The following is a 56,411-nucleotide window of genomic DNA, read 5'->3' as shown; positions in this document are numbered from 1 at the left end:
GCCACGATCCGTCCCTCCAGCGGAATATCCATTCCCTTCAGGCCACGAGGATAGCCACTGCCATTCCACTTCTCATGGTGATTGCCGGCGATGGTGGCACCAATCTGGAACAGCGCCAGATCGCTGCCGGAGAGCATATCTTGCCCAAGCTGGGCGTGGGTTTTCATGATCTCCCACTCTTCCGGGGTCAGCTTGCCCGGCTTGTGCAGGATGGCATCGGGAATACCGACCTTGCCAATGTCGTGCAGTGGTGAGGCTCTTTTGATCAGCTCGCTCTGCTCTTCACTCATCCCCAGCAGCAGGCAGAACTGCTCGGTATAGAGCGCGACCCATTTGACGTGCAGCCCCGACTCTTTCGAGCGGGTTTCGACCAGTTCGCCGATGCGGTAGATGATCTCCCGCTGATTGTCGGCAATCACCTCGTTCAGCCGGATATTTTCCAGCGCCACTATGATGTTTTCGGTAAACAGGGTCAGCAGACTGGTATCGATCTGACTGAGTTGACGAGTGGTCTCGATATGGAACAGCAGATGGTGGCGCTGGTTCTGGCAGTAGAGCACCATCTGATTGGTGCCGTACACATTGCTGCGCTTGCCCATGGCCTGGCGCAAGATCTCCGGCGCTTCCGTGAGTAGCATGGCGGGATGGCCGGGGAGCAGAGGCTCCAATACTTGATCTCTCACCTCATAGGCGTATTGCTTTACGTCGTAGATCTGGGTCTCCCCCAGGTGGAGCAAAGCGCTCAGCTGCTCCTGGGCCCCTTCGACAAACTGGCGCAGGGCCCGCTTCTCAAAGATCCCCTTGGAGGCTTCGATGACTTTTTCCAGCCCCTGGCGGTTGCTCTCCAGGGTGCGGATATCCCGATAGGAGCGCAGGCTGGCCCGCAGCAGGGTACGCAGCTTCTGGGAGGTGAGCTCGGTTTTATCCTTGTAGTCGTTGATGTCGTAGTTGGTGACCACGTCATCTTCCGGCGCCTGGCCGGGTTGGCCGGTACGCAGCACGATGCGCACCATCTTGTTTTGCAGCTCTTCACGGACATATTTGACGACATCGAGGCCCGTGTGGTCGACCTCCATCACCACGTCCAGCAGCAGCAGCGCGACATCAGGGGTGATGGCCAGCAGCTTCTTTGCCTCTGCAGCGGAATAGGCATGCAGAAAGTCAATGGGGCGATTGTCAAACTCGAATTTGTTCAAGGTGATTTTGGTGATGCGATGCACTTCGGGCTCATCGTCAACAATCATCACCTTCCAGCCCGCTTGTTGCGTGTCGGGAAGGGCGAGATCATCATCATCAATAATCAGGATTTGGTCATCCATCATACAATCCTGTTTGGCATCCTGTGCTTACATTAACTGCTTCACTAAGGATAGGAAACTTATTGAGAAATAAAATTTGATCTCGAAAAACAATGGTCGAATAAGCAAATGGAACCTCCACTTCCGGTGACCGTTGGCGAGGGCTTTCTTCGCACAATCATGAGGCTGGATTGCATGCACGTTACTCGTGCTTTCGATTGCCGCACCACATTGTGGGGCTCCTGTACACCCTCCCGTGGGGCCGACGAGAAGGAATCCTATTTGATAGTAATTCCTATTTGCGTGTAGCATGGGCGACACACTCAACGAGGAGCCCCATCGTGCCCCCATCTCTGCCTCCCAATCGTCCCCGTCTGCTGACCGTCAAGGCCGTTACCCGGATCACCCCCCATTTGCGCCGCATCACCTTTGCTGGCAGCGAGCTGGCTGACTATCCCTTTACCTGTGGCGGGGCCCATATCAAGGTGATGCTGGCCCAGCCACATCAGGTAGAGCCGGTGCTGCCCACCATGACCCCAAGCGGCCCGCGCTGGAGTGACCCGGCGGACAAGCCGGTGATCCGCACCTACACCATCCGCGCGTTTCGCCGTGATGAGCAGGAAATTGACATCGACTTCGTGCTGCACGGTGACGGCGGGCCCGCCAGTGCCTTTGCCACCCATGCCAAGCCGGGAGATAAGGTGATCCTCTCCGGGCCGGGTGGCCCCAACCCCATGCTGCAACCGGCCGAGCATTACTGCCTGGTGGGGGATCTCACTGCCTTGCCCGCCATCATGGCGATGTGCGAGGTGATGCCTGCCGAGGCCAGAGGGGAAATTGCGATTCTGGTGCCGGATCAGGCCGATGCTCAGCCGTTGACGCTGCCGGTCGGGGTGCGCTGTCACTGGTTTGTCGGCGAGCCCGAATCCAGCGGCCTGCTGGAGCATGTGATTGCTCTGCCGCTGGTGCGCGATGGCGGCTTCTTCTGGCTGGGTGGTGAAGAGGCGCTGGTGTTGCCGCTGCGCCGCTATTTTAGGTCAGTGCTCGAGGTGGCTCGCCAGTCGCTCTACGCCGTGCCGTACTGGCGGCGGGGCAAGAGTGAAGAAGCCTATCACCAGGCTCGTCACGATGTGATGGATAATTAAGCGGATGCGAAAGAATACCTGATTCACTCTTGCAAATAAAAATGATTTGCATTTAGTATTGCGCCGTCCCGATGTCAGTCGGCACGGCGTTTTTGTTATTGATGGCTGCGCGTGGCATAGCACAACGCAGGCCCTGCCGTAATGCACTGATGTTCGGGGCGATGGGGCATGGACGACAGTTCATGCCAATGAACTCCATCACTTTGCACCGGGTCTGGCGAGGTCAGACAGGGATGTCGGTGGTGTTGGCCTTGGTTGTTTTATGTGGAGTGTTGATGATGCGTACATCATCCCGACGATTTGCAGTGCATCCTCTGGTGTTGTCCCTTTTTGCCCTGCCAGCTCTGGCTCAGGGGACTGCGCCTGCCGCCGCTCATGAAACCATGATCGTGACGGCGACCAAAACCCGGCACAGCGAGCTGACCGCCCCGGCCAGTGTCTCTGTGGTGACCCAGGCTGAGCTCGACAAGCTCAATGTCAATGATCTGACCGGTGCCCTGAAACAGCTGCCGGGGGTTAATATCAGCCCCTCCACCAGCTACGGCCGCAGCGAGATCAAGTTGCGCGGTCTGGAGGGGGATTACACCCTGTTGCTGGTCAATGGCCGGCGTATCAGCTCCCGCGACGCCCTTACCTCCGGTTATGGCAATGATTTCGATCTCTCCGCCATCCCCATGGCGGCCATCGAGCGTATCGAAGTGATCCGCGGCCCCATCTCCTCCCTCTACGGTGCCGATGCGCTGGGTGGGGTGGTCAACGTCATCTTGCGCCAACCCGGGGAGAAGACCGAAGCAGCGGCCACCTATACCTTCAGCGACCCCACCGACGGTCACGGCGGGGATATCAACAAGGCGAGCGCCTATGTGGGCGGGGCGCTGATCGACAACAAATTGCTGGCCAACCTGGTGGTGGAAGGGAACCACCGTGACGCCTGGCAGAGCGAGCAGAGTATCAATCCCAAGGCCGATGCCATCGAGCAGCGTGAAAAGCTGGGGATCCTCTCCAACGTCAAATGGCTGATCGATGATCGTCAGGATCTGGATGTGGGGATGAACTACGCCAAAGACGATCGGGAGGCCCACTGGAACAACTACGGCCAGACGCCGCGCAATATCCAGCAGATGGAACGGTTGGGACTCAATGCCACCCACGTCGGCCGTTGGGATCAGTTCGACAGTCGGGTCGGCTATGCCTTCGAGCAGGTTGACCTGTTTGATGACTCCGAACTGATGACCGCGCTGAGCAAGACCAGCGGCGATGTAAGCCAGACCAACCACACCTTCGATGGCCAGCTGAGCGGCAATCTGGGCAGCCACCTGCTGACCAGTGGTGCCGAGTACCGCATCACCGAACTCAAGCACAACGTCAACCTCAAGGGGGGCGATGTCAGCGTCAACCAGAGCGCGCTCTATCTGCAGGATGAGTTTGGCTTTGGCGATCTGGCGTTGACCCTGAGTGGCCGGGTCGATCACCACGAGACCTATGGCACTGAGTTCAGCCCTCGTGGTTATGCCCTCTACAGCCTGACTGACAACTGGGTGGTCAAGGGCGGCATTGGCAAGGCGTTCAAGGCGCCGACCATTGCCCAGTCCAACCCGGACTATGCGGTAGCCGCCTGTCGTGGTCGCTGCGCCGTAGTGGGCAACACGGATCTGAAACCGGAAACCGCCGTCAGCTACGAGCTGGGCACCGCCTACGATGGTTCGTTCTGGGGTGCCGGGGTTACTGCCTTCCACAACGATATCAAGGACAAGATCCAGAGCGAGGCATGGACCTCCACCTGGCGTCCGGCTGTGATGACCTATCAGAACGTCAGCAAGGCCCGCATCAAGGGGGTGGAGCTGAGCGGCTGGTTTGATCTCACCGATACCCTGACCCTCTCCAGCAACGTCACCCTGATCGACGGGGAGGACAAGACCAGCGGCAAGGATCTCTATCGGACGCCGGAGCATACCGCCAACGCCAAGCTGGAGTGGCAGGTCATCGAGAGCCTGAGTACCCAGCTCGGCTGGAACTACACCGGCAGCCAGATCCTCCCGGTTCCGCGCATGAGCGGCACCACCTATGAGACCACCGCCGGATTCCACACCCTGGATGTCGGGGCAGTCTGGAACGCCACCCGGGCACTGGATCTGAAGTTCGGACTCAACAACCTGACCAATACCAAGCGTGACTGGGTTGCTACCGAGGCCGATCAGATCCTCGACGGGCGCACTGTCTATGCAGGTGTGGCCTACAAGCTGTAATGGCTGAGCGGGAGCCCGCACTGGCGGGCTTCCATTGTTGCCACCGCATCACCTCGGGTGATGGCTTTTATTTCACCCACATGGAATTGCAATCATAAGGAGTTAAAGGGTGTTTAGAGACCAGACCTCGCTGTTCTGGCTGGGATTGTTCCTCCTGTTCATACTGCTTTCTCTTTCGCTCGCCACCGGTGCGGGCGTCTATGGTGCCCGCGAGGTACTCGGCTACCTGATGGGCGATGCCCGCTGGGCTGGCGACGAGAAGCTCGCCATGGTGCTCAATACCTTGCGGATCCCGCGCACCCTCTGTGCCATGGTGGTCGGCGCCTCTTTATCTCTGGCTGCCTCCTTGTTGCAGAGTGCGACCCGCAACCCGCTGGCGGAGCCCGGTCTGCTCGGGGTCAACGCCGGGGCTGTCTTTGCGCTGGTGGTGGGGCTCACCTGGTTCGGGGTGGAGTCCGCCTACGGCTATCTGCTCTGGGCTGGACTCGGCGCGTTGCTCGGCAACGTGATTGTGCTGGGGCTCGGCATGATGATTGGCCGCTCCAACCCCCTCAAGCTCATTCTGGTCGGGGTGGCGCTCTCCGCCACCTTCGGCGGTCTCTCCAGTTTTCTGCTGCTCTCCAACAAGATGGTGCTGGAGCAGTACCGCTTCTGGAACCTCGGCTCCCTGTCGGCGGCCAATCTTGATGCCATCATTGCCGTGCTGCCCTTCGTGCTGGCGGCGTTTGTCATCACCCTGCTGCTCTGTCGCCAGCTGACCCTGATGCAGATGGGGGACAGCCAGGCCCAGGCGCTCGGGATCCGCCCCAACCGGGTGCGGATCGGCGTGCTGCTGGCTGCTACCCTGTTTACCGCCAGTGCCATCGCCATCGCCGGCCCCATCAGTTTTGTCGGCTTTCTGGCCGCCTACTGTGGCCGACTGGTGGAGCCGGTGAAACTGTCGGTGCAGGTCTGTTTCTCCGCCCTGTTCGGCATGCTGTTTCTGCTGTTGGCCGACATTCTGGCGCGCTGGCTGATCCAGCCGTTCGAGTTGCCCAATGGCGTCATTCTGGCCCTGATCGGCGCACCAGTGCTGATCGCCATCGTTCATCGCGGGGGCTTTCGTACCCTGCTGACCGTCAAGTGAGGGGCTGATGCGTACACCTACCGATATGATCTGTCTGCGGGCAGGCAACCGCTCCTTGCTGCTCCATCTGCCAAGCTGGCGCTGGCTGGCACTGCTGGCCGTGGCGCTGGTGGCGCTTGCTCTGCTGGCCCTGAGCGTTGGCGGCGGCAAGCTCGGCTTTGCCGGGGTGGTTAACACCCTGCTGGGGGAGGGGACCCGGCTTGAGCAGCTCACCCTGTTCAAGATCCGGCTGCCGCGCATCCTTGGGGTGGTGGTAGCGGGGGCCGCCATGGGGCTCTCCGGCTGTCTGGTGCAGACTCTGGTGCGCAACCGGCTGGCCACACCCGACATGGTGGGGGTCAACAACGGCGCCTCTCTGGCCATCATCATCTTTTCCCTCTATCTGACCGTGGGCAGCTGGCCCTGGTGGGCGGCACCTATCGGCGCCATCTTCGCGGCGCTGGTGCTCTATGCCCTCTGCCGCAAACCGGGTGAGCAGGGCTATCTGTTCGTGGTGATCGGCATCGGCCTCTCCGAGCTGTTCGAGGCGCTCGGCCAGTTCGTGATGTCCACCCAGGCCTTGTTGCACTTGAGCTCCCTCTATCTGTGGAATATGGGCAGTTTTATCGCCGTGGGTTACAGCACCATCACCCCCATCGCCATCCTGTTGCTGCTGCTCTGCCCCTGGATTGTCTATCTCTCCCGCTCGCTGGCGGTGCTGCGCTTTGGCCCCGAGATGGCCAGAGGGCTTGGCGTCAACGGCGATCGGGTGCAACTGGGCATTCTGGCGCAGGCCATTCTGGTGGCGGCACTCGGCACCGCCATCGGCGGCCCCGTGGTCTTTATTGCCATGGCGGCCCCCATTCTTGCCTCCTGGCTGGTGAAAGACCGGGTAGTGCCGCTCTGGCTGGCGGCGCTTAGCGGCGCCCTGCTGCTGCTTGCCAGCGATACCCTGGTCCGGGTGCTGGCCAGCCCCCACGAGGTGGCGACCGGCATCATGACCCGCATTCTCGGCGGCCTGTTGCTGCTGTTTCTTCTCGTTAACGATCGCCAGAGGGCTGACTGATGACGCTCACCGTAAATCGCCTCCACTTCGCCTATCAGCAGACCCCCATCCTGCGGGACATCTCCTTCAGCGTGCCGAGGGGCAAGCTGGTGGGGATCGTCGGCCCCAATGGCTGCGGCAAATCGACCCTGCTCAAGCTGCTCTCCGGCCAGATGAAAGCCCAACGCGGCGAGATCCTGCTCAAGGGCAAGTCGCTCGCCAGCTACCCCATGAAGGGGTTGGCGCGGGAGCTTGCCTATTTACCCCAGCGGCCGACCCTGCCTGCCGGCATTCTGGTGGAGCAGCTGGTGCAGTATGGTCGCCACCCTCATCAGGGCTGGTTCAATCAGTGGGGCGAGGAGGATGCCCGCATGGTGCGCAGCGCCTGCGAGCGGATGCAGCTTGGAAGCATCTGGCAGCAGAGCGCTGCGTCGCTCTCCGGTGGGCAGGCACAGCGGGCCTGGCTTGCGATGATCCTGGCGCAGGACAGCGACATGGTGCTGCTCGACGAGCCCACCAGTGCCCTCGATATTGGCCATCAGACCGAGGTGATGGAGGCGATCCACCGCATCACTGCCGAGGGTAAAACCGTGCTGCTGGTGATCCACGATCTGGCGATGGCGGCCCGCTACTGTGACGAGCTGATCGCCATCGGCGAGGGGGCCATTGCCGCCATGGGCCCGGCCCGTGAGGTGGTGACCAAGTCCCTGATCGACCGGCTCTACCAGACCAGTGTCGACATTCTGCATGCCCCCGGTGACGGGGCGCCCATTATCGTGCCCCGTCGTCACGAACATGGCCGCGCCCTGCGTTCGGCGAGTTGAGTTATATGGGCCTGCTCTGGTGGGCCCACCGAGTGTATCCACGCGGCCGATTATCCGGGCCGTGCAACGAGAAGGAGTGAGATGATGAAGCGTTTTGCCGCCCTGGCAGCAGCCATCCTGATGCTGGCCGCGCCGCTGGTTCAGGCGCAGGAGATGCGTGAAGTGACCGATGCGTTTGGCCAGCAGGTGCAGGTGCCAGCCCAGCCAAAGCGGGTGGTGGTACTGAGCGAGCTGGAACTCGACAGCACCCTGACTCTGGGGCTGACCCCCATCGGCGCCGTCAATGGCCGTGGTCAACCCACCTTGCCCCGCTATTTGCTGAACAAGGCGGGCATGGGTATCCAGGTGATCGGCGATCTCGACAGCCCCAATCTGGAGTCGCTGATTGCGCTGGAGCCCGACCTTATCCTGACCGGCCAGACCCGTCCCGAGCTGCTGACCTTGCTGGGGGAGATCGCGCCGACCGTGGTGACCAGCAAGTGGGGTGAGCCATGGCAGGATAGCTTCCGCCGCACCGCCCACACCCTTAACCGCGACCAGCAAGGGGATACTTTCTTGCTGCAGTATGCCGAGCGGTTGACTCAGGCTCGCAGCAAGCTGGCCAAGCATCAGGGGGAGAGCATCAGCATAGTGCGCTGGAACCCCAAGGGGCCGAGCTTTATGTATCAGGGCACCTTTGCCAGCAGCGTAGTGGAGTCGATGGGGCTGGTACGCCCAAGCAAGCAGCAGGGTACTGGCGCACCCCACTCACCGGCGCTGAGTCTGGAGTCTCTCAACCTGCTGGATGCTGACTGGCTGGTGGTGGGTACCCTGAGCGCCAGCGGCGATGCGGTGGATGCCATGCGTCAGGCGGAGCAGACCCCGGCGTTCCAGCAGCTGCCGGTGATCAAGGCCAAGCGTTTTGGCGCCGTGGACGGGTCACTCTGGACCTCCAGCGGCGGCCCGCAGGCGGCCCTCAAGGTGATCGAGGATGTGGAGCAGTTGCTGGCAACCCGCAGCTGAGTGCCACTGCACACTAGCGGTTAACCAATAGAAGAGGGAGGCTGAGGCCTCCCTCTTTGCTTATCCGTTCGGCCCGGAGCGAGCGGGGCATTTACTGAGGTTGGATTTGGGTGATGGTGAGCTTGCCACCCGGGTTCTCGGCGTGAAAGCGCACCGCATCCCCTACCTTCAGATCCTTGAGCAGGGCCGGATCAGCCACCCGAAACACCATGGTCATAGGGGGCATCTTGAGGTTATCGATCGCCTCGTGTTTGATGCCGACCTTGCCGTTGGCCGCGTCGATACGGGTGATGACCCCCTTGGTCATCATCATGTCGCCCATCTCGCTCATGCCCTCCATTTGCCCCATTTGGCTCATGTCGTGGCCCTGATGGTTCATCATCTCGGCAGCCTGCAGGCTGGTGTGGGTAGCGAGGCCCATCAGCAGGGTCAGTGTCAGCGTCTTGTAGTTCATCCTGGTTTCCTTGTCTGGTTTATGGGGTTGCTGTTTGTCTGGTTGAAAATGTTCTGTTCATCAGTGTGATGACTCCTGCTGATCCGCGGTGGTCAGCTGTTGCAGGGAACGACTGCGCCACAGGTAGTAGGCGGCGGGCAGCACCAAGAGGGTCAGTACCAGCGCGCTCACCATGCCGCCGATCATCGGCGCGGCGATGCGCTGCATCACCTCGGAGCCGGTGCCGTGGCTCCACATGATGGGCAACAGGCCGGCAATGATGGTCACCACCGTCATCATCTTGGGGCGCAGGCGCAGGGCGGCGCCGTGGACCACAGCACGGTGCAGACCGGCTTGATCCGGTTTGCCGCTGGCGACGAGGTCATCCCAGGCGTGGTTGAGGTAGACCAGCATCAAGACGCCGGTCTCCACCGCGACGCCAGCCAGGGCGATAAAGCCCACACCGACTGCCACCGAGAGATTGAAGTCGAGCAGCCAGAGGGTCCAGATCCCCCCCACCACAGCCAGCGGCAAGGTGGTGAGAATGAGCAGTACCTCCTGAACGCGGCGAAACGCCAGATAGAGCAGCAGCACGATAATGGCGACGGTGAGTGGCACCACGTAGGCGAGGCGCGCCTTGGCCCGCTCCATGTACTCGTATTGGCCAGACCAGGTGAGGGCGTAGCCCGCCGGCAGCACCAGCTGCTTGCCCACCTCGGCTTTGGCCTCATCGACGAAGGAGCCGATATCGCGGCCGCGAATGTCGACGTAGACCCAGCCGTTGAGGCGAGCATTCTCGCTGCGCAGCATCGGTGCCTCGTCGCTTATGTAGACCTGGGCCACGTCTGCCAGGGCGATGCGCGCGCCGCTCGGGGTGACTACCGGCAGCAGCTCGAGGCTCGCCACCGAGTCGCGATAGCTCTGGGGGTAGCGCAGGTTGATGGGGTAGCGCTCGCGCCCCTCTATGGTCTGGCCCACCTCCATGCCACCCACCGCAGTGGCGAGCACCGCCTGCACGTCGGCGATGTTGAGGCCGTAGCGGGCTGCTTTGAGCCGGTCGATATCCACCTTCACATAGCGGCCACCCGCCACCCGCTCGGCGTAGACCGATGAGGCGCCCTCCACCTTGCCAACGATCTGCTCAAGCTGTTGGCCGAGCTGCTGGATCACCTTGAGATCCGGCCCCGCTATCTTGATGCCGACCGGGGTCTTGATGCCGGTGGCCAGCATGTCGATGCGGGTCTTGATGGGGGGCACCCAGGCGTTGGTGAGGCCGGGGAAGCGGATGAGGGAGTCGAGCTCCTCTTTGAGCTTCTCTGGGGTCATGCCGGGGCGCCACTGATCGCGGGGTTTGAGCTGGATGCTGGTCTCCATCATCACCAAGTCCGCAGGGTCTGTGGCGGTCTCGGCGCGCCCCGCCTTGCCGAACACGTTCTGCACCTCGGGCACGGTACGAATGAGCTTGTCAGTCTGCTGCAAAATCTCCCGCGCCTTGCCCACCGAGATATTGGCCGCGGTAGTGGGCATATACATGATGTCCCCCTCATCGAGCGGCGGAATAAACTCGGAGCCGAGGTACTTGAGCGGCCAGAAGCCCGCCACCGTCACCACGGCGGCGACAGCCAGAGTGGTTTTCGGACGGGCCAGCACGGCTTTGAGCAGCGGCACATAGCCTTGACTCAGCCAGCGGTTCAGCGGATTGGCCTGCTCCGCCAGCACTTTGCCACGGATAAAGTAACCCATGATCACCGGCACCAGCGTGATGGCGAGCCCAGCCGCGGCGGCCATGGCGTAGGTCTTGGTGTAGGCAAGCGGGTGGAACATCCGCCCCTCCTGCGCCTCCAGCGCGAACACCGGCAGGAAGCTGATGGTGATGATCAGCAGGGAGAAGAAGATGGCGGGCCCCACCTCGATACTCGCCTCCGTGATGATGCGCCAGCGGTTCTTGTCGGTGAGCGCCTCCCGCTCCATGTGTTTATGGACGTTCTCGATCATCACGATGGCACCATCCACCATGGCGCCGATGGCGATGGCGATGCCCCCCAGCGACATGATGTTGGCGTTGATCCCCTGCAGGTGCATCACGATAAAGGCCACCAGAATGGCGATGGGCAGGGTGATGACCACCACCAGCGACGAGCGCAGGTGGAACAGGAAGGCGAGGCAGACCAGCACCACCACCGCGAACTCCTCCAGCAGCTTGCCGGAGAGGTTGTCGATGGCGCGCTGGATAAGGTCGGAGCGATCGTAGACGGTGACGATCTCCACCCCCTCCGGCAGGCTGCTTTTCAGCTGGGCGAGCCGCGCCTTGACCCCGTCGATGGTGTGCTGGGCATTCTCGCCATAGCGCATGACGATAATGCCGCCCACCACTTCCCCTTCGCCATTGAGCTCGGCCAGACCGCGCCGGCTCTGGGGGCCGGTGACTACATCCGCCACGTCACCCAGCAGCAGCGGGGCGCCGCGCACATTGGTACCGAGCGGGATCTGCTTCAGATCCTCCACGCTTTTCAGATAGCCGTTGGAACGCACCATGTACTCCGCTTCTGCCATCTCGATGACGGAAGCGCCGGTCTCCTGGTTGCCCTGCTTGATAGCGGTCTCGATTAGGGAGAGCGGGATGCCGTAGGCGCGCAGCTTGTCCGGGTCGACCCGCACCTGATACTGGCGCACCATGCCGCCGACGGTGGCGACCTCGGAGACCCCCTCCACCGTCTGCAGCTCGTACTTGAGGAACCAGTTTTGCAGCGAGGTGAGCTGGCTGAGGTCATGCTTGCCGGTTCTGTCCACCAACGCGTACTGATAGACCCAGCCCACCCCGGTGGCATCGGGGCCGAGCTGGGGACGGGCGGAGGCGGGCAGGTTGGGGGCGACCTGGCTCAAATACTCCAGCACCCGGGCGCGGGCCCAGTAGAGATCCGTGTTGTCGTCAAACAGCACATAGACGAAGGAGTCGCCGAAGAAGGAGTAGCCGCGCACCGTGGTCGCCCCCGGCACCGCCAGCATGGCGGTGGTAAGCGGGTAGGTTACCTGATCCTCCACCACCTGAGGTGCCTGCCCCGGATAGGCCGTCTTGATGATCACCTGCACGTCGGAGAGATCCGGCAGGGCATCCACCGGGGTCTGTTTGACCGACCAGAGCCCCCAGGCGGTGAGCATGAGGGTCAACAGCAGTACCAGAAAGCGGTTGCCCACGGACCAGCGAATGATGGAAGGGATCATGATCTAGCTCCTCCCTCTTGGCGTGGCGTGAACGGCAGGACATGGTTGCTAGTAAAACGGTAAGAGCTCGACGGGATCATGACTTGGCTCCCATATCGTGCTGGCTATGGTCCATGCCTTCCATCTTTTCCATCTCATCCGTTGCAGGCTTGGTGGTGTCACCGGTTGCTGGCGCTTGCTCCTGATGGATGGTGGTGATGCGATACTTATCCCCCTCCTGCATTACTTGCAGATGGAGGGTCTGCCCCTCGGCCAGTTGGCTGATGTCGACCCCTTCGGCGACGGCGAACTCCATCTCCATGGCGGGCCACTGCCACTCGGGGATGGGCTGGTGGGAGACCATCAAGGTGCGGTTGGCCAGATCGATGCTTTCAACCTCGCCCTGCGTCCACACCTGGGCGGGGCGCACCGCCGTCATGCGCTGGAAGTCCGAATCGATGGCCGATTCCGAGTCGAGCAGGAACTGGGCCGAGCTGACGATGCTGTCCCCCGCTTCCACCCCCGCCTTGATGGCAACCTTGTCGCCAAACTGGGGGCCCAGGGTGACGGCCACCGACTTGAAGTTGCCATCCCCCAGCGCCAGCACCAGCCGATCCTGACTGCCGGTGCGGATCACCGCTTCGCTCGGTACCACCAACTGCGGTTCTCCCTTGCCGGCCTGAATCGTCACCTTGGCAAACATATTGGGTTTCAGAAACTCGTCCGGGTTGTCAAAGCGCAGCCGCACCTTGAGGGTACGGGTGGCAGCATCCAGGGTCGGGTAGAGGTAATCCACCTTACCTTGCCAACTGCGGCCGGGAGCATAGTCGAGGGTCATGGTGACCGGATCGCCCACTTTGAGCTGGGCGGCCTGACGCTCGAACACCTCGGCACTCACCCACACCTGCTGCAGGGTGCTGATGTTAAAGAGGGCCGCTGCGGGCTCCACATACTGCCCTTCACGCACCTTGAGCTCGGAGACATAGCCGCTGCTGGGGGCATAGATGCCAATGGTTTCGCGCACCTGACGGCTGCGTTTGAGGGCCGCAATCTGATCTGCCGGTACCTGCAGGGACTTGAGCTTGCCCTCGGCGGCGCGCAGCAGCAGCGGGTTAGCCGTGTTGAGGGCGAGCAGATACTCGTGCTGGGCGTTGACCAGATCCGGGGCGTAGATCTCGTAGAGCAAGGCGCCTTTGGTCACCTGCTGCCCCTCGCTCTTGATGGCGAGGGTACGGATCCAGCCCGCCATGCGGGCGTTGACCGCCTCCAGTTTGTCTTCGTCATAGCCGACATAGCCCACCGTTTCGATCTGCTGGTGGATGGGCAGCTTCTCCACCTTGGCCAGCCGTACTCCCAGGTTCTGCTGGATCTCGGGGCTGATGGTGACTGTGCCCGGCGAGCCATTTTTTTGCTCTTCATAGATGGGGATAAAGTCCATCCCCATGTTGTCCTTGGCGGGGGCATCGCGCTTGTCGCGCGGATCCATGGGGTTGACCCAGTAGAGCGGCGTCTTCTCTTTGGCGGTTGCACCGTCGCTAGTCTGTTTGGCGGCCCAGTAGCCGCCACCGGCGCCAAGGGCGAGCAACAGGGCCGACATCAGGATGGTCTTGTTCATGATTGGCCTCCGGCGCTGAGTTGCATGTAGAACGTGCAGGGGGACAATGCGTCCGCGAAGGCGGCAACCTTGGACGGTGAAAAGTGGGCTGGTGACATGATACGTCTTCTCTTGTGCAGGCCGCCGGGCGGGTGAGGTGCAAGGCATCACCAAAGGGGCTGGCGGCAAACGGGGCGTTGCTGACGAGTCAGCAGACGCACGGCTCCCTGTTGCTGGCGGGGCCAGTGGTCACAGGGTCAAACAAGGCGTGCAGACACGAGCAAGGTCAACCTTGCCGCAGGCACGCAGTAGAAGATCGTTCTAGTGACGCAGCACCGACAGCATCAGATGTCGGCGCGGCCAGGAGGGAGGGTGAGTACCGCGGGATCGCAAGAAGGGGTCGCGTAGCCAGTTGTCCAGTACGCTGCTCGCCGTGCCAAGGGGCAGCAACAGCAGCGGCAAGATAAAGAGGGAGAGCAGCATGCCAAACAGCGGCAGGGCGTTGGCTGCGCCAGAGACGCCGGTCTGCATCTGGCAGTCACCGCTTGGGGTGGCGTCATCTCCCATCCCCTGATGGCAGAAGAGGGACGCGGTAGGGGATTGGTGATCCATGACCGTCATCGGCTCATCGCCAGCCATCACCATATTGTGGGGCTGGGAGGCCATTTGTCGGGGTGAGGTGTCGAGCGCTGGTTGCGCCCCATGCCAGCTGATGCAGAGGGTCAGATTGCAGATGAGCAGCAGTGCCAGCAATAGCCGGGCCAGAGCAACTGAGGGCAATCTTGCAGCAAGCTGGGTGAGTGACAATCCGGGCATCCTTCGGGGGCGAGTTGCCAAACTCTAAACCTTGCTCACAGGAGAAGGTCAAGGCTTCTGCTGGCGCTGCTGCTGCAGGTAGAGGTCACTGTATTTTTCCAGCAACTGGTCTATCCACTGGCTCATGCCCGGCGCCTGCAGCATGGGTTCCAGTTGCTCCAGGGTGCCAAGATGGGGGGATCGGAGCGAGACGGAAATATAGAGCTCGCCCCGCTGCAGTGGCCACAACAGATCCGCCAGCCCGCTATCCGGGTAATTTTCTCTCAGAAACAATCGGCCGGAAGAGCGGCCATACGGCACGAAGTCCACCCTGTCATTGGCCAGCAGGCCAAATACCTGTTTGAGGGAGTTGACCCTGTGGATGCGGGTATGGTCTTGCAAAAAACCATCCAGCTCGCTGCCGAGGCTGACCCCTATCATCATGGCGCCCCGCAATCCGGTCAGATCCTCCCGTTGTTGCAGCAAGCGGTTGCTGGGCTGGCGCACAAACACCGCCATGTCGTTGATCGCCATCGGGGTCTGGGTAAAACGGGAGTAGCGCGATCTCTCCTCGTTGCGCAGGGCACAGATGTTGATGTCCACCTCGCCCGCTGCCACCTTTTGCTGACAGCGAGCCCATGGCCCCACATAGGAGAGATCGACCTTGAGGCCGAGCCGTTGATAGAGTGCTCACCACCTCGGCACAGACGCCCACAATCTTGCCGTCCGCGTGCCAGTTCCACGGAGGATAGTCATGGTGGCCGCAGGCCGTCAGGGTCGAGCTTGCCAGGGTGGCAGAGAGCCACCATTCGATCAGCATGAAATCACTCCCGGATGATGTCCTCTGATTCTAGATGAGGATGGAGGTGCCATTTTGCGCTGCATCCCGCAAACGGGAAAACCGGGAAGGGAAAAACAGGCTGTCGAAGAGACGGTTACACTCGCCGCTCAGGGTGAGCCTTATCCGCCATTCCCTGCGGGCAGAAGAGGGGCCCGGACCTGCGCTGTGTAACAGGGCTGGGGTGTTGAGGCTAAACAGTTAAGTAATACTTAACTATTGCGTATGCCCAACCCTAATGAAGCTTGCCGCTCATCCCGTTAGGATGCGCGCCAGTCAGTCGCCACTATTGAGTGATGGTGCGTTTCCCGCGTCCGGATGCCGGTTGCAACAGGGAAGCGGGCCTCACAACATGCTTGCCAGCCCCCTCAATAGCGTGACGCCACGAACGTGCAATATAAAGCCGTTGGCTTCCCGGATGCTGATTGCCAGACACAGAAATGTCATTTGTTGAGATGCACACCCTCTCGGGTGCCCCCTTGTTCACTATTCAGGAGTATCGAAATGCAGCAACGACTGCTGTCGCTGATGCTTGCCGCTTTGCTGAGCCCTTCAGCAATGGCTGGCGGCCTTGCCCTCTACGAAACCAGCACTGCCAACAGTGCGCTGGCCAACGCAGGGGCAGCCGCCCGTGCCCAGGGGGCAGAGACCATCGCCAGCAACCCGGCCGGTATGACCAAGCTGGAAGGTACCCAGCTGCAGGTCAATGGCGGTGTGGTATACGGCGATCTCGAGCTGGATCTGGACAATGGCGGCAACAACGGCGGCAATGCGTTGCAGACAGCGCCGCTCGGCAGCGTCTATCTGACCCATGCCATCAATGACCAGTGGGTCGCCGGTTTCGGCATGTTTGGCAGCCATGGTCTGGGTATCGATTATGGTGATGGCTGGAAGGGCAGCGGCTATGTACAAGCCGCCAAGCTGACCGGCATCGCCTTTGCCCCTAGCCTGGCCTACCGCATCGACGCCAACTGGTCGGTGGGTGCCAGCCTGATCGCCATGCACGGCAGTCTGGATACCTCGCTGGATATGACGGCAAATCATTTCGCGGGTCGTGAGTTCTCGGATAGCGATTGGGCCTATGGCGGCTCCTTCGGGGTGCTCTACGAGCTGGATCAACACTCCCGTATCGGCCTGAGCTACTTCTCCGAGCTGAAGTGGAAGCTGGAAGATCAGCTGTTTACCCAGGTCAATCTTGCCGGTCTGGGCGTCGATATGATGATCCCGCAGACCGTTACCCTGAGTGGTTATCACCAGCTCAACGACCAGTGGGCCTTGCTGGCCAGCGCCAACTGGCAGCAGTGGTCCCGCTTTGGTGACATTGACGTGAATTCTGTGCCATATAGCACCACCGTTGATATGCACTACAAGGACACCTGGCACCTCAGCCTGGGTACCCAGTTCGACGTTACCCCCGCTCTGCGTCTGAGCAGTGGCATCGCTTATGACAGCAGCGCCGTGGACGATGCCCACCGTACCGTCAACTTGCCGATGGGTGAGGGATGGCGTTGGGGTCTGGGTGCCAGCTACCAGCTGAGCCCGGCTACCAAGCTGGAAGCCAGCTACACCCTGGCCTGGTTGGGGGATATGTCGGTTCATCACGATGGCGGGCTTATTCGCCCGGAAATCTCCGGCACCTACAACAACAGCTATCTCAACTTCTTCAATATCGGTGTGCAGCACCAGTTCTGAGGCGTGAGTCAAGCAAGCCCCCACAGGTTGGGGGCTTCTCCATCCTGCCCGTAGCCGGTCTGGTCATTGCCAACTGGCGCGGGGCATGAGCCGGGTGACCCTCGAGGAACACCCGTTTGATCACCCGTTACACGAGGAGCAACAGCGAATGTCATCACAACCTGCCTCTGCGTTAGCACGGTGGCTTTGGCGCCTGGCGTTTATTCTGGTCACGGTCGCTCTGGTTATCTTCTTCTCGAAAGGGGTCTGCATCTATCCGGTTGATGCGGCTCAGTTCAGTCATCCCCTGCCAGCCATCATGGTACTGCTCGATTCCGAGATCTTTATGGGGGTGATCACCGTCATTACCCTCTATGTCGTGCTCTATCTGATCCATCTGTTGTGGCAACTGCACGAGATCGCCGTGCATCGTGCCAAGTTGTCCGAGTCGGTACATATCACCCTGGTGTTCGCCCTCTCCCTGTGCGGGCTGTTTATCGACAAGACCTGGTGGGTGCTGGCCATCATCATCGCCTTTGCCCGCTGGGATGTGCTGGCCGAGCGGATGAGCCAGATCATCGGCCATGGTATTCGCCGTGGTCGTCATCAAGGGGAGCCATCGTGAAAGAGATCCTGCTGCCCTATATCCTGATCGTCTGGTTGCTGGTCAAGCTGAAGGTGCTGCCCTGGAACCTCAAGACCGGTTTCTGGAGCACCGCGATCGGGGCCTTGCTGGCCCTCGGATTGCTGACCACCTCCCGCCATCTGGCGCCGGTGGACTTCACCGATTCGGCCACGGTCAAGGCGCCTCATGCGGTGCTGGGCCCCTTGCTGGGCACCAACCAGTTCCACCAGATCGACGAGATCCATGTCGTCCACAACCAGCAGGTGAAGAAGGGTCAGCCCATCTACACCCTCGCGAACTGGGAGAGCGATGGCAAGGCACAAGCCCTGAGTCACCAGATCGACGCCCAGCAGGCCCAGATCAGCGCCGAGCTGAGCCAGCAGCGCGCCATTTTGTCGCGGCTGACCCTCAATCGCAAAGAGCTGGCGCGCTTGACCCAGCTGGGCAGTTTCTCCAGCATCCAGAGCCGCGATCAGTTGCAGGCCCAGATCGATGGTGATCTGGCGCAACAGAGTGCCAGCGAGGCCAAGGTGAAGATGATCGAGGCCCAGGTGCAGAATCTGGGGAGCGAGCTGGCGTTGCAGCAACGGCGGAACGAAGAGAAGGTGATCCGTGCCCCGTTCGACGGTCAGGTGTCGGTGGTCAATCTGGCAAACGGCTCGCGCACCGGCAACATGCACCTCTACGATACCTCGCGCAAGTTTCTGGAGTTTCGAATTCCGGATCAGAGTTACCGCGCCATTGAGCCGGGCCAGTTTGCCGAGTTCTATGTGGATGCCTATCCGGGGCGGGTATTCCGTGCTCGGGTTCACTCGGTGCGTACCGGCACGGGTGAGGCCCAGCTGAACGCGATGCAGGGTGATCAGCATGTGCGCCAGCATGTGGGCAACAACATGTCCAGCCATGGCCGTACCGTGGTGCTCGACATGCTGGAGCCGGAAGGGGTCGTGTTGCCCATCGGGGCGACCGGTTCGGCCTGGATCTCGGCGCACAAACCCCATCCGCTGCTCGGCTTTATCGACATCATCGGTGCTGCCACCGTGCGTCTCAAGGCGATGAAGGCCTATCTGTTTGCCATGTAACGCACGGACATAAAAAAGCCCCTCCGTGAGGGAGGGGCTTGGTTAGCGAGACTGCAGCGGTCAGGCCCGTTTCTCCGAGCGGCGCATGATGAGCCGGAAGAACAGCGGGATAAAGAAGATGGCGATGAAAGTGGCCGCCAGCATGCCGCCGATCACCGGCCAGCCGAGGGCGTGACGGCTTGCCGCACCGGCGCCGCTGGAGGTGACCAGCGGCACACAGCCGAGGATGAAGGCCAGCGAGGTCATCACGATGGGACGGAAACGCAGGCGCGCCGCCTCCAGTGCCGACTCGATGAGACTCATCCCCTCTTCGTGTTTCATCACCGCGAACTCCACGATCAGGATGGCGTTCTTGGCCGCCAGCCCGACCAGCGTCACCAGCCCGATCTGGAAGTAGACGTTGTTGGTCAGGCCCACCAGCCAGGTGGCCAGCAGGGCACCGAACAGGGCGAACGGCACGGCGGTGATCACCGCAAACGGCAGGGTCCAGCGTTCATACTGGGCGGCCAGAATGAGGAAAATCATCACGATACCGAAGCCGAACGCGGTGCCTGCGCTGCCTGCGGCCGCTTTCTCCTGATAGGCGGAACCGGTCCACTCCAGCTTGGCGTCGTTGCCCAAGGTGTCGTTGGCGACAGCTTCCAGCGCGGCGATGGCCTGACCCGAGCTGTAGCCGGGAGCGGGCTGCGCCATGATCTTGGCCGCCTGGAAGATGTTGAAGCGCTCCACCAGTTCCGGGCCGGTGGCGTCACGCACCGTCACCAGACTGCTGAGCGGGATCATCTCTCCCTTGTCGGAGCGGACATAGACATTGCGGATGTCGCTCTTCTTGGCGCGGTAGTCCGCCTCGGACTGCAACTGCACCCGGTAGGTGCGGCCGAACTGGTTGAAGTCGTTGACATAGACTTGGCCGAAGGTGGCCTGCATGGTGTCAAACACCGCATTGATCGGCAGCCCCAGCGCCTTGGCTTTTTCGCGATCCAGATCCAGATAGACCTGTGGCACGTTGGCGCGGTAGGTGGTGGTGACGCTGGCAAACTCCGGGCGCTCCTTGGCGGCGGCGAGGAAACGCTCCACTTCGCCAGAAAACGCCTGGGCGTTGCCGGTGCCACGGTTTTGCAGATAGGCCTCGAGGCCGCCGGTGGTGGACATCCCCTGAATGGGCGGCGGGTTGAAGGAGGCGACAAAGCCATCCGCCAGTCCCATCAGGCTCATCCCCTGGAAGGTCTTGGCCAGCGAGAAGGAGTCTTGCCCGGCCTCCTGGCGCTCGCTCCAGTCTGTCAGGGTAATAAAACTGAGACCGCTGTTACTAATGACGGCGTTGGAGAGAATGTCAAAGCCCGAGAAGGTGATGACATCCTTCACATGGGGGTTGGCCATGGCTATCTGGTCAAACTTGTCAGCCACTTCCTGGGTGCGGCTCATGGCGGCGGCATCCGGCAGCATGACGGCGGAGATGAGGTAGCCCTGATCCTCGTTCGGTACCAGCTCGCCCGGCACTTTCAGGAACAGACCGTAGATGGAGAGCAGCAGCACGGCGATGATGGCGAAGGCCACACCCACCCGGCGGTTGAGGAAGGCCACACCGCGCACGTAGCGGTTGGTCAGCTTGTCAAAACTGCTGTTGAACCAGACGAAGAAACGGGCCGGTTTGTGGTGCCCTTCTTTCAGCAGCAAGGCACACAGGGCGGGGGAGAGGGTCAGCGCCACCAGACCGGAGATGGCGACCGAGACCGCGACCGTGATGGCGAACTGCTTGTACATCACCCCCGTCATGCCGCCCATAAAGGCGACCGGCAGGAACACGGCGCAGAGCACCAGCACGATGGCGACCACCGGACCGGAGACCTCCTGCATGGCGAGGATGGCGGCCTCTTTGGGCGAGCACTTCTTCTCGCTCATGATCCGCTCGACGTTTTCCAGCACCACGATGGCGTCATCCACCACGATACCGATGGCGAGCACCATGCCGAACAGGGTCAGCAGGTTGATGGAGAAACCGAGCACCAGCATGCCGGCGAAGGTACCGATCAGCGATACCGGCACCGCGATACAGGGGATCAGGGTGGCACGGAAGTTCTGCAGGAACAGGTAGACCACCACGAACACCAGCACGATCGCCTCGAACAGGGTGTGGACCACCTCTTCGATGGAGATCTTCACGAACTCGGTGGTGTCGTAGGGGATCTGGTACTCAATATCCTGCGGGAAGCGCTCCTTGAGTCGCTCCATGGTGGCGTGCACCGCATCGGCGACCGCTACGGCGTTGGCGCCCGGTTGCAGATAGGTCGCGATACCGATGGCCGGTTTGCCGTTGGCGCGGGCGACCAGATCATAATCCTTGCCGCCCAGCTCGACCCTGGCGACATCGCGCACCCGGATCTTGGAGCCATCGGGCATGGAGCGGACGATGATGTCCTGGAACTCCTTCACATCCTCAAGACGACCCTTGGTCTGCACCGTGTAGGTGAAGTCGATAGGGGTCGTGGTGGGCTGGGCGCCGATCTTGCCTGCCGCGAACTGGGTGTTCTGCTCGCGAATGGCGCCGATAACATCGCTCGGAGTGAGCTCGAGCTGGGCCAGCCGATCCGGCCGCAACCAGATGCGCATGGCATAGTCGGTACCGCCAAACAGGGTGGTATCACCGATGCCGGGAATCCGCTTGAGCTCGTCGATGATGTTGAGCAGGGCGTAGTTCGACAGGTAGGTGGTATCAAACGAACCGTTCGGCGATTGCAGGGTCACCACCTGCAGGATGGCGGTCGATTTCTTCTTGACCGTGACCCCCTGCTTCTTGACCTCTTCCGGTAGCTGGGCCATAGCGGCCGACACCCGGTTGTTGACGTTGATGGTGGCCTGATCCGGATCGGTGCCGATCTCGAAGTAGACGTTGAGGTTCATCTGGCCGTTGGAGGCCGACCCCGACTGCATGTAGATCATCCGCTCGACGCCGTTGATCTGCTGCTCCAGTGGCGCCGCCACGGTCTGGGAGATCACCTCGGGGGTGGCACCCGGATAAAACGCCGTGACAGAGACTACCGGCGGGGTGATCTGGGGATACTGCTCGATGGGGAGCGAACGCATCGCCGCCAATCCGCTCAGCACGATAATGATCGAAATCACGCTGGCGAAGATGGGGCGTTCTATGAAGAACTTGGAAAACATACGGGCTCCTTACTTGGCCGCAGACTGGCTGACCACCTTGGTGGTGATGGCCTTCATCTCGTCGGCCGAGACCGGTTTGACCACGGCGCCGGGGCGAGCCTTCATCAGGCCTTCGACGATGTAACGGTCACCGGCATTGAGGCCACTGTCGATCAGCACACCATCGGTGACCACAGGTCCCAGCTTGACCGGACGCGGGATCACCTTGTTGTCGGCATCCACCACCATTACCATGCGGTCGGCCTGAGACTGGACGATGGCGCGCGGCGGCACCACGATGGCGTTTTTGCGCAGGCCCAGATCGATGGTCATGCGGACAAACTGACCGGGCAGCAGCACGCCGTCCTTGTTGTCGAAGATGGCGCGGGCACGGATAGTTCCGGTCTGCGGATCGACCCGGTTGTCGGAGAAGTTGAGCTTGCCCGCTTCCGGATAGACGGAGCCATCGGCGAGGCGAATATGGGTGCGCCAGTTGGTGGCGTCCTTGGCTTCAATGATCCCTTTCTTTACCGAGTTCTCGAAATTGAGGCGATCCTGCTCCGAGTAGGAGAAGTTGACGTAGAGGGGATCAAACTGGGTGATGGTGGTGAGCAGACCATTTTCGCCGCTGGTGGAGATGAGACTCCCCTCGGATTGGGAACTCTTGCTCGCCATGCCGTTGATGGGCGCGGTCACCCGGGTGTAGCTGAGGTTGAGCTCCGCCTCTTTTACCATGGCCTGTGCCGCCTGATGGCTGGCGATGGCGGCTTCGTAGTTGGCGATGGTGTCGTCATAGTCCTTGCGGCTCACCACCTGACGCTTGAACAGGGGAATGATGCGATCCCGATCGGCACGGGCCTTGTTCAGACGCGCCTGCTCCTGAGCCAGGGTGCCCTTGGCCTGCTCCAGTGCCACCTTGTAGGGCTCCGGGTCGATCAGAAACAGCTCCTGACCGGCGGTGACCGGCTGACCTTCCACATAGGTGCGCTTGAGCAGGATGCCATTGACCCGGGAGCGCACATCGATCTCGCGAAAACCGGCGGTCTCTCCCACCATCTCGCTGGTGAGTGGTACATCGGTCGGGGTGGCTTCGGCGACCACCACGGGGACGGCGGGCATGGTCTGGGCCGTCTGGGTCGTCTCGCCACCGCAGGCGGTCAATCCACCAATCAGCGCCAGGGTCAGCACGCTACGTTTGTACATCTCTTTTCCGGCAAGGGGCACCTTCATCATCACACTCCTGTTCAATCGATCCCAGTTGCTGCGTTCAGCAAAATTCTCCATACACATCATTAACTTCATGATTAAAAAAACAACTTTTTTATGAGAGGAATGAGAGATGATAGGTCTGTAATCTGAACCCAGCCTTCTCAAGGTGGCAATCAAGGTTGCCGATTGACGAAAAAAGCCTGACTTTTTCCGATGTGGCGAAGCTCAGCGGGGATGTTCGGCCCGGGCGAGGGTGGCCAGCAGCAGGGCACTGCTCTTCTCGTCTTGGTGATAGCCATTGAGAGCTGAGAGTCGTTCGGCTGCGGGGCCGTGGGCCACCAGACGCCCGGCTTTGAGCTCGATCAGGGTGGTGAAGTTGCGTCTGACAAATTCGGCATCGTGACTGATGGCCACTATGGTGGTGCCCTTCGCCCGTTCGCTGGCAAGCCAGCGTTCCAGAATGGCCAGCCAATGGGGATCGAAATCCCGGCTCGGCTCATCGAGCAGCAGCAAGGCGGGCTGCATGGCATGGAGGCACGCCACCGCCACCATCCGACGTTGGCCAGCATCGAGATCCAGCGGGTGGGATGCTGCCCACGCTGTCAGCTCGCACTGCGCCAGTGCCGCCGCCACCCGTTCCCGGATCTCTTCCCCCGGCCGTTTTTGCAGGCGCAGGCCAAAGGCGATTTCATCGTCGACCCGGCTGTGAAACAGCTGGCGCTCCGACTCCTGAAACAGAAAACCGATCTGACTGGCGCGCGCCAGAGCCCGCTGCTCGCAGAGATCCTGTTGTTGCCAGCTCACCGTGCCGGAGGTGGGGGCCAGCAGGCCCGCCGCCAGTCGCAGCAGGGTCGACTTGCCTGCGCCGTTATCTCCAATGATGGCTACCTGTTCCCCGCTGGCAATCTGCAATGTGATGTCGTGCAGGCAGGGATTGTCCGGTGCCCACGAAAAACAAAGGCGGTCAAAGCTCAGCATAAAACTCCCGCAAAATGGCCAAAGGGTAGGGATGATGGTGCGGGTCGCGCGCCAGCAACGCCTCGCGCAGGGAGTCCGGCAGGATCACCCGCCCGGGCAGATGGGGCAGCACCTCGCCCAGTTCGCCGCTGGCCAGCTGGCGGCCATGGTCGAGCAGTACTAACTGCTCGCAATAGTGAGCGGCCGGAAAGAGCCGCTGCTCCAGCAAGATGACGCTGCAGCCGCTCAGCTCGCTGTAGTGGCGGATCTGCCGCAGCAGAGTGTGGCTCGCCTCCGGGGTCAGGCGGCTGAAGGCCTGATCCAGGATCAACAGTTTGGGCTGCATCGCCAGCGCACAGGCCAGCACCACCCGCTGGGCCTGCCCCCCCGACAGGGAGAGCGGATGTTGCGTCGCCAATTCCTCGCAGTGACAGCACGCCATAGCCTCAGCCACCCGCCGACTGATCTCGGCCACCGGCAGCGCCAGATTGGCCGGGCCGAAGGCCACCTCATCGGCCACCGAAAAGCAGCAGCCGGAAAATTGTAGATAGGGGGATTGCTGCACCCACTGGCGTTGGGCCGCCTGTTCATTGAGCTGCCCCCCGTCGTGGGGAGTACCGAGGATGATGCCTGTCCCGGCCAGGGTATCGAGGTGCAGCTGTGACCAGCCTCCCGCCAGCAGTTGAGCCAGCAGGGATTTTCCCGCCCCGTTGCCGCCGAGGATGGTGAGCCACTCGCCAGCACCCAATTCAATGTCGAGGGGTCCCAGCTGGAAGTGGTCAGGATGGGCCGCATGGCCGATGGTTAATCCACGGAGCGATATCATGGCCACCACCTCCAGACGATCTCCAGCAGCACCAGCACCAGCAACAGATAGCGCAGCAGCGGCTCATGGTGCCGCTGCGGGATCTCGACCACGCGGGTGCGGGTTGGCTGGCTGCGAAAACCGCGCAGATCTAGCGCCATGCTGCGGGTGGCCAGCTCGCTCAACGCCTGTCCGACCAGCGGCGAGAGCAGCGGAATGGTCGCGCGCAGCCGGGCCAACGGATGGCCATCAAAGGGGACGCCACGGGCCAGCTGGGCCTCCCTTATCGCCCGCAGCTGGTGGCCAAGTTGCTCCTTGAGCAGCAGCGGCCCGCAGCAGAGGTAGGCGATGGCGATGGGCAGCCGGCTGGCAAACAGCGCATGGACAAAGCGCTCGGTCGAGACCGCCCACAGCCAGAGTTGGGCGCTGGCGAGACAGGCGAGCAGGCGACACCAGAGGGGCAGAATGGGGAAGGTTTCGCTGACAGGCGCCTCTGGCATGTCGAGCAGGATCCGCAACCAGGGGCCGTGAACCAGATAGAGCCCCAGCCCCAGCGGCAGCATCACCGCCAGCACCAGCTTTACCCGGGAGCGGGCTCCCGGTAGCACCATTAACGCGAGCAGCGGCAGCAGGCTCCAGCCCCAGAGCCAGGGGGGCGGCAGCACGCTGGCTGTGACCGAAAACCACAGCCAGAGTGTGAGGGAGGTAAACGGGTGCATCAGCGCACGGCGGCCATCTGCGGGAAGTGGCGCAGGGTGCGCTGCGGCAGGCGGCGTACCAGCCCCCAGGCGATCAGCACGGTCAGCAGCTTGTCCAGCAGGTTGGTGCCGAGCACGGTGACGGCGACCGACTCCTGCAGATCGCTGCCCATGGCGTGCAGGTAGGCAACCATAAAGTCAGCACCGCTGCCGGTGGCGCCACCAAACAGGTAGGAGCGGATGGGAATGGCCACCAGGGTGAGCGCCAGGGTGATCACCACGCTGCTCACCACTACCTTGGGCAGATTGTTGAACCAGCCCGCGCGTGCCAGCAGTCCGGCACTGAGGCCAATCATCATGGCGACCGGGGCAAAGGCGGCGGCGATGGGGCCGGTGAGCAGGCCCCACAGCAGGTTGGTGAGCAGACCGGTGGCGATCGCCATCCAGGGGCCCGCCAGAATGGCGCAGAGCACAGTCCCGATGGAGTCGAGGAAGATGGGCAGCTTGAGCATGGAGACCGCTTGCCCCGCCACCATGTTGATGGCGATGCAGATGACCATAAAGGCCAGGTTGTAGCTGGAGAGTTTACTGACGGACATAGTGATCCTCACAAGGTTCTGGGGGTAATGAGCAGCTCTTCATAGCCGGAGTGGGGGCAGGGGGCTCGGGTGAAACGGTACGCCTCCAGCTCGCCAATCACAAGTTCGAGGGTGGTGCGGACCCGGCAACCGGGCAGCACATGGCCACCTCGCATCAATCCCTGCTCGTCAGAGAGGGAGAGGTGCAGGTGTTCGCACTCCGGGTCCAGGGTGCCGCCGAGGGCGATCACCTCGAAGGCCCCCTCCAGCAGGGTGCCATCGGGCCGGGCGGCATAGCGCAGATTGGCGTGGGTCAAACTGCCGACCGCCCCGGCGATCCAGGCAGCCTGCAGGCCGTGTTGGGCCATGTGCGCGCGCAATCCGGCGATCAGGTCCTCCCCCGGTAACAGGCGCAGAGCCAGAAAACGGGCGGGGGAGAGGGGAAGATTAGGGGGGGTCACGTCATGCTCTCCTTGCTGCAAAAAGAAGGTGCCCTGAGGCACCTTGTCTGGATAGGCTGTTTACGCCCTTTTATCGCAGGTAACCGCGAGTCGCTTCACAGATTGGTGAACGCGCAGCAGCATTCCGCTCAACCGTGCGTCGCATCAGGCGAAGCAGGCCCAGATGGGGGCGTGGTCGGAGGGTTTCTCGATGCCGCGCAGCTCATAGTCGATACCGGTCTCGGTCACGCTGTCCTTGAGGGCATCGGAGGCCATGATAAGGTCGATGCGCAGGCCGCGGTTCTCGTCAAAGCCTCTGGAGCGGTAGTCAAACCAGGAGAAGCGCTCGCACTCGGTGGGGTTGGCGGCGCGGAAGGTGTCGGTGAGGCCGAACCCTTTCAGGCGCTCCATCCATTCGCGCTCGATGGGCAGGAAGGAGCACTTGCCATCTCGCAGCCAGCGCTTGCGGTTCGCTTCGCCGATGCCGATGTCGAGATCGGTGGGGGAGATATTCATATCCCCGATCAGTACCAGCTGGTCGTCCGGGGTGTGGTTGGTCTCGAGGTAGTGTTGCAGATCCTCGTAGAACTTCTGCTTGGCCGGGAACTTGGTCTCGTGATCCTGACTTTCACCCTGCGGGAAGTAGCCGTTCATCACCTTGATGAGGGAGCCGTCTTCGCGCTCGAAGGTGGCCATGATCATCCGGCGCTGCGCCTCTTCGTCATCGGTGGGGAAGCCTTTCTCCACCTTGATCGGCTTCTGCTTGCTCATGATGGCGACCCCGTAGTGAGCCTTCTGGCCGTGAAACTCTACGTGATAACCCATGGCCTCCACATCGGCCAGCGGGAAGGCTTCATCGTGCACCTTGATCTCCTGCAGGCCGATCACATCGGGCTGGTGCTTGTCGATGATGGCTTGCAGCTGGTGCAGACGGGCGCGCAGGCCGTTGATATTGAAAGAGATGATCTTCATGTCCGGGATGCTCATGTCATTTTTATAAGTCGCTATTGGACTAGGAATCGGCGGTGGATGCAAGTTCGGGGCGCGGGCCTGCGCCAGTGGTCGGCCCGCTTGGCAGGGAGAGACGTCAGCGGGTCATCTTCTTGACAAACACCACCACAAACAGCGCCAGCGTGAAGCTGCCGGTAAAGGCCTCGAAGGCGGCAAAGAGCCTTGAGAGGCCGACCGGGGTAAAGTCGCCATAGCCCAGGGTGGTGAAGGTGACCACGCTGTAGTAGAGGCACTCGAGCAGGAAGATGGCGTTCTGTTCGAAGGGGGCATCCGGTCGATAAATAAGGTGGTTGCCCGAGAAGTTGAGGCCGCAGAAGAAGTAGAAAATGCTGCAGATGAAGATGAGCAGCAGGGAGAAGAGCACCACCCGCATCGGGGCCTCGCCATAGCCGCAGAACAGATCGACCACCCAGGAGGTGAAGCGCTGGCTCGACCAGAGCGGCAGTTGCAGCCGGCGCATGGTGAGCTCCTGCTGGATATAGTTGCCGGACATGGTGAAGATCCCCTGCGCCTCGGAGGCTTTGCGCAGATCCCGGTAGGTCTCTTCCGCCTCCTTGAACCAGACACGCGCCTGTTTGGGATCCCGTTCGCGGCGCCCCTTGCGATCCTGCATCACCCGTTTGCCGGTCTGCATGTTGTCGAGCCGGGTGTTGTGCCAGCGGATGCCGAGCAGGTTGACGTCATCGAGGGTGGCGCACTGGAGGTTGGCATCACTGAGATCGGCCTTCATCAGGCTGCCGCCCTTCATGCGCAGGCCGTAGAGGTGGCCACCGCGCAGGTTGGCGCGATAGAGGTTGCACTGCTCCAGCAAAAATCCCTGTTCGGACTCCTTGTTGACCAGATTGAGGCCAGCCAGATTGGCCCGTGACAACTGCAGGCCGTGGCAGAGACCGCCAGCGCGAACGTACTGTTCGAGCACCTCGGCGGTGTGGGCTTCCTGATGGGGTCTGTGGGGCTCATGCCAGTGGCAGAGCTCGTGCTCGCCAGCCTCTTCACTGCAGTGGCGGCCATCGGCCACCAGATAACGACACATCGCCATCTTCGTTTCCCTCGCATTGCCGAACTGGTTTCAGCATAGGCGGGGAAAAGGGGGCGTGGCGGCGTCTTAGCTGAACTGGTTGAACTCCTGACGCAACTTGCGAAAACGCTCCTGCTGGGCCGGGTTGAGGGGAATGCCGTCGAGCACGTCCAGGGTGTCTTTGCACTCGGCGCCAAATTCCGGGCTCTTGCGGTTTTTCTGCATCAGTTGCAGCAACACTTGGATCTTGTTGAGGGCCGCACCGGTATTGGCGGGGGCACGGCGCAGGGCTTCGCGAAAATGGCCGAGGGCCTGCTCCAGCTCGCCGCTCTGATAGGCTTTGATCCCCAGATCGTTGAGCTGCTGGTAGCGCTGACGCCGCTCCAGCACCGTCTTGTCATCCCGGGTTGCCTGAATGCAGGTGGTGAGCAGCCGGTCTTCGTCTTCCGCCAGCAGGCCCTGCAGGCTCTCGGCATATTCGAACTCGCCGAGCTGGTAGAGGGCGAGGATGGTCTCGCCAAGCAGGGCGGGGGGCATGGTGGCCGGTTCATCGAGCCAGTTCTGGTTGGCGCGATAGAGCATCTTCTTGCCCTTGAGCAGCTCCCCCAGCGCAATTTGCACCCGGGCCTGACAGATCTGCTCGAACACCGGGTAGTTGAACTCCGACATCATCAACGAATCGCGGATGCGCGACAGGGCCGAATTGACCTGCTTTTGCAGGTTGGCGATGTGGTAGCTGTCGTTGCTGTTGAGGGCGTAGAGGGTCAGGGTCTGGATATAGGCCCCCAGATAGTGGGGGGTGCGATGGATCGAGTTGCGCGACAGGTCGATGAGGGCAAGCAGCACATCCTTGGCCTGGGCGTAGTCGTGGCGCTGCAGGCACACCTCCGCCAGTCGGCGGGATAGTTGCACCGACTGGGGGGAGATATCCACCGCCCGTCTGAGCTCCTGCTGCGCCTGCTCGTCATGGCCGAGGGCCAGCAGGGACTCTGCCAGCCAGAGGTGAGCCTCCACCATCAGCGGGGTATTCTTGAGGGTTGCCTGCAGATGGCTGACCGCCTCTTCGTGGAGTCCCAGAGTGTTGCACGCCTTGCCCAGCGTCAGGCGGGCCCAGCTGTTCTCCTGCCCGGCCAGCAGCTGGCGCATCAGGGCGCGTGCCTCTTGTGCCTGACCCAGCTTGAGGTGGGTATCGGCCTGCAGGCAGCGGCAGTAGTTGGCAAAACGGGGCACCGCATCGGCCCGCTCGGCACAGGCGGTAATGAGGGCCGCCAGATTGTCATCGGCCAGCGCGCTAAAGACGCTGGCCAGCGCGTTGCGCCGGGCGAGAGCGCGTTTGAGGCGAAACGAGAACTGCTCCTGGGAGAAGGGCTTCATCAGGTATTCGTCGGGTTCGGCTTCCAGCGCGCTCAGCACCATGGCGCGGGAGCTGTCGCTACTCACCATGATCACCACGCTCTGGGGCGGGATCAGATCTTTGTCGCGCAGGCTTTCGAGCAGCTGGCGACCATTTTCGCCGACCCCCAGATCGTAATCGATGAGATAGATGTCGAAACTGCCCTTCTGGCAGCGGCGCCGCGCATCCTCGGCGGTATTGGAGTAGGTGATGTTGCTGATCCCCAGATTGATCAGCATCGCCTTCATCATCACCTGAAACGAGCGCTGCTCATTGACCATCAGAATGCGTTGGGGCTTGGCTGGGCTCTTTTTTTCTGGCTCTTGTTCAGGTGTCTGCATCTGTCTGGGTCGAGGCGCTGCGGGCTGATGAGGGAAAGTGTGCCACCAAAGCGCCCGAAGAGGCAATTGGCCAAGTTGTCGATTGCGAACAGTCTCCGTTTGTCAGCCTCTTGCCCGCGATGAGTGAAAGAAGAAGGCCCTGTTGCCAGGGCCTTGAACTCAGCGTTTTTTCTCTGCCAGATAGGGCGCAAATTGCGGCGTGTACTCGGCCTTGAACCCCTGTCCGGTTTTGACGATGAGATAGACCGCCAGCTTATGCTGCTTGGCAAATTCCATCGCCTGCTCGGGGCCCATCACCATCAGCGCGGTATCGAGGGCATCGGCCTCCAGCGCGGTCGGGGTGATCACGCTGGCAGAGACCAGCTTGTGAGTGACCGGCTGGCCGGTGGCGGGGTCGATGATATGGGAGTAGCGCTGGCCATCCAGCTCGTAGTAGTTGCGATAGCTGCCTGCGGTGCTGAGCGCCATGCCGTTGGGGATGACGATATCGGAAAACGCCCCCGGCTGATCGGAGGGCTCGACGATGGCCACTCTCCACGGCGATCCCTTGCTGTTGTTGCCCTTGCTGCGCACCGCACCGGCCACTTCGATCAGGTAGTTGTGTACCCCCTTGCCCTCGAGCAGGGCGGCAATCTCGTCGGAGGCGGCCCCTTCACCGAGGGTGGAGAGGTCGAGATAGAGATCCGGGATCGTTTTTTCGAGCAGGAAGTGATCCCCCTGCGGGGTCAGGATCAGCTTGTCGATCCCCACCTTGTGGCGGGCGGTGGCGATAGCTGCCTCATCGGGTCGCTTGACCGGCCGTTTGTCGGGGCCAAAGCCCCACAGATTGACCAGAGGCCCCACGGTCACATCCAGCTTGCCGTCGGTCAGCCGACCGGCATCAAGGCCCTGCTGGACGATGATGGCCATGGCGGGCGGGATGGCAAACGGGGTATTGGCTGGCCCCTGATTGAAACGGGAGATGAGCGAGCCCGGATCGTAGGTGGAGATCTCCTTGTTCATCCGGGCCAGCAGGCTCTCCACGTCGCTTTTGAGGGCGGGTTCCCCACCGGGGTAGTTATCGCTCAGGGTCACCACATAGTAGGTGCCCATGGTCTTGCCCTGAATGCGGGTCTGGGCAGGCGGGGTGGGCTGGCAGCCGGCCAGCGCCAGCAGCAGGGTCAGCAGCAGGCCGCGCAGGGCCGCCACGGGGGTCATTGCAATCATCCGGCGCTCTCATCTGGAGAAGGTTCATATCGGGGCGCTAGCTTAGCCAAGGGGCACCCGCCGGGCGAGCCCTGGTAGGCGTAATCGGAGGGAAAAGGGCAGAAAAAATTAAACAGTTTTGAACCTGTGGCTGTAGCGGGTCGTATCGTCCATCCGTGAGGAAAGATATTGGCGAGTGCTGCACCATCTGGTGACCTGGCCCGCAGCTTTGGTCAAAAGCCATAGCCGATTGAAGACAATTGAGTAAAATGAAGGTTGATTTAGACGGCATCTTTGCGAAGCGTTAACCGCATCCGCCAAGTCGTTGCCATCCATTGCCAATCAAAGGAGAAGATGATGAAAAAGGCGATTACCCTGCTGTTGCTGAGTACCCTGGCTGCCCCCGTGCTGGCGGATGAGTGTGCACTGGTCATCGAAGGCAATGATGCCATGCAGTACAACCTCAAAGAGATGAGCGTGCCGGCCACCTGCAAAGAGGTGACGGTCACCCTGAACCACACCGGCAAGCTGCCTGCTACCGCCATGGGCCACAACTGGGTGCTGGCCAGCACCGCCGACTATCAGACCGTGGCGACTGCCGGGATGAGCGCCGGGGCCGAGAATGACTACCTGCCCAAGGATGATCCCCGTGTACTGGCTCACACCAAGCTGATCGGCGGCGGCGAGAGCAGCAGCGTCACCTTCAAGACCGACGGCCTGGCGGGCAAGGACCTCACCTTCTTCTGCTCCTTCCCCGGCCACTTCGCCATGATGAAGGGCGCCTTCAAGGTCAACTAAGGTTCTGACCGGCATCGAGCCGGTTGCCTGAATAGCAAAAGCCGGGATTACCCGGCTTTTTCATCTCTGTCGCTTGCGTGTGGTGTGGCATGGCTGCGCACCGCCGACTTTCGCGCTATTTGGCCTGCAGGGTAAAGAAGGCGATGGTGGTCTTCTTCTGGCATTCGAAGTGAATGCTCTCTTCCCCGGTCACCACCAGCGTCTCATTGATGGCCACCTCTTTGCCCTGCACGGTCAGCTGGCCGCTCAGCAGGTGGCAGAGGTAGGTCTTTTCTGGCTCGAGGGTAAGGGTCAGCGGGAAGGGGAGGTTCAGCACCCGCACGTTGGCACTGATGCGATCCGGATGGTAGATAAGCCCGAGATCGGTCACCTCTTTTTTCAGCAATTCGCAGTGGGTCTCCTCATCACCGCTAAAGTGCGCCGCCTCGAAGGTGGCGTAGGGGTGGCCGTTGAGCATAAAGCCTGCCCCGCTCACCGGCAGCAAAATGCGCTGATAGCCGGGAAAGGGGGAGAAGGGGCCCGCGTTCTTGATGGGGGCCGAGCTCAGTCGATAGTCAAAGTCGAGTTTGGCAAGGCTCGTCCCCTTGGGGGAGATGAGGATCTGGCTGGTGGTGCCCTGCTGGTTTTTCCAGGGCATCTTCTGGTGGTCAGACTCTTTAATCAGGGTGATCACGGGCACTTCCTCACGATGAAAAAACGCAGGGAGCCGGGGACATCAGCCCCGGCTCCCTGATAGAGATTGGCGATGGTAAAGGCGATCAGCCCTGACCATCCAGTGCGGCCAGCCGTGCTTCCATGGCGGCGAGACGGCTCTTGAGCTCGCTCACCTCCTGCTCCAGCTCGCTCAGGCGATCCGCCGCAGGGGAGGCATAGGCTGCGGCGGGGGCGGCATCCATCATCGCCTGAATATCCACTTCGCCGCTGAACAGGTGAGCGTAGCGGGATTCGCGCTTGCCCGGCTCGCGCGGCAGCTTGACCACGTAGGGGCCACGCTCGATAAGGGCGCCGAGCACCGCATCCACTTCGGTGACATCATCGAAGCTGCAGAGGCGGTTGGTGCGTGAGCGCAGCTCCCCCGGGGTTTGCGGGCCGCGCAGCAGCAGCTCGCAGACGATGCCGAGCTCCTGGGCGCTGAATTTCAGCTCGCCAAATTCGGTGTTGCAGAATCTGTGCTGGTAACGGGGCACCCGGGCGTTGAAACCGGCGGTGTTGACCACCAGCCGCTTGCGGAGCAGCTCGTCCACCACGGCGCGGATATCGAGCTCGGAGAGCTCCAGCACCGGCTCGCGGTTGCTCTTCTGGTTGCAGGCGTTGACCAGCGCATTAAGGGAGAGGGGATATTGATCCGGGGTGCAGATCTCTTTTTCAATCAGACAGCCGATGACGCGGGCCTCCAGCGGGCCAAGTACTAACTCCATTTCCTACTCCCTTCCGAATCGAAACATCAAGAGCCCCTATCTTAGTCATGGCCCGCGCCGCGTCTAGCGTTGCGCGCCATTTTTGCGAGGTCATCAGGGGGTTGGCGAAAGGCTCGCCAACGCCGGAGGCATCCAGTTTTACTGCTGCTCCTGATAGAAGCGCGCCTTGTCGGCATACATGGCATCGTCTGCCACCCGGCTCAGCTCTGCCAGCGGGGTCTGGTCGCTGCTGCTCCAGCCGATGGCAAAACGCAGCGGGAAAGTGTGCTCGCCATGCTGCACGATGGCGTGGTGCTGGCTTGCTTCCAGTCGGGCTGCCAGCCGCTGGCTGGCAAGGTGATCGGCCTCCGCCAGCAGCACGAACTCGTCGCCACCGATGCGGAAGATCTTCTCATCCTGACGGCAGAGGGTGCGCAACTGGCGTGCCATCTGGATCAGCAGGGCGTCGCCCGCCTCGTGTCCATAATGGTCGTTGGTGCGTTTGAGGCCGTTGAGATCGAGCATGAAGAGGGCGAGGTGACGCTCGGGATGGCGCGCCAGCACCGCCTGATAGTGATGGAAGGCCTCTTCGAACGCCTGCCGGTTGGGCAACCCGGTGAGGTTGTCGGTGCGGGCGACCCGCGCCAGCTCATCGGTAAAGAGTCGCCCCTCGATGCCCACCGCCAGCTGCTTGGCAAACAGCCGCAAGATGGCCCTGTCTTCGGACTCCAACCCTTCGGCGCTCACCATCAGATAGCCAAACAGCACGCCGCTCTGGCTGCCGGGCAGGGTCATGATCTTCCAGAGCGTGTTATCCCACTGGCATTCGGAGTGTCTGATCTCTTCATCTATCAGCTGGATCAGCTTCTCCTGCAGGGCATCCCGCAAGGGGGCATCCACCCCCTGGGTCAGGGAGTAGTGAGGCTCTCCGTCGCGGCGGATCACCAGCCCCCAGCGGTGGCCGGGATAGAGCTGGGATAGCTGCAGCAGGGCGGAGCTGGCCAGCTCGGCAATATCGATATCGAGCTGCTGGTGCAGGCCGAACTGCAGCCAGGATTGCAGGATATGGCGGCTGCGCTCCTCCCGGCTCAGGGCCGAGCGCAGGGCGGTCGTTTGCGAGGCCACCTCTTGCTCCAGCTCGTCGTTGAAGCCGAGCAGCCGCTGGTTGAACGCCTCTTTCTCGCTATTGGCGCGCTGCAGCTGTTCGTTTTGCTGGTAGAGCGCCCGCACCTGATCCGAGATGGTGTAGGCCATCTCCTGCAGCAGCTGGCGCACCTCGTCGTACTCCACAAAGCGCAGCGGTGCCTGCTGTTGCTGGTAGTTGCCCTTGCCATAGCTGCGCACCAGCGCGGCCAGCGAGCGCAGCGGTCGGGTGAGCCAGCGGGTGAGCCAGACGCAGCCTATGGCTACCAGCAGCAACATGCCGACAATGCTGCCGGTCAGCAGCTGCTGGGATTTGTTGAGCTCGCTGACCCTATCATCGCTGTAGCTGTAGAGGGTGATGGTGGGGGTGATCTCCTGCTCCAACTGGGGCCAGCCAATGACCAGGGGGTGCGCCATCTTGCTTGGCACTCTCTCCTTGTCAGGCACTGTGTCGTTCGTGGCGTTGGCGCTCTGGTGAGCCCCTTCGTAGAGACGGTTCTCGCCCTGGGAGATCACCAGATATTCGCTCCCCTTGAGATAGGGCTCCAGCAGTTGGGCCATCTGTCGCCAGGGGAGGATGGCCATCACGAAGCCGGAAGGGGTCTGCATCACCCCTGCGCGCTGGTGATTGCGATAGATGGGGGCCACCAGTGCCAGCCCGCCGCTGCGGTTCTGCTCCATATCGCCGACCAGCACGGGATCATCGACGGGCAGCAGCAGATGCTTGCCCTGTTTCGCCTCGCGGGTCTTGCTCCAGGCCATCAGCTGCGGCATCAGATTGCTCGATTCGAGGTGGGAAGCCTGGCCATTGATGTACTCCACCACCAGCCCCTTGTCATCGATGAGGTAGGCCGAGGTGAGCAGGCTGTTGGACTTGATGAAGGCGGCCAGTGCCAGTCGGGCATGGCTGGAGAAGAGGAAGTTGTCGAGGGCCTGATGGAGCACCCGATCCTGACTGAGCTGATTGATCTGGGTGCCGATCATCTCGCTGCGAAAGCGGGCTTCGCGGGTCATGCTGGTGAGGGCCCGCTCCAGCTGTGACTGTTCGCTCTGGGCGATGATCTGGTGCTGGCGGGTCAGCAGCACCACGCTGGCCAGCAGCGCCGGCAGCAGGGCCACGGTGAACAGGATGATGATAAGGGTCGGGCCGAGCCGAACGGTGCGATGGTTCATGGTGCTTTGACCTGCCGGTACTGCTGATCGGCCAGCTGTTGCATGTAGCGGGCGGTGTCGGCGGCACTGATCCCTTCTTTAAAACGTTCGAATCCTTTATCCATCGCTTGCCAGGCAATGGACATGGCGCTGTCGGAGGGCATGGGGGTGGTGAGGGTGAACTGTTCCAGCAGCACTTTTTCCCGAGGCGTGGGGTTGTGGCTGATGGTGGCAAAGGCCTGCTGATTGACCGGCAACAGTGCCCCCTGTCGATAGATGAACTGCTGAATATCCTGACGCTGGAGAAAGGCCATCAGCGCTTTGATGACGGGTTGCCGATCCTCATCGTCCATCGCCCAGCGGGAGGCGCCCATCACGTAGGCGCCGCTCATGGAGTGCATGGGGCGCATCTGCCAGTGGGGCAGCAGGGCGACCCCCAGCTGATCCCCCATGTTTTTCACCAGATCATTGAAAGCCCAGTCTCCGTTGATGAGGTAGGCACTCTTGCCCTCGTTGAAGCGGGCGAGGGCGGCGTCATAGTCGCAGTCGGGATCGATCCACTGTTCGCTGGCGACGGTGCGGTAGGCCTCCAGTGCCTGCACCATGGCCGGGGTGTCGAGGGTGATGCGCCCTTCGGTCACCGGCGAGCCGCCAAAGGTGTGCAAAAAGGCGGCGAAGTAGTACATGTCGTGATAGGGCCAGCTGACGGGGTAGACCCCTTTGGCCTTGAGGGCCGGAGTGATGGCAGCCAGTTGCTGCCATTGGGTCACCGGCGCCGAGACCAGCTTCTTGTTGTAAAACAGCATCAGGTGGTTGCCCTGCATCATGGGCATGCCCCAGCGTTGGCTGTCGAGGGTGACATAACGCAGGGCGCTGGCCATCAGTGCGGGGGAAAACCACTCGGCGGGGAGGGGGGCGAGGGTCATCTGGCGATAGAGACCGATAAAGTCGGACGGGATCAGCATCAGATCGGGCAGCCCCCTGGCTTGCGCCGCCAGCAGGAGATCCGCCTTGATCTTGCCCGGCTCGATCTGGGTGACCCGCACGCTGTGGTTGCCTTCCTGATTGAAGCGGGCGATCACCTCGTCGATCACGTAACCGGCCTGCTGGGAGTGCCACAGCTCCAGCTCCGGCTCCTGAGCCCGCAGGGGGTGGCTCAATGCGAACAGGCAAAGCAGCAAGAGATGATAAAAAGATCGTTTTATGCTCATGTTACCATCACCGTTATACCTTGAATTCCAAAGGGAAATGTAACAAACAACCGGCAATGTCGGTAGGCACGGGCGCCAACTAATTGACTGAAACGACAAAAAGCCCGGCTCTTGGGCCGGGCTGGAGGATAAATTGCTTATCCGGGTATTCTTCGAGGCATCTAGTGTGGATGTTGTTTGAGGATGTCGTATATCTCCTCTTTCAGTTTGAGTTTCTGCTTTTTCAGATCTCTCACCTCGGCGCTATAGTCGCTGGCGTGATGCTTTTCCAACTTTCTAATCTCCGCATCCAGGTCGTTGTGCAAGTCAAACTTCTTCTGGAAATGGACATCACTGCTCTTAAGTTTCGAGATGAGTTCTCTGTACTCTGGGAACATGTAATGGAACCTCCTTGGTTTCGTTTGATTGTGCCTGTAAGACCAAAGCTACCCCTTAGTGCCGGGGATAAATGTGATCCTGATCGAATTTGGGGGCAATCATTTGGAGTATTTGGCAGGATATTTATAACTTGTTGAATCAAAACAAGATAAGTGATTTATCAATCTGAATGGTGCACAAAACTGTGCGGTAAATCACAACAGGGGCGGCGCTGGCGTGAGGGGACAGGATCAACAAAGGGGCCGTGTGGCCCCTTTGTCTGGGTGCTGGCGACGTTACTGTTTTTCTTCGTCCGCCTGCTCTTTTTTCTTTTTCTTCTCGGGCAGCGGCTTGCCATCGCGGTGGATCACCTTGCCCGCTTCAAAGCCAATCTGGGCGGCCAGCTCTTCCAGATCCGCCGACTTGGCCTGATCCCCGATGGCGTAGCGATAGTTGGCGATGCTCAGCTTGTCAGCCACCGGCGTGCCCGGGACGATTGGCTCACGCCAGCCCTGACCGATGTGGGCTACCAGGGTACCGTTCATCAGCAGCTCGCCGACGATCTCCTGGGTCGGGTTGCCCTTGCCGTAGGTGAGACCCTGAGGGTGCTTCTTGCCGACCAGCGGCTCGTTGCTGGCGGGCATCAGCTTGGTGCGGATCAGCCACTTGGGCTTCTTGGTGTTGCCCACCGCTTTGCCGGTCTGGTATTCGTTGATCTTGATGGTCTTGATCATCTGGGCCATGAAGTCCTTGGTCAGCGCCTTCTGGGCGTCGCTGGTTTCATCGATGGCGATGGGGGCCACATACCAGGTCTGAGTGGCTTGAGCCTTGGGAGCGGCAGGGGCAGTTTGCGCCATGGCCAGGGGGCTGAGCAGGATGGCAGCCAGCAAGAGTCCTATCTTCTTCATTGTGATTCCGCTTTTGTTTCAACAAGAATTTTGTTTTGCCAGCGACGACTGCGCCAGCGCCAGAACATGGCCAGACCGCGCACCCACTCGTCGCAGGCCAGCGCCAGCCAGATACCGACCAGTCCATAGCCCTGCATGATACCGAGGAAATAGGAGAGTGGCACGGCAATTCCCCACATGGAGAGCAACGCCATGTAGAGGGGGAAACGGGCATCCCCGGTGGCCCGCAGGGCGTTGATCACCACCAGATTGAAGGTGCGGCCGGGTTCGAGGATGAGGCTGATAAGAAACAGCTGCGCCACCTGGGTGATGATGTCGGCATCATCGGTAAAGAGGCTGATGATGGTGCGGCCATTGAGGGCCGCCGCCACGGCGATGACGCAGGTGACCGCCAGCCCCAGTTTGAGGCTCTTGATCAACTGTTGATAGGCGCGATCGAACTGTTTGGCGCCCGCCAGATGGCCGATGATGATCTCGTTGCCAAGGCCGATGGAGAGGCCAAACAGCAGGATAAACAGACAGATCTGGAAGAAGTAGGATTGGGTTGCCAGCGCCTTGTCCCCCAGCAATCCGACAAAGGCTGTCACCACCATAAACTGCAGCATCCAGGAGAGGTTCTCCCCCGCCGCAGGCAGGCCGATATGGAGCACCTTGCCGAGCATCTCCCGACTGGGGTGGACGATATCGCGCACCACCAGTCGAATGCCGGTCTTGCGGGCCACCAGCCACACCAGTAGCACCACGCCGACCAGTCGGCCAGCCACTGTGCTGATGGCAACACCGGCCACTCCCAGTTGGGGCAGGCCGAACCAGCCGTAGAGCAGCAACAGGTTGCCGACGAAGGTGATGAGGTTGACGATCAGGGTCACATACATCGCCTGACGGGTGTGGCCGTGGGCACGCAGGGTCGCCGCCAGACAGAGCGCTGCGGCCTCCGGCAGCAGGCAGAGACCGATGATCTGCAAGTAAAGCGTCGCGTCGCTCATCAGGTTGGCGGGCAGGTTCATCAGCGCCAGCATGGTGCTGGCCCCCGCCATCACGCCGATGGCGGCCACCAGTCCGATCAGCAGGTTGAACCCGATGGCGGTGTGGATCACCACCCGGCTCTTCTCCCGATCGCCCGCGCCAAGATACTGGGTGATCACCACGCTGGTACCGATGCTGACGAAGCTGAACAAGGTGATGGCGAGATCGAACACCTGATTGCCGACCGCCAGCGCGGCCACTCCCTGATAGGAGACGTGACCCACCATGAAGGTATTGAGGGCGCCGGTCAGAAAGTGCAGAGCGAGATCGATAAAAAGCGGCCAGGTCAGCGCAAAGAGGGTGCCCGGGCCTGCGTGGGATTGAGATTGCATGGCATATCCAACAGCTGGGAAGGCACAGGGGAGTGCCCTCTGGGGGCGCATTTAACACCAAGGCAAAGGCCGGCGCAATCCTTGTGCAGGATTGCCCGACCCGGGGGGCAGACCAGGGGATCAGGCAGGGGTGGCGCCCGCCTCCTGTTCGCTTGGCAGGGTGAGGCGTGCCGAGTCGGGCAGGGCATCATCCTGCGGCCAGTGGGAGCGGATAGCATCTGTGGTGCTCTCCACCACCTCGTCATCCCTGAACACCGGTTCGCGGTAGCAACGGGTCATGCGCAGCGCCTGATACATATCGGGGCAGAGGATGATCCCCTCGTCGCCCACCCGCACGCCCGCCTGTTTGAGCCAGTGGGTCATCTGGCCGTGGCGACCCGCCATCACCATATGGATGCCGCGCCGTTTCAGATCCTTGTGCAGTTCCCCCACCATGCTCATCACGCTGATGTCCTGATGGGTGAAGCAGGCGACCGCGTCGATCACCAGACACTTGGGATTGTGGGGATCCTGCACCAGCAAGGCCAGCACTCGCCGCTTGAAGTAGGGGGCGTTGAAGTAGGTCAGCGGCGAGTTGAAGCGATAGACCAGAATGCCCGGGATCGCCTTGGCCTGCTCGTTGTCTCCCAGGGTGCGCACTACCCCCTCGTCATCCATGCCGAGCAGCTGGTCGGTGGGGCGCATCACATTGCGCAGGAACTGGAACAAGCCGAGCAATACCGCGAGGGTGATCCCCGGGATCACCCCCATGGTGAGCACGCTGATAAAGGTGATTAGCGCCAGCCAGAAGGCGGATCGATCGGAGTGGCGCAGTGCCCAGAGACCGCGAAAATCGGTGAGCGACAGGGAGGCCATAACCAGCACCACCCCGAGGGCGGCAGTGGGAATGTATTTGAGCGGCGCCGTCAGATAGAAGGTGATGAGGGCGATCACCGCAGCGGCGATGATGGAGACCAGCTGGCTCTTGCCGCCGTTGGCGTCGTTGACCGCGGTGCGTGAATCTGCCCCGCTGATGGCAAAGCCTTGCGAGACCGCGGAGGCGAGGTTCGCCATGCCCAGCGCCCGGAACTCCTTGTCCGCGTCGATTTCGTAACCGTTCTTGGCGGCAAAGCTGCGGGCGGTCAGCATCATGGAGACGAAGCTCACCATGGCGAGGTTAAGGGCGGGCAGCACCAGCTCCCGCATCAGACCCGGGGGGAACTCCGGCATCTGGAACGCGGGCAGGCCGGAACCCACCGCCCCCAGGGTGGCGATATCAAACTGGCCGAGATTGAAACCCCACACCAGCGCAGCGGTCACCACCATGGCCACCATGGAGGAGGGCCACGCCGGTTTGTAGCGTTTGGCCAGCAGCAGGGTGAGCAGGGCCACCAGACTCATGGCCAGGGTCGGCAGATGGGTCTGGGTAATATAGGTAGCCCCGCTGGCGATCCGCTCGATGAGGTAACGTTCGCTGAAGGTGAAGCCGAAGATCTTGGAGAGCTGGCCCACCATGATGGTGATGGCTACCCCGTTGAGCAGTCCCATCAGGATCGGGCGGGAGAGGAAGTCCGCCAGCACTCCCAGCTTGAAGCGGCTGGCAATCAGGCACCAGAAGCCGGTCATGGCGGTCATGGTCATCACCAGTTGCCAGTGACGGGTCGGGTCGCCTGCGGCTAGCGGCGTCACCACGGCGGCAATGACCGCGCAGGTGGCGGCATCGGGGCCGACAATCAGCTGGCGGGAGGTACCAAACAGGGCGTAGACCAGCATGGGCAGGATGCAGGAGTAGAGGCCAACGATGGCGCCCACCCCGGCGAGCTCGGCATAAGCTATGGCGACGGGCAGCGCCACGGCCGCCACCGAGAGTCCGGCGCGAAGGTCTGGCATCAACCAGGCGCGCTGGTATTGCAGCAGGGCAGCGAGGCCCGGTAGCCAGCGTTCGAGAGAGAAGAAGTCGCGCATTATTTAACCCATTGAGTTACAACCAGCTTTTCCCCTAGTGTGCACAAGGTTATCGAAAGATTGCAATCAGGTTATGGCCAGTTTACCTGAAGGTCAGGCCAGATAGCCTGCCAGCGTTTCTCCTTGATGCGCTGGGTAAAAATCTGTTTGTCCTGGCGACATCTGGGGTTGGCACTCACTTGCAGTGACCAGTTGATGGCAAAGCCGTAGGGGGCGAGCCACTCGAACTCGCCATCCCGGGTGAGGCGCACGCCGATGCAGGTCGGCACTTCGACCCAGTGGCTGAGCGCCTCCAGACTGTTGGCAAACGGCGCCACCAGCTGGCGCGTGTGCATGCGGGCCTGATTGCGCACCTCCCACTGCTGACCCGGCAGCAGTTTGGCCAGCCAGGCTTCATGCGCCGCCTCGGCCAGCCCTTGCGGATCGTTTTTATCGAGATAGATAAGGTCGATATCGTTGAGCGGGGTGGGCACAGCCTTGTGGTGAAGGTGATCCCAGATGAGGTTGCGGATAAAGCCGGCCCCCAGCGCCCAGTCGGGCAGATTGAGCTCGGCGGCGGCTTGCAGGCAGGCCATCCGCTGCGGATCAGCCCGCAGCAGGGCTTCGGTTTTGGCTTGGTATTGCTGTTCGAGGGTGGTGTTCAGAGGTTCAGTTGTTGGCATTGCGGCGTAACCAGACATCAATGTAACGGCAGCTCGGCACTATAGTGAGCCCCTCCGCCTGAGTCCAGTTGAAGAAGGCGCGCGCCAGCTGATCGGCAATCCCCTGCACCCGCAGCTCGGGGGGCACGAAGGTGCTGTAGGCATCGATGGTTTTGGCATCGAGCCGCCGGTAGCGCAGTCTAGACTCCTTCCCCTCCACCATACAGATGAACTGCTGCTGGTTGGCCTGATGGATGATGTCGCTCATGGTGGGCACCTCTGGCATAAAGTTGGGTCTCTCGGCACAACATAACTGTTAGCCAAGGTATAGAACAGATAGTGGATGATGTATCGATTGTTATCAGGATTATTGAGCCAGCTCTTGCTCTCTGGCTTTTATCTTGGCACGAATCGATGTGGCAATAATCAGCACGTTTGGAAGAGGTAAAAATGGACACGGTAATGTTGAAAGTTACCCGGAAGGTGTTGGCTCAAAGTCAGAAAAGCCCGGATCAGCGACAGATTTCGATTTCCGATGCATCATGCTCTGAACTCAAAGCTTTGTTTGAAACGGCAGGGAAAAATAGAAAAATTCGACTCTTGTTGGCCAAGAAAATCTCTTTATGGATGGGGGATACAGGGGCTATTTGGTACAGCCACAACCAAGATAACAAAGGAGATTTTGAGCGACTCTTTTCATTGTTGGCGCACCATCCCGATGCGCCATTCCAGTTTATTTGTGAGGTTGCGGCCGATAGTCACTAGGCCCAGGCCCGTTCCAGCAGGGTAAGTAACTGCTCACGGTCGGCGTCCTTGCGATTGAACAGCATGGCGCCATCGTTGATCGCCAGATCGCGTATCTCGGTCAGTAGCGAGCGATCGCTCACCCCCGCTTCGCTCATGGTGCGCGGCAGCTTGACCGCCTGCCACAAGGTATCGCGCAGGGTGCGAATGGCGGTGATGGTCGCCTCCGCCCGCTGGTGGGCCGGAGTGGCGGCAAAGCGCTCGGCCCCCACCAGCGGCAACAGCAGCCGGGCCAACTCGCTATCCACCTCGGGGCGGTTGTAGTCGAGCACGGTGGGCAAAAAGAGGTTCATGCACAGCCCGTGGGGCAGATGGCAGCGGGCCCCCAGACTGTGGCCGAGGGCGTGTACCAGCCCCACCATGGAGTTGGAGAAAGCCATGCCAGCCAGGGTGGAACCCTCCGCCAGTTGCAGCCGCAGCTGTTTGTTCTGCGGGTCGTGGATGATTTGCGGCAGGGCGCTGGCGATCTTCTCCACCGCCATCAGGGCCAGCGCATCGCTCACCGGATTTTTGGCGGTGCCGATAAAGGCCTCGATGGCATGGGTCATGGCATCCATGGCGGTGGCGGCGGTGATATTGAGGGGCAGCCCCTGGGTCAGGCGCGGGTCGAGCACCGCCAGCTGGGGCAGCAGGAAGGGAGAGGTGAAGGGCACCTTGCGCCCGCTTGCCTCATCCTTGATCACCGCCACTAGCGTCACTTCTGATCCTGTGCCCGCCGTGGTGGGCACCACCGCCAGCGGCTTGAGGGGACGAGTCAGGCAACCGGCGCCCGAGTAGTCGAGCAGATGATCCCCCCCCATGGAAGTGAGAATATTGACCGCCTTGGCGGTGTCGATCACCGAACCGCCCCCCAGCGCCACCAGACTGTCACAGTCGAGCTCGCGATAGCGTTTGGCGATCCGCTCCACCACGGCGGTGGAGGAGTCGGCCGGGATTTCGTCCCAAATGGCGGCAACCGGCAGATCCCCCTCGGCCAGCACATTGGCAAGCAGGGTGGCAAGACCGGTGGCATTGACCCCCTTGTCGGTCAGCAGCAGCGGGCGACGCGCCCCGAGGCTGGCCAGCTCGCTGGCCAGCTGCTCCAGCGCCTGTTCACCGGCCAGCAGTTTGACCGGGCAGAAGAAATCGTAATAGCGGCTCATTTCAAGGCTCCTTGCGCGTTAGCCGGTCACCAGACCCAGATAGATGTTGCAGGCCCGGCCGAATTTGTTGGTCGGGGCAGGATAGTGGCGCAGCAGGGGCCGCGCGATAAAGGCGGGCAGGATCAGGGACTGCATCTGCTCAAGCCCCCGCACCAGTTGCATGGCGACGGTCAGATCCCCCTCCACCAACAGCCGGTTTTCACCGAACGCCTGATTGACCCCGAGCCGAAAGCTCAGGGTGCGAAAGGCGATATTGGGGTGCTTGAAGCGAACCCGCAGTGGATGAATGGTGGCATGCGGAGCGACCGGCGCACCGGGATACCAGCGGCCACCCTGCTTGTGCATGTTCATGGCGTAGTCGATGCCGCCCACTTCGAGGCGGATCGCCAGCCCGTCCGGCAACGGCGCCAATTCGCGGCGCACCGCCTCGTCGGTGCGGGCGGCGCGGCAGAGGGTGCGGCCCACCACCCAGAGCAGGGTGATGATCCAGAGGTGGCGGCCAAGGGCGGCCGCAGATTCAAACATCCGTGTTTGCATGGGGATTGGCTCCTGATATGGCTGACCAGAAGAGGGCGAACGCACTGGCTTGCCAGTAGTCGTCCTGTCCCAGCTCCGGTTGATCGACAAACAGTGATGCGCAGGCGAGGAACTGGCCCTGACACACCTCCAGCAACAGTGGCGCGGGAGCCTGCATCAGCTCGCCGCTGGCCTGCCCCTTTGCCAGCAGGGCGGGCAGAAAGCGCAAGGCATCGTTCAGGATCTGGCTGCGGGCCGGTCTGGCCAGCAGCGGAGAGTGAAAGAAGCCCAGCACGAATTTGAGTTCATTGGGGTTAGCCTGCATCCACTCCATCGCCAGCTGCCAGTAGTGGCGGGTCTGGTCGTACAGCGGCAGGGTGGGGTCTGCTTCATGGATGGCGGCCCCCATCCGGGTTTTCACATCCTGATAGAGCTGGAGGATCAGCGCCTCCTTGCTCGGAAAGTGGTGGAACAGGGTGCCGTTGGCCACCCCGGCCGCCTTGGCGATACGGGCGGTGGCGGCCCCCTGCAGGCCATCTTCGGCGCAGAGGGCGAGGGCGGCATCCAGGATCTGGCGGCGCTTGTCGGTCATGGCTGGTGGCGGTGGGATGGCCTGGTTCATGGTCATCTCCATCAGCGCAGGAAGAAGGCCATCATCAGCTTCTGGATCCAGCTGTGGTAGGGCGGGTGGATCAGGGAGCCGGTGGTGAACTTGCCGCGGGTCAGCACGGTTTTCGCCTTGGAGAAGGTGAGGAACCCCTCGTGGCCGTGGTAGTGGCCCATGCCGGAGGCGCCGATGCCGCCAAACGGCACATCGTCGGCGGCCACCTGAAACAGGCTCTCGTTGATCGCCATGCCGCCGGAGTGGGTCTCCCGGGTCACCCGTGCCTGCAGCCCGGGGTCGAAGCTCATCAGATAGAGGGCCAGCGGGCGGGGCCGCTCGGCCACATAGGCGAGCGCCTCCTCCAGGGTGTCGTAGGGGATGAGCGGTAGCAGCGGGCCGAAGATCTCCTGCTGCATCACCTGACAATGATGGGGCACTCCGGTCAGCAGGTGGGGCACCAGCAGGCGACGCAGGTCGTCACGGGCAGGGCTGCCACAGGGGTGGAGCTCGGCGCCCGCCTGCTCGGCCTCATCCAGCCAGCTGACGAGGCGCTGATACTGGCGGTCGTTGATGATGGCGCCGTAGTCGGCACTATTGAGCCCCTGCGGGTAGAGTTTGCTGAAGTGGCTGCGATAGGCGGCGATAAAGTGCTCCACCTCGCCGCGGGGCAGCAGCACGTAGTCGGGGGCGACGCAGATCTGCCCGGCGTTGAGGCTCTTGCCGAAGATCATCCGCTCGACCGCGGTGGCCACCGGCATATCGGGGGCGATGAGGCAGGGGCTCTTGCCACCCAGCTCAAGGGTGAGCGAGGTGAGCTGGGGCGCCGCCGCGGCCATCACCAGCTTGCCCACCATGGTCGAGCCGGTAAAGAGCAGGTGATCGAACGGCAGCGAGCTGAACGCTGCCGCCATCTGGGCATCCCCCTCGATGATGGCGATCTCGTGCTCGTCAAACACGCTGGTGAGCATGGTGCGCAGCACGGCATTGGTATGGGGAGTGAATTCGGAGAGTTTCAGCATCGCCCGGTTGCCCGCCGCGATGGCGGTGATGAGGGGGCCAAGGCTCAGCATCACCGGAAAGTTCCACGGCACTATGATGCCGACCACCCCGAGCGGCTGGAAGTGCACCTCGACCCGGGCGGGGGCCAGCAGCAGGCCGGTGTGGCGGCGGTGAGGCTGCATCCAGCGCTTGAGCCGTTTCTGGGTGTAGTTGATCTGCATGATGCAGGGCAGCACATCGGCGATCAGGCTGTCGTAGTTGCTGCGCTGGCCATAATCCGCTGCCAGCGCTTTGCACAGCTCTCCCTTGTAGGCGAGCAGCGTCTGCTTGAGTTTGGTCAGCTGTGCCCGGCGCTCGGCCAGGGTGGGCATGGGGTGAGCCAGACTCGCCCGCTTGAGCCGTGCCAGCTGATCCGGCAGGGACAGCTTGATGGCGAGGATATCCTCAGGAGTGTGTTGAAGCTGCGCCGCACCCATGTTGTTCTCCGCATGAAAAATGACCGACTGATTAGTCGGTCTGAATTTAGCTGTTTGTTACCGGAATGTAAAGCTGGCAAGCTCTCTCCCGCTCACCGCGAGCTGGACGCAAGAGAGAACTGTGTGCCTCCCCACACTTTTGGGGTTTGCTCGTTGGTGACTTATCCAATAAGGGGTAGTTTTTGGCTATTAACCTACACGGAGAGAGCACTATGACCAGGGAACTGAACAGCTTGTTGGCCCGGCTTGAAGATGTGGTTGAGCGGATGCCGGATTGCTTCAACACCTATGAATTTGCCCAGAAGCTGGCACTGCAATATCAGCCGGAGTTTTTTGCCGCGGGCCACTCTCTGGCCGAGCACGAGGGCAAGGTGTTGCGGGTGCTGCACCAGAAGATCGCCGAGGCGCTGGCGGGCAGCGAGGTGGTGATTGAAGGGGCGCTGCTCCCTTGTGTCACCCCCTGGGGGGAGAAGGCGACCTCACCGCGCTGGCATCGCAAGCACTGAGGATACGGTCAGGCAGATCAGTGCCAGATAGCAGATAACGAACAACGATGAGTGGCGCGGCGCTGGCAACAGGGTCGCGCCGTTTTTTTATGCTGATCGTTGCCAGCCATGTGTCGTTGCCGGGAGCAAAGGCCCGGTCTGTGATCCCATGCCGGGATACGGGGCCGTCAGCCGGGTAGACTCTCCCTTTTGCCGCAGGGTTTGTCACCGTAGGAATTTCTCATGACCCATAAAATCATTCTGGATACCGACCCGGGTATCGACGATGCCATGGCCATCCTGTTTGCCGAGGCCCACCCCGCCATCGAGCTGCTGGCCATCACCACCGTGTATGGCAACGCCACCATCGCCAATGGCACCCGCAACGCCCTCTGGCTCAAGCAGAAGTACGGCATGAAGGCGGATGTGGCCAAGGGCGCCGCTGCCCCGCTGCTGCGCGAACCGGTCGGCCCCACCACCATAGTCCACGGCCCGAGCGGCTTTGGTGACATGGAGGCGGGGGAGGTGACTATCGCTCCGGATCCCCGCCCCGCCTGGCAATATATTGTCGAGGCGGTCAAAGCCGCGCCGGGGGAGATCACCCTCGTCACTATCGGCCCGCTGACCAATCTGGCGCTGGCGCTGCAACAGGCGCCCGAGATTGTCTCGCTGGTAAAACAGGTGGTCGTGATGGGCGGCGCCTTTGGCGTCAACGGCCATCGCGGCAACGTCACCCCCTATGCCGAGGCCAATATCCACGACGATCCCGATGCCGCCGATCGGGTCTTTACCGCCGACTGGCCGGTGGTGATCATCGGGCTGGATGTGACCCAGCAGAGCTTCTTCAGCAGTGCCTATCTTGATGATCTCAGGGATAAGGCGGGGGAGCCGGGCCGCTTCCTGTGGGATGTGAGCCGTTTCTACCTGCGCTTCTACTCCGAGAAGCTGGGGCTCTCCGGTTGCCACGTCCACGATCCGTCCGCCATCGCCTATGTCATCGACCCGACCCTCTTTACCCTGCGGGAAGGGCCGGTGCGGGTCATCACCAGCGGCCCGGCCATCGGTCACACCCTGCAAAAGTTCGATGGCAAACGCCACTCCCACGACGACTGGGCAGCCTATCGCCCGCAGCAGGTCGGGGTGGCGGTGCGCGATGACGCGCTGCTGGCGCTCTATCGCGAGACGCTGGTGGGCTGGGGCAAGGATTGCTGAGCAAAGCGGCGCTATTGCGCTGACGCGGGGCTGTGATCGGCGCCAAACAATCGGGGCGCACAGCCGCTTATACTGCCTGATATCAAGACCTTGGGAGGGATGAAGATGGCCTGGATTTCCTTGATCGTGGCGATTGCGCTGATCTGGTGGTTGATGAAGCTGGGGCGTGGCGCCCTGTTCGAGATCCGCCTTGCTCCCGGCAAGGTAGTGGTCAAGCAGGGTAAGGTGTCACCCGCCTTTATTGAGCACGCCAAGCAGATCCTGCGCCACGACACGGTGCGCGGTCGCATTGTGGGGCAGCGCGATGGCGATGGTGTGAAGCTGATCTTCTCCCGCTCCATCCCCGAGCCGGTGGCTCAGCGTTTTCGCAATATCTTCCCCTATGGCGATTACCGCCAGCCCGCGGCGCCGCTGCCGGGCACCAAACCGCGCAAGGGGTGATCCCCTGCCAGCGGTTCACCAATAGCAAACGGGCCTCCAGTGGAGGCCCGTTTTTATAGTGCTGCGCGATGCAATGGTGCTGCACTGGCGCCGGAGTTTTACTCCTTGCCGTGCAGCTCGCGCTGGGCCTTGACCGCCGCCGCCTTGACGGCGGTGCCTTCATTGCCCCAGGAGGCGCGCAGGGTGTTGACCAGCTCGGCGAGTCGCTCGTCATCCAGGGTCCAGCCATAACCCGGCATGTGGTAGCCGAGATGACCGCGGGTGACCGGGGTCTCGGCGCCGTGCAGCAACACGTTGATCAGGCTCGACGGATCGCCCGCCAGCACGGTGCGGTTGTTCACCAGCGAGGGGATGATGTGGTCATTGCCCTGGCCGTTGACCCCGTGACAGGTGGAGCAGTACATGGCGTAATCCGCCTTGCCGCTGGCACTGGCATAGGCTCGGGCACCTTTCTCAGCGACCGGCTCATCTTTCAGGTCGGTCAGATAGGTGGCGATGCTGGCCAGATCGGCGTCGCTGAAATACTGGCTGCTGTGAGTGATCACTTCCCCCATGGGGCCTGCGACCGCTTCATGCTGGCTGCGGCCGGTTTTCAGCAGATCGATCAGTGCCTGCTTGCTGTAACGGCTGCCGCGAATGTCGGGGGCATACCAGCCATCCAGCGCCGCACCGCTCAGGTAGACGGGATCCGCCTCGGTCAGCGCTTTCTCCTGCATCCCCAATCCGCGCGGGGTGTGGCAACTACCGCAGTGACCGGCACCCTGCACCAGATAGGCGCCGCGATTCCACTCTTCGCTCTTGCTGGCTACCGGGGTGAAGCGGCTGTCGTCGTGGTAGATCCAGTTCCAGCCCATCAGCGGCCAGCGCATGTTGAGCGGCCAGGGGATGTCGCTCTCCTTGTTGGCGATGGCCAGCGGTTGCACCTCCTGCATCAGGTAGTGATAGAGATCTTCGAGATCTTTATCGCTCATCTTGGCGTAGGCGGTGTAGGGCATGGCCGGATAGAGGCGATGGCCGTCGCGGGCCACCCCTTCGCGCATCACCTTGATGAACTCCGGCAGGCTGTAGTTGCCGATACCGTGGGTCTTGTCGGGGGTGATGTTGGTGGCAAATACGGTGCCGATGGGGGTGGGGAAGCCCTTGCCGCCCGCCAGCGGCTTGCTGGTCTCGCTGGTGTGACAGGCGGCGCAATCGCCCAGTTTGGCCACGTATTCCCCTGCCGACATGGCGGGGGCTGCGTTGGCGGCAAGGGCGGGCAGGGCCAGCAGCAGGGCGCTGGCGGTCATTGACAGGGTGCGGCTCATTGGGCACCTCCCTTGCTCAGGGCAACCAGCTCGTTGACGGCGCGCCACGCTTCGTCGATGGCGGCGTGGGCGTAGGGGCTCCAGCCCGCATCCGAGTTGGCGATGGTGATGTTGCCGATCGGCTGGCGACCCAGCTCAATCCATTTTTCGCACTGCGCTTCGTCATCAAACAGGGTGTTGGTGACATAGGAGTAGCCGTGAGACCAGCGGTTGACCGTGATGGCGAGGATATCCTGCTCATGGTTGAAACCGGCGCTGCCGAGCATTCCCTGCAACTGCTCGCGGATCATCTGTTCATGCTGCTCGAACGGCATGCCGAGGATCATGGCGCGCCCCTTGCGGGACTGTTCGCGGGCCGACAGACCGCTGCCCGGCAGGGTCGGTACATAGACCATGTGCAGGCACATGGGCTGATCCGGGTTTTTGGGATGCTCGTAGCCACCCATGCTGACCGGATAGTCGAGCTTGACCCGGCTGTAGGGGGCGGCGGGGGAGTAGACCTCGTGTACCCCGAGCTTGACGAAGGCTTGCCAGTTCTTGATCACCACCTTGGTGTAGACCAGCGGCGCCTTGGCATTCTGGCGCAGCGCCTCCTTCTGGGGCTCCGGCATCTCGGGCACCATGTAGGGGATCATCATGTTGTAACCCGCCATCACTGACTGCTTGGCCCGCACCCGATGCAGTTTCCCCTCCTTGATGTAGGTGACATCCACCGCCAGCTTGCCGTCGGCGAGGCGCACGTTTTTGGCCTGCAGCGCCGTGCTGCCAAGGCGCAGCTGCACCTTGTGCTCGGGCAGGTCGAGCTTGCTGTAGTCAAACTTGGCCAGCACCACATCCTGCATGGTGTGGCCTGGGGCCACCTGCGGAATGAGCTTGCGCACCATCAGGCGGGTGAGACCGGCGTTGCCATCCGGGAAGTGGAAGATGTAGGGATCGTCCAACTCCGCCTGCTCCTCGGCATCCAGCGGCGTCAGATTGAGGCCGTCGAAGCCCGGCAAGGCGCAGAGGCGCGCATCGGCGCAGGCGGTGGCGTCGATGCCGACCGCCTGGAAGTCGTTGGTGCGCTGCTGGAAGTAGGTGATCGCCCGCTCGCTGAGCCCCACTTTATCGCGCAGGAAGCGGGTGTAGCTGTTGCGTGTCACCCAGAGGTCTTTCTCTTCGCGGGTCATGCCGCTCAGGTAGTCGATCTTAGATTCGTGCAGCGCCAGCAGGGCGGCCTTGTCGGCATCATCGAGGGGGAAGTCGCCGATAAACTCTGCCAGCGGCCGGCCGTTCAGGCGATCGCGGGGGATGTCGTCCGCCACGTTGTGGCCCGGATCGCCGTTCACTATCTTGTTGACGCCAAAGTGCTGCTCGTCGAAATAGACGCCGCGGCTAAGCCCCAGATCCGGATAGAAGGTCTGCTGGAATCCTTTGGCCAGCTCGTCGATGTTGACCTCCAGCGCCTTGAGCAGCCCCAGCGCCACCGGGCTGTAGACGGATCGCGGCGATTGCAGGGATTCGCTGCCACCATAACCCAGCCGCAGGCCATCGGGGGTGGTGAACTCGTTGCGCTTGGCGTGGCCGCCGAAGTCATCGTGGTTGTCGAGCAGCAGGATCTTCTTATCCGCGCCGAGCAGTTGCTGATAGAAGCAGGCGGCGGCCAGGCCGCTGATCCCGGCGCCGACGATCACCAGATCCACCTCCCCCTCAAGGGGAACATTGGCGAAGTCATACTGCTTGCCGTCACGGGCGATGTTGTGGGCCGGTTCGAAAGAGCCCGGGTGGTTGCCGCGCAGGCCGGTGAGGGCGGGCGGATAGGCCAGGGTTTTATCCGCCAGCGTGCTGCCGCCTTCGGCAGCCTTGAGCAGATTGATGGGGGCGATGCCTGCCGCAATGGTGATGGCAACGCCGTTGAGAAAATCTCTGCGTGTAATACTCATGGCTATCCCTGTGTTAGGAGAAGTAATGAATAAGTGGATTCATTATGGGAGGGAGACACAGATCCTGTTCAGGATTGGGCGCCGAATCTACCGCTATCCTCACGCTGAGTCCATACGATTGCTAATGGATTATTAAGCACCATTTTCCTGCTTGTGACGAGAGTGATGCGCTGATGGGGGGGATTTGCCCTGTTGCAGGGGCGCAGCTCTCCCCGGCTCGGGCCGGTCAATCATTGCCGTAGCTGATTAGTTTGGGAGGCGTTCGGGCATCCTTGTCGACTCGGAGGGATGATCGCGTTAAGCTCTTAACTACTTGTTTTATCGACTCTCTTTTTACTCACTGGCGTAACCGCCACTCTGGAGGCGCAATGAACTGGTATATCTCGGTCCTCAAGCAATATGCGGTATTCAGCGGGCGGGCCCGCCGCACCGAATACTGGATGTTCGTGCTGTGCAACATCATCGTCATGCTGCTGCTCGGCATGGTGGACAAGCTGATTGGCGGCGACAAGGAGCTGATAAGCTCCATCTATTCGCTGGCGGTGCTGCTGCCATCGCTGGCGGTGGCGGCCCGTCGCCTGCACGACACCGACCGTAGCGCTTGGTGGCTGCTGCTCGGGCTTATCCCCATTATCGGCACCCTGGTGCTCATCTACTTTATGGTTTGCAACGGCCAGCAGGGGCCGAACCGCTTCGGTGACGATCCCAAAGCGGCCCCCTCGCAGGGCTTTATTGCCAGCTGACAGGTGCGGCGAAACGTACAAACAGAAGAGGGAGGCAAGATGCCTCCCTCTTTCGTTGTTGGGCGTCAAGAGGCGCGCCAGAACGGTTTGTCGCCGAGCACAGTTGCCCGGTGCATGATGCGCCGGGCTGGCAGATAGTCGGCGTTGGCATAGTGCTGGGTGACCCGATTGTCCCAGATGGCGATGTCGTTTTCTTGCCAGCGCCAGCGTACCTGATACTCGGGCTTGCTGACATGCTTGAACAGGAAGGCGAGCAACGCCTCGCTCTCTTGCCTTGGCAAGTCGGGCAGGCGGGTGGTGAAGCCTTCGTTGACAAACAGGGCTTGACGGCCACTGAGGGGATGGGTGCGGATCACCGGGTGGCGCAAGGGGGGATGGCGGGATACTGCTTCTTGCCAGCGTCCGTACTCCTCCGGGCTACTGGTGTGGCGATGGGCCGGGAACGACTTGCTGAAATCGTGTTCGGCCTCCAGTCCCGTCAGCAGTTGTTGCAGCCTTGGGGAGAGCCCCTCGAAGGCGGCGATGCCGCTGGCCCACAGGGTGTCTCCGCCGACCGGCGGCAACTGCTTGGCAGCCAGAATGGCCAGCGCCGGGGGCGTCTCGATAAAGGTCACATCGGTATGCCAGTTGTCGTTGTCCGGTGGATTCCCGTTGTGGGTGTCGAGCACGATGATCTCTTTGGCCTCGGGCGCATGGGGATAGATGGGGTGGATGTGCAGATCGCCGAAGCGGTTGGCCAGCGTCCGTTGAGCCAGAGGGGTGATGGGCTGGTCCCGAAAGAACAGTACCTGATGGCTCAACAGGGCCTGATGGATCTGCCCAAAGTGGCTATCGCTCAAAGGTTCAGCCAGTTGAATGCCGCTGATCTCGGCACCGATGTGGGGGCCGAGGGGGGTGATACGCAGGGTATTGCTCATAGTCCTTCTCCATGCCACGGCGTCAGGCGACGCTGCAGCGCACGTAAACCAAGTTCCAGAATGAAGGCGATCAGGGCGATCACCAGAATGCCCGCCAGCACCACGTCGGTAGCGAGAAACTCGCCAGCGGATTGCACCATAAAGCCCACGCCACGGGTGGCGGCGATGAGCTCGGCCGCCACCAGGGTGGACCAGCCGACCCCGAGCCCGATGCGCAGCCCGGTCAAGATTTCCGGCAGGGCGCCGGGCAGGATGACGTACAACAACACCTGCCAGCGGGTGGCGCCCAGTGCCTGGGCGGCCCGCAGTCGCACCTGCTGGGCGCTCTGCACTCCCGTCAGGGTTGCCATGGCCACCGGCGCGAAGATGGCGAGATAGATGAGCAGCACCTTGGATGTCTCACCTATGCCAAACCAGATCACCATGAGTGGCAGGTAGGCGAGCGGGGGGACCGGTCGGTAGAGCTCGATCAGCGGATCCAGCATGCCGCGCACCGTGGGGCTCAGCCCCATGGCAATCCCCACCGTTACCCCGAACAGGGCCGCAGCTATCAGGGCGATCAGGATGCGCTGCAAGCTGGCCGCGAGATGCTGCCACAGGGTGGCATCCATGAATCCCTGCGGCCCGGCAATGGTGATGAACTGGTGCAGTACCTGCTCGGGGGGCGGCAAAAATAGAGGGCTTATCCAGCCAAGGTGCGCCACCAGCCACCAGATAGCCAGCAGGGTGGTCAGGCTAAGCAGGCTCACGCCAAGCCGACGTGACAGGGGCCAGCGCAGGCGCACAGTGGCAGGGACTGCCGAGGATGAGAGGGCGGCTGTCATGCAAACTCCTCCCGTTCGGCGAAGACCCGGCCGAGTACATATTCACGCTGCTCGATGAAGGCGGGATCCGACTTGATGCTGCGGCACGACTCTCCGGCGGCGAAGCGGCGGCCAAAATCCAGGGTCAGCCGCTCGGTGATCCGGCCCGGGGCAGGAGAGAGCAGCACCAGCTCGGTCGCCATGAATACTGCCTCCTCGATATCGTGGGTGATGAGCAGCACCTGACGGCGCTGCTCGTGCCACAGGCGCAGCAGCAGGGTCTGCATCTGCTCGCGGGTAAAGGCGTCGAGGGCGCCGAAGGGCTCGTCGAGCAACAGCAGTTGCGGCTGGGTGGCCAGCGCCCGGGCGATGCCGACCCGCTGACGCTGACCGCCGGAGAGCTGCCAGATGGGTTTGGCATGAGCCTCTTCCAGCCCCACCTTGCGCAACATGGCCAGGGCTCTCGCTTCGCGCTCCGGGCGGGGCAGACCGGCCAGCTGTAGCCCGAAAGCCACGTTGTCCAGCACGTTGCGCCAGGGCAGTAGTCCCTCGTTCTGGAACACCACCCCCCGCTCGGCACCGGGGCCGGTCACCGGTTTGCCTTGCAGGCTGATCTCGCCCTGATGGTGGGTGAGAAAGCCTGCGATAAGGTTGAGCAGAGTGGTTTTGCCGCAGCCGGAGGGGCCGAGTACCACCATCAGCTCCCCCGCTTCCAGCGTGAGGTTGATGTTGTCGAGCACCCGTTTGCCGTCGTAGTCGGCACAAAGGTGGGTGAGTTGCAGCATGGCAGCCTCCGGGTTACTTGGGGTCATTCAGCGGGCCTGGGCCTTGACGAAACGGTCGGTGACGTACTGGCTGTAATCGCTGCCGGCGCTCTGTACCTTGCCTTGCTCCTTGAGAAAGCGGGCGGTGTCCACTATGGTCCGGTTCACCAGTGCGGCGAGCTCGTCGCTCTGCTGCCGGGCAGTCAGGTAGGTGTTGCCTTTGACCAGCCCGGGAACCTCTGCGGCTGGGACGCCGCTCAGTGTTGCCAGCTTGGCGAGGTTGTCCGGCTGTGCCAGCCAGCCTGCCGGGTTGTCCAGATAGCCGCGCTGGGCCGCCAGGGTGCTGTTGACGAAGGCCTGCACCACCTCGGGGTGAGCCTTGGCAAACTCCTTGCGTACCACCCATACATCGAGCGTGGGCGCGCCCCATTCACCCACCTGGGCCGAGTCGGTCAGCACCTTGCCCTCCTTGGCCAGTTCATTGAGGGCCGGAGCCCAGACGTAGGCGCCATCTATGTCACCCCGTTGCCAGGCCAGGGCGGGAGCACACTTTGTTGATATTTTAACCAAAGAATAACTGAGCCCGATAGTCGTCATTCCAGCCGGCTCTTTTTAGCTTGTTTCTCTGACTTCGAGCACCACAATTGCTCTGTTTTACGATATTCAATACGAACCGCCGGAATAGCG

52 protein-coding genes and 1 pseudogene (1 of these 53 running past the window's edge) are annotated in these 56,411 nt (G+C 61.7%); 15 read left to right on the top strand and 38 right to left on the bottom strand.

The genetic code is table 11. The features are described 5' to 3' along the window. Positions 1-1,319, bottom strand: partial view of an HD domain-containing phosphohydrolase gene (locus PG888_RS02245; RefSeq protein WP_270692769.1) — the 5' portion only. The gene continues 199 nt to the left of window position 1, outside the view; the window shows 1,319 of its 1,518 coding nt (coding positions 1-1,319); the start codon lies at positions 1,317-1,319; its stop codon lies off the left edge, out of view. Between the two features lie 320 nt (positions 1,320-1,639). Between PG888_RS02245 and PG888_RS02240 the strand changes: the two genes are divergently transcribed. From PG888_RS02240 to PG888_RS02215, 6 genes are all read left to right on the top strand, one after another. After that, complete coding sequence (locus tag PG888_RS02240; RefSeq protein ID WP_182937816.1) at positions 1,640-2,443, top strand: siderophore-interacting protein; 804 nt, start codon at positions 1,640-1,642, stop codon at positions 2,441-2,443. Between the two features lie 278 nt (positions 2,444-2,721). Beyond that, the gene (locus PG888_RS02235; RefSeq protein ID WP_182939768.1) at positions 2,722-4,689 is read left to right on the top strand and encodes a TonB-dependent receptor domain-containing protein; all 1,968 of its coding nucleotides are present in this window, start codon (positions 2,722-2,724) and stop codon (positions 4,687-4,689) included. A 109-nt stretch (positions 4,690-4,798) separates the two neighbouring features. Then, complete coding sequence (locus PG888_RS02230; protein ID WP_182937815.1) at positions 4,799-5,815, top strand: FecCD family ABC transporter permease; 1,017 nt, start codon at positions 4,799-4,801, stop codon at positions 5,813-5,815. A 7-nt stretch (positions 5,816-5,822) separates the two neighbouring features. Then, positions 5,823-6,860 carry a FecCD family ABC transporter permease gene (locus PG888_RS02225; RefSeq protein WP_182937814.1) on the top strand — a complete coding sequence of 346 codons (1,038 nt, stop codon included), beginning with the start codon at positions 5,823-5,825 and terminating at the stop codon, positions 6,858-6,860. Next, a complete protein-coding gene (locus PG888_RS02220) occupies positions 6,860-7,663 on the top strand; it encodes an ABC transporter ATP-binding protein (RefSeq protein ID WP_182937813.1) in 804 nt (267 codons plus the stop codon). Before PG888_RS02225 ends, PG888_RS02220 begins: the two co-directional genes overlap by 1 nt. Positions 7,664-7,747: 84 nt before the next feature. Then, on the top strand, positions 7,748-8,665 hold the full coding sequence (locus PG888_RS02215; RefSeq protein WP_182939767.1) for an ABC transporter substrate-binding protein: 918 nt from the start codon (positions 7,748-7,750) through the stop codon (positions 8,663-8,665). A gap of 91 nt (positions 8,666-8,756) precedes the next feature. Here the strand turns inward: PG888_RS02215 and PG888_RS02210 are convergent, their stop codons facing one another. From PG888_RS02210 to PG888_RS02190, 5 genes are all read right to left on the bottom strand, one after another. Beyond that, positions 8,757-9,119, bottom strand: coding sequence for a copper-binding protein (locus PG888_RS02210; protein ID WP_182937812.1), 363 nt, complete (start codon positions 9,117-9,119; stop codon positions 8,757-8,759). A gap of 60 nt (positions 9,120-9,179) precedes the next feature. Next, complete coding sequence (locus tag PG888_RS02205) at positions 9,180-12,320, bottom strand: efflux RND transporter permease subunit (RefSeq protein ID WP_182937811.1); 3,141 nt, start codon at positions 12,318-12,320, stop codon at positions 9,180-9,182. A 76-nt stretch (positions 12,321-12,396) separates the two neighbouring features. Beyond that, positions 12,397-13,914, bottom strand: coding sequence for an efflux RND transporter periplasmic adaptor subunit (locus PG888_RS02200; RefSeq protein WP_058054106.1), 1,518 nt, complete (start codon positions 13,912-13,914; stop codon positions 12,397-12,399). Between the two features lie 300 nt (positions 13,915-14,214). Continuing rightward, positions 14,215-14,709 (bottom strand): hypothetical protein, encoded by a 495-nt coding sequence (locus tag PG888_RS02195; RefSeq protein ID WP_182939766.1) that lies wholly within the window; start codon positions 14,707-14,709, stop codon positions 14,215-14,217. A gap of 48 nt (positions 14,710-14,757) precedes the next feature. Then, complete coding sequence (locus PG888_RS02190; RefSeq protein WP_232093552.1) at positions 14,758-15,336, bottom strand: substrate-binding periplasmic protein; 579 nt, start codon at positions 15,334-15,336, stop codon at positions 14,758-14,760. A 694-nt stretch (positions 15,337-16,030) separates the two neighbouring features. Here PG888_RS02190 and PG888_RS02185 point away from each other — a divergent pair. The 3 genes from PG888_RS02185 (at position 16,031) to PG888_RS02175 (ending at position 18,904) form a co-directional block, all read left to right on the top strand. Next, a complete protein-coding gene (locus tag PG888_RS02185; protein ID WP_182937810.1) occupies positions 16,031-17,218 on the top strand; it encodes an OmpP1/FadL family transporter in 1,188 nt (395 codons plus the stop codon). A gap of 148 nt (positions 17,219-17,366) precedes the next feature. Next, a complete protein-coding gene (locus PG888_RS02180; RefSeq protein ID WP_182937809.1) occupies positions 17,367-17,822 on the top strand; it encodes a hypothetical protein in 456 nt (151 codons plus the stop codon). Beyond that, on the top strand, positions 17,819-18,904 hold the full coding sequence (locus PG888_RS02175; protein WP_042656971.1) for an HlyD family secretion protein: 1,086 nt from the start codon (positions 17,819-17,821) through the stop codon (positions 18,902-18,904). Before PG888_RS02180 ends, PG888_RS02175 begins: the two co-directional genes overlap by 4 nt. A 60-nt stretch (positions 18,905-18,964) precedes the next feature. Here PG888_RS02175 and PG888_RS02170 read toward each other — a convergent pair whose 3' ends face one another. The 11 genes from PG888_RS02170 to PG888_RS02120 form a co-directional block, all read right to left on the bottom strand. Then, positions 18,965-22,069, bottom strand: a complete 3,105-nt coding sequence (locus tag PG888_RS02170) for an efflux RND transporter permease subunit (protein WP_182937808.1) — start codon at positions 22,067-22,069, stop codon at positions 18,965-18,967. 9 nt (positions 22,070-22,078) lie between these two features. After that, entirely contained in the window at positions 22,079-23,278 is a 1,200-nt protein-coding gene (locus PG888_RS02165; protein ID WP_163128344.1) for an efflux RND transporter periplasmic adaptor subunit, read from the bottom strand. Positions 23,279-23,482: 204 nt separating this feature from the next. Beyond that, positions 23,483-24,235, bottom strand: coding sequence for an energy-coupling factor ABC transporter ATP-binding protein (locus PG888_RS02160; protein ID WP_182937807.1), 753 nt, complete (start codon positions 24,233-24,235; stop codon positions 23,483-23,485). After that, the gene (locus tag PG888_RS02155) at positions 24,222-25,040 is read right to left on the bottom strand and encodes an energy-coupling factor ABC transporter ATP-binding protein (RefSeq protein ID WP_197970771.1); all 819 of its coding nucleotides are present in this window, start codon (positions 25,038-25,040) and stop codon (positions 24,222-24,224) included. The genes PG888_RS02160 and PG888_RS02155 overlap by 14 nt, the downstream gene beginning before the upstream one ends. Further along, on the bottom strand, positions 25,037-25,738 hold the full coding sequence (locus PG888_RS02150; protein WP_182937806.1) for an energy-coupling factor transporter transmembrane component T: 702 nt from the start codon (positions 25,736-25,738) through the stop codon (positions 25,037-25,039). The genes PG888_RS02155 and PG888_RS02150 overlap by 4 nt, the downstream gene beginning before the upstream one ends. After that, positions 25,738-26,316, bottom strand: coding sequence for an ECF transporter S component (locus PG888_RS02145; RefSeq protein ID WP_182933828.1), 579 nt, complete (start codon positions 26,314-26,316; stop codon positions 25,738-25,740). Before PG888_RS02145 ends, PG888_RS02150 begins: the two co-directional genes overlap by 1 nt. Before the next feature lie 8 nt (positions 26,317-26,324). Continuing rightward, on the bottom strand, positions 26,325-26,756 hold the full coding sequence (locus PG888_RS02140) for a PPC domain-containing DNA-binding protein (protein WP_182933829.1): 432 nt from the start codon (positions 26,754-26,756) through the stop codon (positions 26,325-26,327). A gap of 144 nt (positions 26,757-26,900) precedes the next feature. Further along, positions 26,901-27,707, bottom strand: a complete 807-nt coding sequence (gene xthA, locus PG888_RS02135) for an exodeoxyribonuclease III (RefSeq protein WP_182937805.1) — start codon at positions 27,705-27,707, stop codon at positions 26,901-26,903. Between the two features lie 115 nt (positions 27,708-27,822). Next, positions 27,823-28,785 carry an ion channel gene (locus tag PG888_RS02130; RefSeq protein ID WP_182937804.1) on the bottom strand — a complete coding sequence of 321 codons (963 nt, stop codon included), beginning with the start codon at positions 28,783-28,785 and terminating at the stop codon, positions 27,823-27,825. Positions 28,786-28,851: 66 nt separating this feature from the next. Continuing rightward, positions 28,852-30,498: a tetratricopeptide repeat-containing response regulator gene (locus PG888_RS02125; RefSeq protein WP_270692766.1), complete on the bottom strand. Its 1,647-nt coding sequence runs from the start codon at positions 30,496-30,498 to the stop codon at positions 28,852-28,854. Positions 30,499-30,657: 159 nt separating this feature from the next. Further along, a complete protein-coding gene (locus PG888_RS02120; RefSeq protein ID WP_182937803.1) occupies positions 30,658-31,704 on the bottom strand; it encodes an FAD:protein FMN transferase in 1,047 nt (348 codons plus the stop codon). A gap of 336 nt (positions 31,705-32,040) precedes the next feature. Between PG888_RS02120 and azu the strand changes: the two genes are divergently transcribed. Next, the gene (gene azu / locus PG888_RS02115) at positions 32,041-32,481 is read left to right on the top strand and encodes an azurin (protein WP_042656977.1); all 441 of its coding nucleotides are present in this window, start codon (positions 32,041-32,043) and stop codon (positions 32,479-32,481) included. A gap of 115 nt (positions 32,482-32,596) precedes the next feature. On the opposite strand, the gene PG888_RS02110 is transcribed toward azu, so the two are convergent. From PG888_RS02110 to PG888_RS02065, 10 genes are all read right to left on the bottom strand, one after another. Further along, positions 32,597-33,154 (bottom strand): HutD family protein, encoded by a 558-nt coding sequence (locus PG888_RS02110; protein WP_182937802.1) that lies wholly within the window; start codon positions 33,152-33,154, stop codon positions 32,597-32,599. An 85-nt stretch (positions 33,155-33,239) separates the two neighbouring features. Further along, positions 33,240-33,899: a YceH family protein gene (locus PG888_RS02105; RefSeq protein WP_182937801.1), complete on the bottom strand. Its 660-nt coding sequence runs from the start codon at positions 33,897-33,899 to the stop codon at positions 33,240-33,242. A gap of 138 nt (positions 33,900-34,037) precedes the next feature. Then, positions 34,038-36,194, bottom strand: a complete 2,157-nt coding sequence (locus PG888_RS02100) for a GGDEF domain-containing protein (RefSeq protein WP_270692765.1) — start codon at positions 36,192-36,194, stop codon at positions 34,038-34,040. Further along, positions 36,191-37,384, bottom strand: coding sequence for a sugar ABC transporter substrate-binding protein (locus PG888_RS02095; protein ID WP_182937799.1), 1,194 nt, complete (start codon positions 37,382-37,384; stop codon positions 36,191-36,193). The genes PG888_RS02100 and PG888_RS02095 overlap by 4 nt, the downstream gene beginning before the upstream one ends. A 161-nt stretch (positions 37,385-37,545) precedes the next feature. Beyond that, positions 37,546-37,761: a YdcH family protein gene (locus tag PG888_RS02090; protein ID WP_042057872.1), complete on the bottom strand. Its 216-nt coding sequence runs from the start codon at positions 37,759-37,761 to the stop codon at positions 37,546-37,548. 276 nt (positions 37,762-38,037) lie between these two features. Further along, on the bottom strand, positions 38,038-38,649 hold the full coding sequence (locus tag PG888_RS02085) for a hypothetical protein (protein WP_058054089.1): 612 nt from the start codon (positions 38,647-38,649) through the stop codon (positions 38,038-38,040). Then, entirely contained in the window at positions 38,646-40,007 is a 1,362-nt protein-coding gene (locus tag PG888_RS02080; protein WP_182937798.1) for an MATE family efflux transporter, read from the bottom strand. Before PG888_RS02080 ends, PG888_RS02085 begins: the two co-directional genes overlap by 4 nt. A gap of 120 nt (positions 40,008-40,127) precedes the next feature. Continuing rightward, positions 40,128-41,951 (bottom strand): SulP family inorganic anion transporter, encoded by a 1,824-nt coding sequence (locus tag PG888_RS02075; RefSeq protein ID WP_182937797.1) that lies wholly within the window; start codon positions 41,949-41,951, stop codon positions 40,128-40,130. A 71-nt stretch (positions 41,952-42,022) separates the two neighbouring features. Beyond that, positions 42,023-42,613, bottom strand: a complete 591-nt coding sequence (locus PG888_RS02070; RefSeq protein WP_182937796.1) for a nucleotidyltransferase family protein — start codon at positions 42,611-42,613, stop codon at positions 42,023-42,025. Further along, positions 42,600-42,860: a GNAT family N-acetyltransferase gene (locus PG888_RS02065; RefSeq protein ID WP_005337747.1), complete on the bottom strand. Its 261-nt coding sequence runs from the start codon at positions 42,858-42,860 to the stop codon at positions 42,600-42,602. Before PG888_RS02065 ends, PG888_RS02070 begins: the two co-directional genes overlap by 14 nt. Positions 42,861-43,054: 194 nt before the next feature. Here PG888_RS02065 and PG888_RS02060 point away from each other — a divergent pair, with 194 nt between their 5' ends. Further along, positions 43,055-43,357, top strand: a complete 303-nt coding sequence (locus PG888_RS02060) for a hypothetical protein (protein ID WP_182937795.1) — start codon at positions 43,055-43,057, stop codon at positions 43,355-43,357. Here the strand turns inward: PG888_RS02060 and PG888_RS02055 are convergent. Genes PG888_RS02055 through PG888_RS02040 form a run of 4 tightly spaced genes read right to left on the bottom strand, consistent with a single transcriptional unit; the run spans position 43,354 to position 47,133 of the window. Next, on the bottom strand, positions 43,354-44,538 hold the full coding sequence (locus PG888_RS02055; protein ID WP_182937794.1) for an iron-containing alcohol dehydrogenase: 1,185 nt from the start codon (positions 44,536-44,538) through the stop codon (positions 43,354-43,356). The genes PG888_RS02060 and PG888_RS02055 overlap by 4 nt on opposite strands. An 18-nt stretch (positions 44,539-44,556) precedes the next feature. Further along, positions 44,557-45,075, bottom strand: coding sequence for a hypothetical protein (locus PG888_RS02050; RefSeq protein ID WP_182937793.1), 519 nt, complete (start codon positions 45,073-45,075; stop codon positions 44,557-44,559). Continuing rightward, positions 45,056-45,676: a TetR/AcrR family transcriptional regulator gene (locus tag PG888_RS02045; RefSeq protein ID WP_182937792.1), complete on the bottom strand. Its 621-nt coding sequence runs from the start codon at positions 45,674-45,676 to the stop codon at positions 45,056-45,058. Before PG888_RS02045 ends, PG888_RS02050 begins: the two co-directional genes overlap by 20 nt. Before the next feature lie 11 nt (positions 45,677-45,687). After that, the gene (locus PG888_RS02040) at positions 45,688-47,133 is read right to left on the bottom strand and encodes a coniferyl aldehyde dehydrogenase (protein WP_182937791.1); all 1,446 of its coding nucleotides are present in this window, start codon (positions 47,131-47,133) and stop codon (positions 45,688-45,690) included. Positions 47,134-47,345: 212 nt separating this feature from the next. Between PG888_RS02040 and PG888_RS02035 the strand changes: the two genes are divergently transcribed. From PG888_RS02035 to PG888_RS02025, 3 genes are all read left to right on the top strand, one after another. After that, positions 47,346-47,639: a hypothetical protein gene (locus PG888_RS02035; RefSeq protein ID WP_042656987.1), complete on the top strand. Its 294-nt coding sequence runs from the start codon at positions 47,346-47,348 to the stop codon at positions 47,637-47,639. A gap of 222 nt (positions 47,640-47,861) precedes the next feature. Next, complete coding sequence (locus PG888_RS02030; RefSeq protein WP_182937790.1) at positions 47,862-48,830, top strand: nucleoside hydrolase; 969 nt, start codon at positions 47,862-47,864, stop codon at positions 48,828-48,830. Positions 48,831-48,935: 105 nt separating this feature from the next. After that, on the top strand, positions 48,936-49,271 hold the full coding sequence (locus PG888_RS02025) for a DUF3634 family protein (protein ID WP_042057852.1): 336 nt from the start codon (positions 48,936-48,938) through the stop codon (positions 49,269-49,271). Between the two features lie 98 nt (positions 49,272-49,369). On the opposite strand, the gene PG888_RS02020 is transcribed toward PG888_RS02025, so the two are convergent. Then, the gene (locus tag PG888_RS02020) at positions 49,370-50,575 is read right to left on the bottom strand and encodes a c-type cytochrome (protein ID WP_270692762.1); all 1,206 of its coding nucleotides are present in this window, start codon (positions 50,573-50,575) and stop codon (positions 49,370-49,372) included. Continuing rightward, entirely contained in the window at positions 50,572-52,497 is a 1,926-nt protein-coding gene (locus PG888_RS02015) for an NAD(P)-binding protein (protein ID WP_182937788.1), read from the bottom strand. The genes PG888_RS02020 and PG888_RS02015 overlap by 4 nt, the downstream gene beginning before the upstream one ends. Positions 52,498-52,865: 368 nt before the next feature. On the opposite strand from PG888_RS02015, the gene PG888_RS02010 reads away from it, so the two are divergent. Next, positions 52,866-53,240, top strand: a complete 375-nt coding sequence (locus PG888_RS02010; RefSeq protein WP_182937787.1) for a DUF805 domain-containing protein — start codon at positions 52,866-52,868, stop codon at positions 53,238-53,240. A gap of 65 nt (positions 53,241-53,305) precedes the next feature. Here the strand turns inward: PG888_RS02010 and tauD are convergent, their stop codons facing one another. The 5 genes and pseudogenes from tauD to PG888_RS01985 form a co-directional block, all read right to left on the bottom strand. Then, complete coding sequence (tauD, locus tag PG888_RS02005) at positions 53,306-54,157, bottom strand: taurine dioxygenase (protein ID WP_182937786.1); 852 nt, start codon at positions 54,155-54,157, stop codon at positions 53,306-53,308. After that, on the bottom strand, positions 54,154-54,981 hold the full coding sequence (gene tauC / locus PG888_RS02000) for a taurine ABC transporter permease TauC (RefSeq protein ID WP_182937785.1): 828 nt from the start codon (positions 54,979-54,981) through the stop codon (positions 54,154-54,156). The genes tauD and tauC overlap by 4 nt, the downstream gene beginning before the upstream one ends. Then, positions 54,978-55,772 carry a taurine ABC transporter ATP-binding subunit gene (gene tauB / locus PG888_RS01995; RefSeq protein WP_375124385.1) on the bottom strand — a complete coding sequence of 265 codons (795 nt, stop codon included), beginning with the start codon at positions 55,770-55,772 and terminating at the stop codon, positions 54,978-54,980. The genes tauC and tauB overlap by 4 nt, the downstream gene beginning before the upstream one ends. Then, positions 55,773-56,321: a glycine betaine ABC transporter substrate-binding protein gene (locus tag PG888_RS01990; protein WP_442866235.1), complete on the bottom strand. Its 549-nt coding sequence runs from the start codon at positions 56,319-56,321 to the stop codon at positions 55,773-55,775. After that, positions 56,287-56,411, bottom strand: a pseudogene (locus PG888_RS01985) (ISAs1 family transposase); the annotation flags it as partial. The gene PG888_RS01990 and the pseudogene PG888_RS01985, both read right to left, overlap by 35 nt.

This window comes from Aeromonas sp. QDB23 (assembly GCF_027707745.1).
Lineage (GTDB): Bacteria > Pseudomonadota > Gammaproteobacteria > Enterobacterales > Aeromonadaceae > Aeromonas > Aeromonas allosaccharophila.
Note: the sequence above shows the minus strand (reverse complement) of the source record. Positions and strands in the feature narration are given on the sequence as shown.

What these genes read in the sequence shown, in the direction of transcription:
- PG888_RS02180 (WP_182937809.1), top strand. Translation starts at nt 17,367, where the DNA reads ATGTCATCACAACCTGCCTCTGCGTTAGCACGGTGGCTTTGGCGCCTG.
- PG888_RS02125 (WP_270692766.1), bottom strand. Translation starts at nt 30,498, where the DNA reads ATGCAGACACCTGAACAAGAGCCAGAAAAAAAGAGCCCAGCCAAGCCC.
- PG888_RS02185 (WP_182937810.1), top strand. Translation starts at nt 16,031, where the DNA reads ATGCAGCAACGACTGCTGTCGCTGATGCTTGCCGCTTTGCTGAGCCCT.
- PG888_RS02205 (WP_182937811.1), bottom strand. Translation starts at nt 12,320, where the DNA reads ATGATCCCTTCCATCATTCGCTGGTCCGTGGGCAACCGCTTTCTGGTA.
- PG888_RS02075 (WP_182937797.1), bottom strand. Translation starts at nt 41,951, where the DNA reads ATGCGCGACTTCTTCTCTCTCGAACGCTGGCTACCGGGCCTCGCTGCC.
- PG888_RS02040 (WP_182937791.1), bottom strand. Translation starts at nt 47,133, where the DNA reads ATGGGTGCGGCGCAGCTTCAACACACTCCTGAGGATATCCTCGCCATC.
- PG888_RS02015 (WP_182937788.1), bottom strand. Translation starts at nt 52,497, where the DNA reads ATGAGTATTACACGCAGAGATTTTCTCAACGGCGTTGCCATCACCATT.
- PG888_RS02085 (WP_058054089.1), bottom strand. Translation starts at nt 38,649, where the DNA reads ATGAAGAAGATAGGACTCTTGCTGGCTGCCATCCTGCTCAGCCCCCTG.
- PG888_RS02130 (WP_182937804.1), bottom strand. Translation starts at nt 28,785, where the DNA reads ATGGCGATGTGTCGTTATCTGGTGGCCGATGGCCGCCACTGCAGTGAA.
- PG888_RS02220 (WP_182937813.1), top strand. Translation starts at nt 6,860, where the DNA reads ATGACGCTCACCGTAAATCGCCTCCACTTCGCCTATCAGCAGACCCCC.
- xthA (WP_182937805.1), bottom strand. Translation starts at nt 27,707, where the DNA reads ATGAAGATCATCTCTTTCAATATCAACGGCCTGCGCGCCCGTCTGCAC.
- PG888_RS02235 (WP_182939768.1), top strand. Translation starts at nt 2,722, where the DNA reads ATGCGTACATCATCCCGACGATTTGCAGTGCATCCTCTGGTGTTGTCC.
- PG888_RS02035 (WP_042656987.1), top strand. Translation starts at nt 47,346, where the DNA reads ATGACCAGGGAACTGAACAGCTTGTTGGCCCGGCTTGAAGATGTGGTT.
- PG888_RS02055 (WP_182937794.1), bottom strand. Translation starts at nt 44,538, where the DNA reads ATGAGCCGCTATTACGATTTCTTCTGCCCGGTCAAACTGCTGGCCGGT.
- PG888_RS02195 (WP_182939766.1), bottom strand. Translation starts at nt 14,709, where the DNA reads ATGCCCGGATTGTCACTCACCCAGCTTGCTGCAAGATTGCCCTCAGTT.
- PG888_RS02030 (WP_182937790.1), top strand. Translation starts at nt 47,862, where the DNA reads ATGACCCATAAAATCATTCTGGATACCGACCCGGGTATCGACGATGCC.
- PG888_RS01990 (WP_442866235.1), bottom strand. Translation starts at nt 56,321, where the DNA reads ATGACGACTATCGGGCTCAGTTATTCTTTGGTTAAAATATCAACAAAG.
- PG888_RS02105 (WP_182937801.1), bottom strand. Translation starts at nt 33,899, where the DNA reads ATGGAGTTAGTACTTGGCCCGCTGGAGGCCCGCGTCATCGGCTGTCTG.
- PG888_RS02100 (WP_270692765.1), bottom strand. Translation starts at nt 36,194, where the DNA reads ATGAACCATCGCACCGTTCGGCTCGGCCCGACCCTTATCATCATCCTG.
- PG888_RS02170 (WP_182937808.1), bottom strand. Translation starts at nt 22,069, where the DNA reads ATGTTTTCCAAGTTCTTCATAGAACGCCCCATCTTCGCCAGCGTGATT.
- PG888_RS02145 (WP_182933828.1), bottom strand. Translation starts at nt 26,316, where the DNA reads ATGTCCGTCAGTAAACTCTCCAGCTACAACCTGGCCTTTATGGTCATC.
- PG888_RS02225 (WP_182937814.1), top strand. Translation starts at nt 5,823, where the DNA reads ATGCGTACACCTACCGATATGATCTGTCTGCGGGCAGGCAACCGCTCC.
- tauC (WP_182937785.1), bottom strand. Translation starts at nt 54,981, where the DNA reads ATGACAGCCGCCCTCTCATCCTCGGCAGTCCCTGCCACTGTGCGCCTG.
- PG888_RS02210 (WP_182937812.1), bottom strand. Translation starts at nt 9,119, where the DNA reads ATGAACTACAAGACGCTGACACTGACCCTGCTGATGGGCCTCGCTACC.
- PG888_RS02215 (WP_182939767.1), top strand. Translation starts at nt 7,748, where the DNA reads ATGAAGCGTTTTGCCGCCCTGGCAGCAGCCATCCTGATGCTGGCCGCG.
- PG888_RS02165 (WP_163128344.1), bottom strand. Translation starts at nt 23,278, where the DNA reads ATGAAGGTGCCCCTTGCCGGAAAAGAGATGTACAAACGTAGCGTGCTG.
- tauD (WP_182937786.1), bottom strand. Translation starts at nt 54,157, where the DNA reads ATGAGCAATACCCTGCGTATCACCCCCCTCGGCCCCCACATCGGTGCC.
- PG888_RS02065 (WP_005337747.1), bottom strand. Translation starts at nt 42,860, where the DNA reads ATGAGCGACATCATCCATCAGGCCAACCAGCAGCAGTTCATCTGTATG.
- PG888_RS02045 (WP_182937792.1), bottom strand. Translation starts at nt 45,676, where the DNA reads ATGAACCAGGCCATCCCACCGCCACCAGCCATGACCGACAAGCGCCGC.
- PG888_RS02150 (WP_182937806.1), bottom strand. Translation starts at nt 25,738, where the DNA reads ATGCACCCGTTTACCTCCCTCACACTCTGGCTGTGGTTTTCGGTCACA.
- tauB (WP_375124385.1), bottom strand. Translation starts at nt 55,772, where the DNA reads ATGACCCCAAGTAACCCGGAGGCTGCCATGCTGCAACTCACCCACCTT.
- PG888_RS02070 (WP_182937796.1), bottom strand. Translation starts at nt 42,613, where the DNA reads ATGCCAACAACTGAACCTCTGAACACCACCCTCGAACAGCAATACCAA.
- PG888_RS02160 (WP_182937807.1), bottom strand. Translation starts at nt 24,235, where the DNA reads ATGCTGAGCTTTGACCGCCTTTGTTTTTCGTGGGCACCGGACAATCCC.
- PG888_RS02050 (WP_182937793.1), bottom strand. Translation starts at nt 45,075, where the DNA reads ATGCAAACACGGATGTTTGAATCTGCGGCCGCCCTTGGCCGCCACCTC.
- PG888_RS02095 (WP_182937799.1), bottom strand. Translation starts at nt 37,384, where the DNA reads ATGAGCATAAAACGATCTTTTTATCATCTCTTGCTGCTTTGCCTGTTC.
- PG888_RS02120 (WP_182937803.1), bottom strand. Translation starts at nt 31,704, where the DNA reads ATGATTGCAATGACCCCCGTGGCGGCCCTGCGCGGCCTGCTGCTGACC.
- azu (WP_042656977.1), top strand. Translation starts at nt 32,041, where the DNA reads ATGAAAAAGGCGATTACCCTGCTGTTGCTGAGTACCCTGGCTGCCCCC.
- PG888_RS02080 (WP_182937798.1), bottom strand. Translation starts at nt 40,007, where the DNA reads ATGCAATCTCAATCCCACGCAGGCCCGGGCACCCTCTTTGCGCTGACC.
- PG888_RS02010 (WP_182937787.1), top strand. Translation starts at nt 52,866, where the DNA reads ATGAACTGGTATATCTCGGTCCTCAAGCAATATGCGGTATTCAGCGGG.
- PG888_RS02155 (WP_197970771.1), bottom strand. Translation starts at nt 25,040, where the DNA reads ATGATATCGCTCCGTGGATTAACCATCGGCCATGCGGCCCATCCTGAC.
- PG888_RS02200 (WP_058054106.1), bottom strand. Translation starts at nt 13,914, where the DNA reads ATGAACAAGACCATCCTGATGTCGGCCCTGTTGCTCGCCCTTGGCGCC.
- PG888_RS02025 (WP_042057852.1), top strand. Translation starts at nt 48,936, where the DNA reads ATGGCCTGGATTTCCTTGATCGTGGCGATTGCGCTGATCTGGTGGTTG.
- PG888_RS02060 (WP_182937795.1), top strand. Translation starts at nt 43,055, where the DNA reads ATGTTGAAAGTTACCCGGAAGGTGTTGGCTCAAAGTCAGAAAAGCCCG.
- PG888_RS02020 (WP_270692762.1), bottom strand. Translation starts at nt 50,575, where the DNA reads ATGAGCCGCACCCTGTCAATGACCGCCAGCGCCCTGCTGCTGGCCCTG.
- PG888_RS02090 (WP_042057872.1), bottom strand. Translation starts at nt 37,761, where the DNA reads ATGTTCCCAGAGTACAGAGAACTCATCTCGAAACTTAAGAGCAGTGAT.